This window comes from Gordonia sp. NPDC003425 (assembly GCF_053588635.1).
In genome coordinates this window covers 57672-114410 of the sequence record NZ_JBSFQI010000003.1, presented here as the reverse complement: position 1 = coordinate 114410, position 56739 = coordinate 57672, and the positions used below count along the sequence as shown (strand labels likewise).

Genomic DNA, 56739 nt, shown 5'->3' with positions numbered 1-56739 from the left:
GGCCGTCGTGGTCGTGGCCCTCGCCGCGGTACTCGCCGTGGCTGCGTGCTCGTCGTCGTCCCCGCGCAACGGCGAGCCCACCGAGACCACCACGGCCACGGCGACCCGGACCGGTTCGGCACCGACCACCACCGAGACCAGCTCACCCACGGCCACCACCCCCGGTGGATCGCCGGAACCGGGCACGGCCGCGGTGCCGGGCGCCTGCACGCCGTCGGTGTGCCCGATGCTCTCGGCGCCGTCGGAGAGCCTGATGACCGGAAGGGTCACGGCGGCGAACGCGCCGCAGACCGTTCCGGGCTACATCGGTTCGGTGCTCGACGACCTCGACGACACCTGGGGGGCGTGGTTCACGGGTCTGCGGTGGGGTCAGCCGCAGCCGGGTCGGGTACTGGTGAAGCAGGGCCGGGAGTTCTTGTCGCAGTGCACGAATGCCGATGGCGCCCGCGAACTGGTACAGGCCGACACCCCCAACGCCTTCTTCTGCCCGCTCGACACCGCGACCACCGGCGCCGGGCAACGCCGGCAGGGCGCGGTGGTGTTGCCGGTGTCGACGTTCGTCGACATCTGGAACGGTCGGCTGCTGGGCAGTTCGGGGGCGTTCCTCGGTGAGTTCACCGCGGCCACCGTCATCGCACACGAGTACGGCCACAACGTGGTGTACCGCATCGCCAAATCCGGCGGGGTGCCCGCCGCCGACCTACCGCACGGGGACAACGACGAGCTGATCGCCGATTGTCTCGCCGGCAACTGGGCGGCCACGGTACTCAAACGTAACCAGCTCTCGATTCCCGACATCGTGCAGGCGGTGGCGCTGCTCGGCCAGATCGGCGACGCGAGGTCGGGTGAGGGTCACGGCACCAGCCCGCAGCGCATCGCGGCGATCAGCCTCGGGTTCGCCGGACCGAGCTACAACCGGCAGGGACAGCCGATCGACTGTCTGCACCGCTACTGGCCCGAAGTGTTCGCCTGAGCTCTGCCGCGCGCGGTGGCGTCAGGGGCGCCAGAGGTCGGCGACGGCGATGCCCAGCCGAGCGAGCAGATGCCGCACGGTGGGCAGGCCGATGCCGATGACCGACGACGGGTCGCCCTCGATCCCGTCGATGAACCAGCCGCCGAGCCCGTCGAGGGTGAAGGCGCCGGCCACCTCGAGTGGTTCGCCGGTGGCCACGTAGGCCTCGATCTCCGCGTCGGACACGTGGCCGAAACGGATGATCGTCGACGCTGTGTCGTGGGTGCGCCCGACGACGTCGAGACCCGACACCCGCATCGCACAGTGACCGGTGAGCAGTTCGCCGTCGGTCCCGCGCACCCGTTTCCACTGGGCGATCGCGGCGTCGGCGGTGTGTGGTTTGCCCGAGAGCGTGCCCCGATGCAGCAGCATCGAGTCGCAGGTCAGGATCACCACGTCGGGCAGTCCGGATACGTCGGGGGCCGCGGCCCGTTCGGCGAGGACCGTCGCGACCACCGCGTCGGCCTTGGCGTCGGCGAGGCGGGCCACCGCGTCACCGGGGTCGGCGCCGACGAGTTCGGTGAGCAGCGCGTCCTCGTCGACGTCGGAGACCAGGACGCGCGGGGCGAGACCGGCGTGTCGCAGCACCGACAGACGGGCTGGTGACGCCGACCCGAGGATGACCTCGATGTGTGAGGTCACCAGCGTCCGCGGAGGAATCCGGTCGAGGCCGGCCAGGCCGAACGCAGATTGTCCTCGATGCGTCCCCAGTCGTCGCGGGGACCGGCGTCGTGATGCGGGGCCGGGCCACCGCCGGCGGCGGTCAGCACCGCGACCAGCGCGGCGATGTCCTCGTCGGTGGGGTTGCCCGAGACGATCCGCAGCATCGGACGGGAATCGTCGCTGCCGTTCGTGGTGGGGTCTGCGTCACCCGTGTTCCCCGTGCTCACAGCGGGATGTTCCCGTGCTTCTTGGGCGGCACGCTGACCACCTTGCGTTCGAGCAGCCGCAGCGCGGTGGCGATCTGGCCGCGGGTGTGGCTCGGCGGGATCACGGCGTCGACGTAACCGCGTTCGGCGGCGACGTACGGGTTCACCAGGGTGTCCTCGTACTCCTCCTGCAGTTGCAGGCGCAGCGCGTCGACGTCTTCTCCGGTGGTCGCGGCTTCCAGCAGCCGATGCCGGTAGACGAATCCGACGGCGCCGGACGCGCCCATCACGGCGATCTGCGCGGTGGGCCAGGCCAGGTTGACGTCGGCACCCATGTGCTTGGAACCCATCACGTCGTAGGCGCCGCCGTAGGCCTTGCGAGTGATCACGGTGATCTTGCCGACCGTGGCCTCTCCGTAGGCGTAGAGCAGTTTGGCGCCGCGCCGGATGATGCCGTTGTATTCCTGGTCGGTGCCGGGGAGGAAGCCGGGCACGTCGACGAGGGTGACGATCGGGACGTTGAACGCGTCGCACGTGCGCACGAAGCGTGCGGCCTTCTCCGATGCGTTGATGTCGAGGCAACCGGCGAACTGGGTTGGCTGGTTGGCCACGATGCCGACGCTGCGGCCGTCGACCCTGCCGAAACCGATGATGATGTTGGTGGCCCGTTCGGCCTGGACCTCGAGGAATTCGCCGTCGTCGACGATGTGCTCGATCACCTCGTGCATGTCGTAGGGCTGATTGGCCGAGTCGGGGATCAACGTGTCGAGTTCGAGGTCCTCCTCGGTGAGGGTGTCCTCGATCGACCCGGCGGCGGGCTGATCCACCGGCAGGCGCGGCGGGTCGGCGCGGTTGTTGCTGGGCAGATAGCCGAGGAGGTCCTTCACGTAGTCGAGGGCGTCCTCCTCGTCGGAGCCGACATAGTGCGCCACACCCGATTTCGTCATGTGGGTGGTGGCGCCGCCGAGGTCTTCCATCGTGACGTCCTCGCCGGTGACCGTCTTGATCACGTCGGGCCCGGTGACGAACATCTGGCTGGTCTGGTCGACCATCACGGTGAAGTCGGTGAGCGCGGGGGAGTAGACGTGCCCGCCCGCGGCGGGACCCATGATGAGGGAGATCTGCGGGATGACGCCCGACGCGCGGACGTTGCGGTAGAAGATCTCGCCGTAGAGACCGAGGGAGACCACGCCCTCCTGGATACGGGCGCCCGCGCCTTCGTTGATGCCGATCAGCGGGCGTCCGGTTTTGATCGCGAGGTCCATGACCTTGACGATCTTCTCGCCGTACACCTCGCCGAGGCTGCCGCCGAACACGGTGACGTCCTGGGAGAAGATGCACACCTCGCGGCCGTCGATGGTGCCGTAGCCGGTGACCACGCCGTCGCCGAGCGGACGACGGTCGGCCAGACCGAAATTGGTGCTGCGATGCCGGGCCAGCGCGTCGAGTTCGACGAACGACCCCTCGTCGAGCAGGTAGGTGATGCGCTCATGCGCGGTGAGCTTGCCCTTGGCGTGGATCTTGTCCACCGCTGCCTCGCCGACCGGATACCGCGCTTCGGCCAGTCGTTGCCGCAGGTCGTCGAGCTTTCCGGCGGTGGTGTGGATGTCGGGCGCGGCCCCGGAATCTGACGAAGCAGTGGTCATGGGAGTCGATGCTATCGAGAGTGCTGTGATGCACGTCAACCGGCCGCGTGCAGGCGGTGACGTTCTAGGCTCGCACCATGACCGCCGAGGCACCGGATACGCACGACGTCGAACGCAGGATCGGCTCGCTCCTCGATGAGGCCGGGGTGCGCCGCTGGGGGCCGATCGAGGTGGTGGCGTCCACCGGGTCGACCAACGCCGACCTCGCCGCGCGGGCACTCGAGCCCGGGATCGTGGGCACCGTCCGGATCACCACCGATCAGGTGGCCGGGCGGGGGCGGCACGCACGGGTGTGGAGCGCTCCCGCGGGCGGGCAACTGGCGATTTCCGTCGTGCTCGATTCCGGTGCGGACACCGCGAAGCTCGGCTGGTTGTCGCTGGCCACCGGCGTCGCCGCGGCCACGGCCATCGACCGTGCCACCGGGGTGCGTCCGGTGCTGAAGTGGCCCAACGACGTGCTCGTCGGAGAGAAGAAGGTCGCCGGCATCCTCGCCGAGTTCACACCTGCCGCCGACGGTGGCGTGGTGGTGGTGGGGATCGGGATCAACACGAACATGTCGGCCGCGGAGCTGCCGGTGCCCACCGCGACGAGTCTGCTCGAGGAGACAGGTGCACCGGTGGACCCCGCAGCGCTGGCCGCGGCATACCTGACGGCGTTGGCGGCGCAGCCGTGGCCCGACGACATCGCCGGGGTCGCTGCGCGTTACCGGGAACGCTGCGACACCCTCGGCAGGCAGATCACGCTGCAACTCCCGGGCGGCGAGGTTCTCGAGGGCACTGCCGCCGATGTCGACGAGCAGGGACGCATCGTGGTGCAGCGGCCCGACGGCGCTCGGGTCACCGCCGCCGCCGGGGACGTGCTGCACCTGCGCCGGGCCCGGTAGCCGGGTGGCCCGGTGGCGCCGGCGGTTGGCCCGGTGGCCGGTCGCGCTGCCGAGGCCCGAACACTCAGCGGCGCTTGCTCTTCTCGCCCATGGCCGGGATCAGCGAGATCAGTGGCAGGCCGATGATCAGATGCATCACCGCCGTCCCGATGCCGGTGGAGATCTGCGCGGAGAGCACCAGCGGGATGACCACCGCTGCCGCGATCAACAGGCCCACGATCCAGACGTAGAACTGGTTGGGTGACGGCGTGATCAGCTGCAGCACGTACCAGAGTGCGCCGGCGGCCAGCGCGCACACGAAGCCGGTGACCGCGAACCAGATCTCGTCCTGTGCCACCGGATTCCACACACCCAGGTTCCCGGCTTCGTTGACGCGCTGGGCGATTGCCCGGATCACCCACGCGGCGAGCCAGGCCGCCAGGCCCGTCACCACGCCGGTCATCACCACGCCGCCGGTGAACATGCCCGGATTGATGTCGGGGCCGATGCGCTTGCGCGCGGGCTGCTGGGTTCCGGGCTGCTGATACTCGGGCTGCTGGTACTGGGGCTGCTGGTATGCCCGCTCGGTGTACGACGATCCTTCCGGGGGCTGGCTGTAGGCACGCGATTCCGGGGCGTAGCCGGGCTCGTACCTGGCGGTGCGGGGATCCCTCGGGTCGCGGGGGTCGCGGTAGCTCATGCAGTCTCCTGACCTTTGACGCGGCTATGCGGGCGAGTGTACTCAGCGTGTCCACCGCCACGGTCGCGTCGGCGGCGTGCGACGTTTCACCCGGTCGGGGGCGGATATGCTGACATCCATGCCCTACCCACGGGAGAACCTCGCGCCGGGTGAGCGCGTGGTGCTGCATCGACATCCGCATTGGAAGCGGTTGATCGGGCCGTTTCTGCTGTTCATCGTGGCGACCGCCGTGGCCGGGGCGCTGTGCGGGGTCATCGGTTCGGCGGGCTTCGACCCGACCGTCGCCATGGTGGCCTACATCGCGGTCGCGGTGCTCTGGGGGGCCTGCCTGGTGTGGTTCTTCGTGCGTCCGCTCATGTCGTGGACGTCGACGCATTTCGTGCTCACCGACCGGCGGGTGATCTACCGCAACGGCATCGTCACCCGATCGGGCATCGACATCCCGATCCGCCGGATCAACACCGTCGAGTTCCGTCACGGGCTGGTTGACCGCCTGTTCCGCACCGGCACGCTGATCATCGAGTCGGCGTCGGACGAACCGCTGTCCTTCGACGACATCCCGCGGGTGCAGCGGGTACACGCCATGCTCTACCACGAGGTCCTCGACGATCGCGACGACGACGAGTATGGCAACAGGGAGAATCCGATGCCCTCCGACACGAGACTGGAAGCCGACCGATGACAGATGTACTGCTCGCCGAGGATGACGCGGCGATCGCCGAACCGCTCGCCCGCGCATTGGCGCGTGAGGGCTACGGCTGCGACGTGGTGGGAACCGGCGGCGAGGCGCTGGGGCAGGCACTCGATCACCGCTACGAACTGCTGATCCTCGACCTCGGGCTACCGGAGATGGACGGGCTCGAGGTATGTCGCCGGATACGCGTGGAGCGCCCCGAGCTGGCGGTGCTGATGCTCACCGCACGCACCGACGAGGTGGACTTCGTGGTGGGACTCGACGCCGGCGCCGACGACTACGTGGGAAAACCGTTCCGGCTGGCCGAGTTGCTGGCGCGGGTGCGTGCCCTGCTGCGCCGCCGCCAGGGGGTGGACGTGGTGCTCGACGGGGGCGACATCCAGCTCGACGCGCGCGGTCGGCGGGTGCTGATCAACGGCCAGGACATCGTGCTGGCCAACCGCGAGTTCGATCTGCTGCGGTTCCTGATGGAGCGTGCCGGGCAGGTGGTGTCGCGCGACGAGATCCTGACCGAGGTGTGGGGGTCGGCGGACCTGCGCTCGTCGAAGACCCTCGACATGCACATCTCGTGGCTGCGGCGAAAGATCGGCGACGACCGCCGTGATCGCCCGCGCCACATCGTGACCGTGCGCGGCGTCGGATTCCGGTTCGACTCGTAGCCGCCCGAGTCCCACCGATACGCTCCCATGCGCCGCCGAGTCCTCTACACGATGATCGCCATGCTCCTGGCGGTCGGAGCGTTGCTGGGTGTACCGCTGAGCGTCGTCGCATGGTGGTGGGTGGCCGACAGTGCTCATCAGACTCTCGATTCGCGTCTGAAGGTGATTTCCGATCAGGTGATCCGGCAGTCGCAGGCCGACGATCGGATCGACCCCGCGGTGATCGACAGCGAATCGCTGCGCCTGCTGCTTCCCGAGGACGGCCGGCTCACACTGCGTTACGCCACCGACGGCGGTGTGCGCTCCCGATCGATCGGCGCACAGATCGATGGACCCGCGATGACCGACTCCATCGGACTCGGTAACGCGGGCACCCTGATCCTGGAGATCCCGCTCAATTCGGTTCGCAGCGATCAGCTGGCCGCGATCGGCATCGTGTCGATCGTGGTGGCCGGATCGGTGGCGGCGGGCACGGTGGTGGCGGCGGTGACGGCCGGACGGATCGCCGACCCGGTCACCGACCTGGCCGACCGGGCCGCGGCGATGGCGCGCGGTGACTTCCGGACACAGTGGAAGTCCTACGGCATCAACGAACTCGACCGGTTGTCGCGGGCTCTCGGCGACGCCAACACCGAGATCGCCCTGAGACTCGAGCGTGAGGGGCAGATCGTCGGCGACGTGTCGCATCAGATCCGGAGCAGGCTCACGGCCATCCAGCTGCGGCTCGACGAGCTTTCGTTGCACGACGATCCGGCCGTGGTTGCCGAGGCTGAGGCCGCGCTCGGACAGGTGGAGCGGCTCGCGAAGGAGCTCGACGATCTGGTGTCGGCCTCCCGGGACGAGCCGTCCGAACCCGAGCGCGTCGACGTGGCCGGGCTGGTGGAGACGCTTGCAGGCGATTTCTCCCAGTCGTTCGAGAATGCCGGGCGCGTGTTGACCACGTCCTTCTCGGGAGGTGGGGTGGCGCGCAGTGCCGGACCGGGCAGGCTACGGGAGGCGGTGAGCGTCCTCGTCGACAACGCACTGCAGCACGGGACCGGGCAATGCCGGATCGCGGTGAGCGACCTCAAGGGAGACATGCTCCGGATCACGGTGTCCGACGAGGGGCCGGGCGTCTCCGACGACGAGGCGTCTGTCATCTTTCGCCGCGGCTTCTCGGGTGGTCTCGGCAGCGGGGTGGGACTGTCGTTGGCGCGCGCTCTGATCGAGGCCGACGGTGGTCGACTCGAACTCACCTCGCGACGACCGCCGGTGTTCGCCATCGTGGTGCCGACCGCACGTGAGGGTGTCGTCGACGGCAGCAGCGGTGACACCGGCGAAGCGTCGGGCGGTCCACGGGCGGTCGACGCCCCGCCGAACGTCAGGCGTGACCGAGTTCCTCATCGTTGAGTTCGTCCTCGGTGGGATGCAGGTCGGTGGAACCGGCCTCACCCCCGCTGAGCTGTTCGACCGGGAAGGCGAACTTCCGCAGGGCCCAGAACCGGAACGCCATCTGCAGGATGTTGCCGATGAGGAAGCCCAGGATGAAGTCGATGACCGCCAGTTGCAGGGGATCGAGGTTGGAACGTAGGTCGAACACGTTGTTGGCCAGCCACAGCGGTGCGGCGGCCAGTAGGACGCCGATGCCGCTGATGAAGAAGAACAGGAACGCTTCGTGGTGACGTTCGCGCCCGCCGCGGTTCTTGAACGCCCACTCGCGATTGAGGATGTAACTCAGGATCACCGCGAGCGTTCCGGAGATGATGCGCGCGACGACCGGTTTGTTGCCGAGCACCGAGAAGGTGAGGGCGTAGAAGATCACCAGGTCGAACACGAACGTCGTGCCGCCGACGAGGGCGAATTTGATGAGTTCATGGTGCTTCATCAATCGGAGGCGGATCGGCTCCGGAAGGCGAGCTACCGCGTCATCGATGAAAGGCACAAGATCTGAGTGTACAAACCCGATCTGATCGCCCGGCGGCGGTCGGATATGCGACTGACGAGTCGGACATGCCACGATGGACCGCGTGACTTCGCGAGATGCACCGACCCGGTCGGAGACCGGCATGCCGACCCGGTCGGAGACCGGCGTGCCGACCCGGTCGGAGACCGGCATGCCGACCCGGTCGGAGACCGGCATGCCTACAGTGACGATGATCGGTGGCGGGCAGCTCGCGCGGATGACACATCAGGCCGCCATCGCGCTCGGCCAGTGTTTGCGGGTTCTCGCGGCCTCTGCGGACGATCCGGCCGCGCAGGTCAGTGCGGACGTGGTGGTGGGATCTCACGACGACATCGGTGACCTGCGTGCGGCCGCCGCGGGAGCGACGGCATTCACCTTCGACCATGAGGGCGTTCCGCTGCGTCATCTGCAGACTCTTGAGTCCGAGGGTGTGGCGGTACGGCCACCGTCGGCGGCCCTGCACTTCGCCCAGGACAAGCTCGCGATGCGGGTTCGGCTCGCCGAGTTGGGGTTGCCGGTGCCCGATTTCGCCGATCTCGCCGCCGATCTCGGTGTGGCGCGGGCCCGTTTGATCGAGTTCGGTGAACGCCACGACTGGGCGGTGGTGCTCAAGGCGATCCGCGGTGGTTACGACGGTCGGGGCGTGTGGATCGTCGACAACCGGGATGCGGCGATGGCCGTCTTCGACGAACAGTTCGACGCCGGCGCCGATCTCATCGTCGAGCAGAAGGTCGAGATGCGGCGCGAATTGTCGGCGATGATCGCGCGGTCGCCGTTCGGTCAGGGAGCCGCGTGGCCGGTGGTGGAGACGGTGCAGCGCAAAGGCCAGTGTGCGGTGGTGATCGCGCCTGCGCCGGGACTCGACGGCGAGGTGGCCGAACGTGCCGAACAGATGGCCCTTCGGCTCGCGGCGGAACTCGGGGTGGTCGGCGTCATGGCGATGGAGTTGTTCGAGACCACCGAAGGGGATCTCCTGGTCAACGAGCTCGCGATGCGGCCGCACAACAGTGGCCACTGGACGATGGACGGTGCGGTGACCTCGCAGTTCGAGCAGCATTTGCGTGCTGTTCTCGACTATCCGCTGGGTGCCGCGGCGGCCCGTGCGCCGGTGACGGTGATGGCGAACATTCTCGGGGCCGAGCAGGCGCCGGAGATGTCGATGGACGAGCGGCTGCATCACCTGATGGCGCGCATGCCCGAGGCGAAGGTTCACCTCTACGGCAAGGGGGAGCGGGCCGACCGCAAGATCGGACATGTCAACATCGTCGGAGGCTTGGGCGACTCGGTGGAATCGACCCGGGAACGCGCGGAACGCGCCGCGCATTGGATGTCACACGCGCACTGGACCGATGGATGGGACCCACACTCATGAGCGACGAGTTCGACGCTGAGCATTCCGATTCGGGGGAGCACGCCGATTCGGGGGAGCACGCGAACGGTGGTGCAGACCACGATGCCGGGCCTACCGAGCTCGTCTCGGACGAGGTGAGCGCGAGCGAGACGAACGCGGCCGCGACCAGCCCTGCCGAGACCATGCCGGTCCGGAACAGGGCGCGGGTCGGCCTGATCATGGGCAGCGACTCCGACTGGCCGACGATGGAAGCCGCCGCCGAGGCGCTCGCCGAGTTCGATGTGCCGTTCGAGGTGGGCGTGGTGTCGGCCCATCGCACCCCGCAGCGCATGCTCGACTACGCGAAGAGTGCCGCCGGAGAGGGGATCGAGGTGATCATCGCCGGCGCGGGCGGTGCGGCGCACCTTCCGGGCATGGTGGCGTCGGCAACCCCGTTGCCGGTGATCGGGGTGCCGGTGCCGTTGCGGTACCTGGACGGAATGGACTCGCTGCTGTCGATCGTGCAGATGCCCGCCGGTGTTCCCGTGGCCACCGTCTCGATCGGCGGTGCCCGCAACGCGGGGCTGCTCGCCGTTCGTATCCTCGCATCGGCCGATCCGAGGCTCCGCGCTCGAATGGAGGAGTTCCAACAGAGCCTCGAGAGGCTGGTGCTGGACAAGGACGCGGTGTTGCGCGAACGGTTGCTCGGCGGTAGCTGAGAGATCCTGGCGTCGACCGGTCCGTCGAGTCCGGTCTCAGGGTGCCGATTCGGCCGGAACGAGGGTGGCGATCAACGCCCAATCGGCCAGCATCGCCGACACACGTGCGCCCTTGGGGAGGTCGGGGGAATCAGCAGGAATGATGCTGGGGCGAATGAGTCTGTAGTGCTTGCCTTTTCGGATGACTCCCGCTGATGCCGCAGCGAGCGTGTTACGTACCCAGTCGGTATCGGCTCCGTAGTTCAGCACGATCGAGATCTTCTGGTCGGGAACGCTCCCGCTCACCCACGCCAGGACCGGCGTGGAGTAGGCCTTGCCCGACGTGCGTCCGGTGTGTTCGATCATCGCCCAGGGCGCAAGTCGCGGAGCCCACTGGCGTTGGATCGGGTTGGTGACGACCTTGTTGAAGCGGGCGAGCGTGCGCGGCAACTGCATACAGCCACTGTGCCTCACCGCCCACTTCATCGTCGAGCGTGCCCAGTTCATCGTCGAGCGTGCCCACATCCGAGTTGAGCGTGCCCACTTCATCGTCGAGCGTGCCCACTTCATCGTCGAGCGTGCCCACTTCCGAGTTGAGCGTGCCCACTTCATCGTCGAGCGTGCCCACTTCCGAGTCGAGCGTGCCCAGTTCATCGTCGAGCGTGCCCAGATCCGAGTTGAGCGTGCCCACTTCATCGTCGAGCGTGCCTGCGGGTGGTTTCGACAAGCTCAACCAGCGGTCAAGACTCGAGCAGCGGTCAGGACTCAAGCAGCGGTCAGGGACTCGAGCAGCGGTCAGGGACTCAACCAGCGGTCAGGGACTTAAGCAGCGGTCAGGGACTCGAGCAGCGGTCACGGCTCGACCAGTGCGGTCGCCCGACCAAGGAGGCGACACACATTCGACGAGTATCTGGGCACGCTCGACGCCGATCCGGGCACGCTCGACGGGCGGGTGGGCACGCTCGACGGGGATCCGGGCACGTTCGACGCCGATGTGGGCACGCTCGCCGCCGATCCGGGCACGTTCGCCGCCGATCCGGGCACGTTCGACGCCGATCCGGGCACGTTCGACGCCGATGTGGGCACGTTTGACCTCGATCCGGGCACGCTCGACGGGGATCCGGGCACGCTCGACGGGGATCCGGGCACGCTCAACGCGGATCTGGGCACGCTCGACTCGGTTGTGGGCACGCTCGACTCGGTTGTGGGCACGCTCGACTCGGTTGTGGGCACGCTCGACGTGTGGGCGGCGCCCCGCGGGCATCAGCCCAGAACGACGTCCGCCTTCTCCGCGGCGGCCCGCGCGGCGAGGTCGGTGGTGTCGCCGGGTGCCACCCAGACCAGGCTGGCTCCCACACTGAGGGGGGCCAGCAGGTTCGCGACGACGCCGTCGCGGGTGTGCCACTCGCGGGTGGAGAGCACACGACTTCCCGGCGCGATCCCCGAATCCGCTGCGGCGGCACGGGCATCGGCCACAATCTCACGCCCGGTCCGGCCATCGAGTGCGGTTCCGGCGTACCGCAGTCCGGGGTACTGATCGCCGTGCACCCGGACCGCCGACGCATAGTCGCCGACACCCACCGGCAGATCACGGACGCCCAGCGCGAACGGATCGAGCGACGCCACCAGCACCTCGTCGGCGTCGGGGTACCGATCGAGTCGTTCACGGCTGGTCAGCACCACCACGGCCTCGTCGGCATCGTCACCGTCGAGCAGCACCTGCGCCCCCGACCACCACGCACCCAGCAGGATTCCAGCGGTCTGCCAGTGTTCGGGAAGATCGACGACGACGAGATCGCCTGGGAACACACCGATCTCGGCCACCAAGAAGTTCGCGGTTTTGGCTGCCCAGTTGCCGAGCGTCGCCGCCGACAACTCGGTACGTTCACCGGTCCGATCGTCGTAGAAGGTGAGAAGCGGCCGCGTCCAGTCGGTGACGGTGGCGAACAAATCGTCGGTCAGGGTGTCGCCGGCCATCAGTTCACGCAGACCGGTCCGTCGGTGCCTGCCGTGATCGGCGGCGCATTGTTCCCCACGCGCTCGCTGGCGGGCGTGTTGTCGGCCTGCGTTCCGGTGTCCGAGATCGATCCGGGGCCGTCGAAGGTGTTGGTCAGCAACAGTTTCAGCTGATGTTCGGGCAGTGAGGGGTCGGCCACCACACGCATCCCGCCGAGATCGCGGGACAGCAGCAGCGCACCGGCGTCGTCGGCGGAGCGTGCGTAGATCGCCGAGTCCTGGATGTTGGCGGGTGTGCTGCTGGTCTTACCGGCCTGGAAACCCTTGTTGGTCAATATGTTCGACACGTTGCCGGCAAGTCCGTCGATGGTGCCGGCGTTGTCCACATCCACCTTGTAGTCGCTGCGCTGGGTCGGCGCGTTCGGACGCTGCCCGTCGAGCAGTTTGGTGGTGAATGCCTGTACCGCATTGGGGTCCACGGTCACCACGCTCTGCTGACCGTCCTCGCTCCAGCCCTGCTCGTCGACCACCGGGATCGTGGCGAACTTGACCCGGCCGCCCGAGAGGTCTTTGAGCTGCTCGGCGAATTGGACGATGTCCCAGTCGTCGTCGATCACCACAGATCGCGACACCGCGTTCTCGAGGTCGCCGAGCTTGGAGGGATCGGTGAGCGTGTGCGCGGAGAGGATCTTCTGCGTCAACGACGCCATGTACACCTGTTGGCGCGTGATGCGGTCGAGGTCACCGCGCGGCAGATCATGGCGCTGCCGAACGAAACTCAGAGCCTGCGGCCCGTTGAGCGTTTGACGCCCGGCCCGGAACTTGGCACCCGAGAGCGGTTCGTCCACCGGCTCCTTCAGGCACACATCCACCCCGCCGACGGCCTTTGTCAGGAGGGCGAAGCCGAGCAATCCCACCTCGGCGTAGTGGTCGACGTGCACCCCGGTCAGATCCCCAACGGTGTCGATCAGGGCCTTGCGGCCGGCGAGGGTGCCTTCGCGCTCGGCCTCCGGCTCGCTCTTGCCCGCTTCCACCGCGCGGCGGCGAACGCCCTCCCGAGTGGTTCCGTAGGCCGCATTGATCTTGGACTTGCCGATTCCGGGCACCTCGACATATGAGTCGCGCGGGATCGAGATCGCCGTCGCCGACGATCCGTCGTTGGGGATGCGGATCAGCAGGATGGTGTCTGTGCTGGTGGATACGTCGTCGCCGGCACGCAGCCAGCGCAACTCCTGCTCCGACAGCGGATTGCCCTTCGCGTCGGTGCGTGAATCCATTCCCACCAAGAGAATGTCGACGGCCCCGTCGTCGGCGCCACCGAGGCCCAGTCCGGCGAGCTGGGTGATGCTGTTGGAGAGCCCGTTCATGCTCTTCCACGCGTAACCCGTGCACAGCAGCACGGCGACGGAGACCAGCGCCACCAGGCCGCGTCCCCAGGTCTTACGTGAGTCGAACCCGCCCAGGGACAGCCGACCGCGACGACCGGGCGGTGCCGGCGGCGCAGTGGCTCCTGCCACGTCGGCATCGGGCGACGCCGGCGGCGCCTCCCGCCGAGCAGCCGTCGGCTGAGCAGCTGTCGGCCGAGCAGTTGTGGACCGAGCAGGCTTGGTCCGGGGTTTCCCGGCCTTCTGTCGCCCGTCGCGGGTGTGGATCTCACCCGAGGTGCGCTGTTTCGACGCCCGCCCGGGCCGCGCGGCCGGTTGCGTGGCGTCGGCGTCGGCGTCGACGGGCCGTGGCCGCTGCCCGGACTCGCGCTGCGACTGCGCCGGCCCACGCTTCGGCTGTGCCGACCCACGCTGTGCCGACCCACGCTGTGCCGACCCACGCTGTTCTGTCCCGCGCGCCAATTCCCCCCGTGCGCTCGTCTCGACACGGGGCTGCTGTTTGCGGGCACGCGGAGTGGTCTCGTCCGGTCGCGGCTGTGCGCGCCGCGCACGCGGGGATGATCCCTGGTCACGACCGTCGGCCGCCGGTGGACGCCGACGTCGCGCGGCGTGGGGCTCGTCGCCGCGCGGAACGCCGGGTCGGCGTCGCGCGCCTTCGGGTCGAGACTCCACGGGTGGGTGATCCTTTGCGTTCGTCGAAGCCTGGCAGCACCGGCGGTGAAAGCCGGGCACCCACCGGCGTCGCGTTGCCGACGGGACACATGAGCATGCCGTTGTTCGAGTGGTGGCCGTTACTGATGTTGTTGTTCTGACGCCAGGCTACTGAAGTGAACAAAGAATCCACCGACGCAACGCCGACACCCGACCAGACGGCCCGACCAGACGACGCGGCATCGGTCACATCACAGCGCTCGGCGAGCGATCGCAGTTTCGGTACGGCACGATGTGCACATGCACGAGTCGGCCACCGGGGGGTCAGCGTTTCCCGTGGGCAGGCTGTGGGTGGTGGGAGCGGCAGGTCAGGTGGGATCCGCCCTGCTCAACGACCCGCGCCCCGGATGGGAGATCGTCCCTCTCACCTCCGCGGACATCGACATCACCGACGCCGCGTCGGTACGTACCGCACTCGCTGACCTGGCGCGCGGCGACGTGCTGATCAACTGTGCCGCCTACACCAACGTCGACGGCGCCGAATCCGACCCCGAGGGCGCCGCCCTGGTCAACGCAATCGGACCGGGGCACCTGGCCACCCGCACCGCGGGAGTGGGGGCGTGGCTGATCCACATCTCCACCGACTACGTCTTCGGTGGTGCCGCCGCGGGCGGGCGCAGCGATGATGCGCCGGAAATGCAGGTCAGGACCACCCCGTACGAGCCGGATGACGTCGACCTCACGGTCACCCCCGACACCGTCTACGGGGCCACCAAACTCGACGGCGAACTCGCCGCCCGTGCCGCCGACCCCCACACCACCGTGGTACGCACCGCGTGGGTCTACACCGGTGGTCCCGGCAGCCGCGACTTCGTCGGCACCATGCGCCGCCTCGAATCCGAGCGGGACGTCATCAGCGTCGTCGACGACCAGACCGGGTCGCCCACCTATGCACGTGACCTTGCCGCCGGTCTGTGGGAGCTCGCCGCACGCGCAGGCGACGAAACCGTCACCGGGCGCGTCCTGCACGCCACCAACACGGGCGCGGCGACCTGGTTCGAGGTGGCGCGTGCGGTGTTCGCCGAACTGGGCGCCGACCCCGCCCGTGTCCATCCGGTGACCACCGACGAGTTCCCGCGGCCGGCACCGCGGCCGGCCTATTCGGTGCTCTCGCCCGCGGCGTGGACGTCGGCCGGATTGACGCCGCTTCGCGACTGGCGCGAGGCGTTGGCCGCCGCGGTGGCCCACGACGCCGTCGAGACCGGATGACGCGGCCCGGAGCGGTGCACGGCGACGTGCAGACGGTTGGTTACCCTGACCGGATGACGTCCCAGCTGGCCGTGGTCACGGTCACCTACTGGTCCGGCGGGTACCTCGAGACCTTCCTGAAGAGCCTCGAGCACGCCAGCTGCGCGCTTCCGCCCGTGGTGATCGCCGACAACGGCTCCGGCGACGGCGCTCCGGAGGCCGCCGCCCGCGACCATGCGAACGTCCGGGTGATCGACACCGGCGGCAACCTCGGATACGGGGGCGGCATCAACCGCGCCGTCGCCGAACTCGACCCGGACATCGACCTGGTGGTGATCGCCAACCCCGACGTGGAATGGCAGCCGGGCGCGATCGACGAACTCGTCGCCGCAGCCGCGAGATGGCCGCGGGCAGGATCGCTGGGACCGCTGATCCGGGAACCAGACGGTTCGGTCTACCCGTCGGCGCGGCGTGTCCCCGACCTGGTGTCGGGCACCGGCCACGCCGTGTTCGGCTCGATCTGGAAATCCAACCCGTGGACGGCCACCTATCGGGCCGACGACGTGGCGCCCAGCGAGCGGCCGGTCGGCTGGCTGTCGGGTTCGTGCCTGCTGGTCCGCCGGGAGGCGTTCGACGCGATCGGTGGCTTCGACGAGCGGTATTTCATGTACATGGAAGACGTCGACCTCGGCGACCGGCTCGGCAAGGCCGGATGGCTCAACGTCTATGTGCCCGGAGCAGAGGTGGTGCACACCAAGGGGCACAGCGCCGGACGTGAACCCGAGTCGATGCTGCCCGCGCACCACCGCAGTGCCTACCGGTTCCAGGCCGACCGCAATCCCGGATTGCTGCGCGCCCCGCTGCGCCTGGCGTTGCGTGCGGGACTCGCGGCGCGCTCGTGGCTCGCCGTGCGCGCTGCCCGCCGATCGACCGACCGCACCGTCCACTGACCACCGAAGAGGAGCCCTTACGTGACCGGATTCAACGTCCCGGCGACGCACACACCTGCCGCGCAACCTTCCGTCGACGTCGACATGTCGCAGGTGCAGGCGGTGGTCCTCGTCGGCGGTAAGGGCACCCGACTGCGGCCACTGACCCTGTCGGCGCCCAAACCGATGCTGCCCGTCGCCGGTCTGCCGTTCCTCACCCACCTGCTGTCGCGGATTCGCGCGTCGGGCATCCGCGACGTGATCCTGGGAACCTCGTTCAAGGCCAACGTGTTCTCCGAGTACTACGGCGACGGCTCCAAACTCGATATGCGACTGCGCTACGTCACCGAGGACGAACCACTCGGCACCGGCGGCGGAATCCGCAACGTGCTCGACGAGCTCACCGCACCCGACATCGTGGTGTTCAACGGAGATGTGTTGTCGGGCACCGACATCCAGCAGGTCGTCGCCACCCACAAGAACACCGAGGCAGACGTCACGCTGCACCTGGTGCGCGTCGGCGACCCGCGCGCCTTCGGTTCGGTGCCCACCGACGACGAGGGCCGCGTCACCGCGTTCCTGGAGAAGACCCAGGATCCGCCCACCGACCAGATCAACGCGGGTACCTATGTGTTCAAACGGGAGATCATCGAGATGATCCCCGCGGGTCGTGAGGTGTCGGTGGAACGCGAGGTGTTCCCCAAACTCCTCGCGGAGGGCAGACGCGTTCAGGCCTACGTCGACAACACGTACTGGCGCGACATGGGCACCCCGGAGGATTTCGTTCGCGGATCGGCCGACCTCGTGCGCGGGATCGCGCCGTCGCCCGCGCTCGGTGACCGCCACGGGGAATCGCTGGTCCATGAGGGAGCGGGCGTGGGACCCGGTGCGGTCCTCATCGGCGGCACCGTCGTCGGCCGCGGCGGCGAGATCGGTCCGCGCGCACGGCTCGACGGGGCGGTGATCTTCGACGGCGCGGTCATCGAGGCCGGCGCGGTGGTGGAACGCAGCATCGTCGGCTTCGGTGCGCGCATCGGCCCCCGGGCGCTCATCCGCGACACCGTGATCGGCGACGGAGCCGAGGTGGGCGCGCGCTGCGAACTGTTGCGTGGTGCCCGGGTGTGGCCTGGCGTGCAGCTTCCCGACGGTGGGGTGCGGTTCTCCACCGACGTGTGATTCTGCCGGCCCGGGGGTTGACCGGGACCGCGCGCGGACCAGGGCGCCGGCGTCAGCGTGCCTTCGCGGCCGCCAGCACGCCCTCACCGAGCGGGATCACCACCGGCAGCAAACGGTCGTCGTCGGCGATGGCCAGCGCCGCCTCACGGGCCGCGGAGGTCAGCGGATCGGTACGGTCCGGATCGCCCACCGCACCCGACGCGGTCGCATTGTGGACCACCACCACACCACCCGGGCGCAGCATGCGGACGGCCTCGCGGACGAAGGCGGGGAGATCGATCAGCGGTCCGTCGATGAACACCAGGTCGTAGGACGCATCCGACAGTCGCGGCAACACCTCGCGGGGAGCGCCGTTGATCAGCCGCGTGCGACCGGGCGCGATGTCGGCGCCGGCGAACGATGCGCGCGCTGCCCGATGATGTTCGAGTTCGGGATCGATGGTCGTCAGCACCCCGTCGGAAGCCATCCCGCTCAACAGCCAGAGTCCGCTCACCCCGGTGCCGGTGCCGATCTCGGCGACCGCGCGTGCGTTGCCGCTGCGTGCCAGCAACGCGAGCAGCGCGCCGACCGCGGGGCTCACCGGGGATGCCCCCAACTCGGTGGCACGAGCGCGTGCGGCCACCAGCGCGTCGTCCTCCACGATCGCCGATTCCGCGTAGTCGATCATCGCGGCGGCCGGTGCGCCGGCGCCGTCCGGGCCTGAGTCGGTCATGCCAGTGACCTTAGGCCGCTCCGGCGGACAACCGGGAGCGGCGCGCCCTACCAGCGCGATCACGGGAAGCACCCATCCGCTTCGACGGCGGCTCCGACTTACTCAGTGAAACCTCAGGCACCTCACACGGCGACCACGGAACGGTGGGAGAAGGTGAGTCCACACCCCCGGAACGGGCACGGAATACCGCGTCGCTATCCGGGGTTCACCACAGTAAACATGCATCGGAGGGGATGGACGTGATTTCGGCACCCGACGATCATCGCGAGAAAGGAACCGGCCATCACCGTGTCTGATTCCGTGTCGCAGTCTGATGCCACGTCGCAGTCTGATGCCACGTCGCTCCCCGGCGAGATCGTCGATCCGCCGACCGGTACCGCCGGATTCGACGCGACCGGCGACAGTTACCTGATGCCGTCCTGGGACGAACTGGTCCGGGAGCACGCCGACCGGGTGTACCGCCTCGCCTACCGACTGTCGGGCAATCAGCACGATGCCGAGGATCTCACCCAGGAGACCTTCATCCGGGTGTTCCGCTCGCTGTCGAACTACCGTCCCGGCACCTTCGAGGGCTGGCTGCACCGCATCACGACCAATCTCTTCCTGGACATTGTGCGGCGCCGCAACAAGATTCGCATGGAAGCGCTGCCCGAGGAGTACGACCGGGTTCCGGCCGACACCCCTGATCCCGAACAGGTCTACGCCGATGCCAATCTGGACCCGGACCTGCAGGACGCGCTCGATTCGCTCACGCCGGATTTCCGCGCCGCCGTTGTGTTGTGCGACATCGAAGGTCTGTCGTACGAGGAGATCGCCGCGACCCTCGGTGTGAAGCTGGGCACCGTGCGCAGTCGCATCCACCGCGGCCGGCAGACCATTCGCGATCATCTCGCCGCCCGCGGCCACGACAATCGTCGTTCGGTCGCCGTCGGCTCCTGACACGACCCGGGGAACCCCTCACGACGCTGATCCGTTGGCAGCTTCGGATAGGCTGTGGTGCCGACACACCGCGCATGAATCCGTGCGACGAATGCCAGCCCGTGGAGAGGGGTGAGGGGACAGATGATGGACGGCCGACGGGGTCGACAGGATTCCGGAACGCTCGGCGACGACGTGACGCCGGAGAACCTGCGCCGACGTCGTCGCTCCGCATGGAATCCCTCGAGCTGGACACCGGCCACCACATCCTTCTCCGCAAACCCGACGCATCAGCAGCCCCGCACGCGCGGTGGCCAGCGGTTCGCCTCCACCGAGCACCTGGCACCCGAGGCCGTCGCCGCGTTCGTCGACGGTGAGCTCGGCATGACCGCCCACGTGCGCGCCACCCACCACCTCACCCTGTGCCCGGAGTGCATGTCCGCGGTCGACGCCCAGCTCGCCGCGCGCACCCGGCTGCGCGAGTCCGGCGCGGTGTCGGTTCCCGATTCGTTGCTCGGCCAGCTGGCCGAGATCCCGACCCGCGAGATCGATCTGTCGGAGATCCGCGCCGACCATCGTGCCGGCCGCGGCCGCCCGGCCCAGCAGCCCCCGATGTCCTTCCCCGCCGGCCTTCCCCCGGTCGATGTGCCGGGCACGCGAGGCCGCATGAACCGCTGGCGAGGCCGCTGACACGTGGCCGACGACGACACGACCTCCCCCGACAACACGACCACCCCCGACAACTCACCGTTCAGCCGCGAAAACGCGGCGCGTACCGGCGGTACGGTGTCGCAGGTCGATTCCCACGACGCGGCACCCCGGCACGCTCCGGTGTCACCGTCGACGGCCCAGGTCTTCGGCCGGCCCGCCGGAGTGGACGGCTCCTTCGCGAACGCTCCCGGGGAGACCCGCGGGCCGCAGCCGCAGATCGCGCCGCCGGATCCGGTGCTGGCCGAGGCCTTCGGGCGTCCCGAGGGCACCACCGACACGCTGCAGCGCGACCCGCTCGCCACCTTCGGCGTCGACGAGCAGCCTGCGTCGTCGCCCGACCCGTGGCGCGACCCGGAGAGCCCCGCCTCCCTCGACACCCCTGCTCTCGCCCCTCCGACGCGGGAGGCACCTACCGTCGCCGGACCCAAGTTGTCGGTGAAGGATGTGCTGTTCGGTAACAAGATCGCGTGGCATGCCTTGGCGTCGCTCGCGGTGATCGCCTTGTTGATCGGGGTGGTCGGCGGCCTGGTGGGCCGGTACACCGCCGAGGTGGCCGCGCCGCTGAACAGCGACACGGTGACCCTCTCCACGGGTGGTTCCGATTCCGGTGACCAGCCGAGATCCGCGGTGGCGAAGGTTGCGCAGGCGGTGGAGAAATCGGTGGTCTCCGTCGACGTGCGCACCGCGAGCGCCTACGGCACCGGATCGGGTTTCGTCATCGACAAGGCCGGCTACATCCTGACCAACAATCACGTCATCTCCATGGCCGCCAACGACACCAGCGCCAAGCTCGAGGTGGTGTTCTTCGACCGTCAGCGCGTGCCCGCCCGCATCGTGGGACGCGACATCCGCACCGACTTGGCGGTTCTCAAGGTCGACAACGTCGACAACCTGACGGTGGCGAAGATCGGCAACTCCGACGATTTGCAGATCGGTGAGGAAGTGGTGGCCTTCGGCTCGCCCCTGGGCCTCGACCGCACCGTCACCAGCGGCATCATCAGCGCCACTCACCGCGCGGTGCCCTTGGCGCCCGACGCCGACTCCGACACCGACGCGGTGATCGACGCGATCCAGACCGACGCGTCGATCAACCCGGGCAATTCCGGTGGGCCGCTGGTGAACGAGTCGGCGGCCGTCATCGGCATCAACACCGCGATCGCCTCCGGCGCCGGGGGATCGGTGGGCCTTGGCTTCGCGATCCCGATCAATCAGGCCATCCCGATCGCGCAGACGCTCATCCGTGACGGCAAGGTGAATCATCCGCAGATCGGGGTGAGTGCGAGTTCGGTGCGTAACGACCGTGTTCTCGGGGCTCAGATCCGCAACGTGGTCGACGGGGGTCCGGCGGCGGCCGCCGGGGTCCGTGAAGGCGACGTGATCACCTCGTTCAACGGCCGTACCATCGAGAGCGCCGACGAATTGACGGTGGCCGTGCGCACGACGAAGATCGGTCAGCAGGTGCCGTTCACCTACTGGCGCGATGGCCGCACCTTCAACGGCACCATGACGACCGCCAGCGACTAGGGTGGGCGACGTTCGTATCCGGATCGCCGGGTGCGGTTCGCGACGAGCAGGGAAGTGCCATGTTCAGCAGTGTCGGTTGGGGCGAGATCCTCGTGCTGCTGATGGCCGGGTTGATCATCCTGGGACCCGAGCGACTCCCCGGTGCGGTGAGCTGGACCATGCAGTCGCTGCGCAAGGCGCGCGAGTACGCGACCGGCGCCACCGATCAACTCAAGAACGAGCTCGGTCCCGAGTTCGACGATCTGCGCAAACCGCTGTCCGATCTCAATGACCTGCGCGGCATGACGCCGCAGGCCCTGATCACCAAGCATCTCTTCGACGGGGACACCTCGGTGTTCACCAGCGGTGAGAGTGCCACCACCGTCGACCGTGATCGCGTGGCCACACCGCCCATCAAGCCGGTGTCGGCGCCGTTGCCCACCACCGAACCCACCGACACGTCCGGAGGCGGCGAACGGCGACGCCACGACGTCACCGACTGGGACGCCACCTGACCGCTGTCGGAGCCCTAGTGCCGTAGATCGGAGTCACCAGGTGACACCGAAATACGGCACAAGCCAGCCGGTCAGCCCCGTCGGGTGGTGTCGATGCCCAGGCTCATCCCGGCCAGGCCGCGCCGCCGCACCGCCAGCCGGTCGGCGACCGCGCGCAGGGCACGTCCCGACGCCGATTCCGGCGCCGACAACACGACGGGCACCCCGCTGTCGCCGCCCTCGCGCAGGGTGGTTTCCAACGGGATCTGTCCGAGCAGTTCCACCGTCGCGCCCACCGCACGGCTGAGCCGTTCGGCCACCTTCTCGCCGCCGCCGGACCCGAAGGGTTCCATCCGGGTGCCGTCGGGGAGTTCGAGCCACGACATGTTCTCCACCACGCCGAGAATCTTCTGCCGGGTCTGCAGGGCGATCGCCCCGGCGCGTTCGGCCACCTCGGCGGCCGCCTGCTGAGGTGTGGTGACCACCAGGATCTCCGCTCCGGGGATGAGCTGCGCGATCGAGATGGCGACGTCGCCGGTGCCGGGCGGCAGGTCGAGCAGCAACACGTCGAGGTCGCCCCAGTACACGTCGGCCAGGAACTGTTGCAGCGCACGGTGCAGCATCGGGCCACGCCAGGTGACCGGGGTGTTGCCGTCGGTGAACTGGCCGATCGAGATGAACCTCACGCCGTGACTGTTCGGCGGCATGATCATTTTCTCGACCTGCGTGGGTTTGGCGTCGCTGCCGAGCATGCGGGGCACCGAATGCCCGTAGATGTCGGCGTCGAGCACGCCGACCGACAGCCCCTTCTCGGCCAGAGCGCAGGCCAGATTGACGGTCACCGACGATTTGCCGACACCGCCCTTGCCCGACGCCACCGCGTAGACGCGAGTCAGCGAACCCGGCTGGGCGAAGGGGATCACCGGTTCGGCCTTGTCGCCGCGCAGCTTCTTGCGCAGTTCGGTGCGCTGTTCGTCGTCCATCACGTCGAGATCCACCCGGACCGCGCCGACCGCGGGTACGTCGGCGACCGCGGCCTGCACGCGGCCGGAGATCTCGGTGCGCATCGGACATCCCGAGGTGGTCAGATACACGGTCACGTCGACGCTGGCGTCGTCGTTGACCGCGATGGACTTGACCATGCCCAGGTCGGTGATCGGTTTGCCGATCTCGGGATCGTTGACCTTGCTCAGTGCGGCACGGATCGCCGATTCGGTGGGAAGCACTCCGGTAGTCATCTCCGCCAGCTTAGCGCCGGCGCCGGGGCACCGATCGCGGGCGCTCCCGCGTCCCTACCGCGTCGGTGTGGGCGTGGGTGAGGGGCCCGGAGCCTGCTTGGCCTTGGGCGAGGGTGCCGGAGCAGGTGCCGGCTGACCGGGCAGGGTGATACCCGGCGGCAGGCAGATCGGTCCGAGGCACTGCTGGGTGGGGGTGGTGGTCGACGGTGTGGTCGACGAGGTGTCCGAGCTGGTGCCCGGAGTGGATGACGGTGCCGACGGCTTGGACGTCGACGCCTTCGAGGAGGGGGGCCGCTTGGGCTCGGGAATCGGGTTGGTCGGCATCACTCCGGTGGCGTAGGCGCCCGCCCAGGCGAGGACGTTGGCCACGTAATCCATCGAGTGGTTGTACCGGTACACCGCGGCGACCTTGTTCTTGTCGGTCATGATGTCGGCGAACCCGGCGCACAGATACCTGCCGGCGGAGTAGGTGGCGTCGAAAACGTTGTTGGGGTCGGCCTTGCCGTCGCCGTTCGCGTCGGCCCCCCACGAGGCCCAGGTGCTCGGAATGAACTGCATCGGCCCCATGGCCCGCGCGTATCCGCCGCCGTGGCGGATCACCTCGTTGCCGGCCAGCGAGCCGTCGAGCACCGGACCCTCGATGGGGTTGATGGTGGTGCCGTACTGGTCCACCGAGCCGTTCGACGCGTGATTGGATTCGATCCGTCCGATACCCGCGAGGAGGAACCAGGGCAGCTTGCACTGCGGCTGCTCGGTGGCCATCCGGTTGGCGGCGAGCTTGTAGGCCTGCAGGACGATGCCGGGAATGCCCAGGGGGCCGGTCGGCAGGTCGGCGGCCACACGGTACTGCGGCGCGACGTCGGCGACCGACTGCGCCGGACGCTGCGGTGGAGGGGCGAAACCGAGGAGCGCGACCGGCTCGGCGAGAGCGACCTCGGCCAGCACGACCGGTTTCGGCGGTGCCGCCGACGGCGTGGGAACGCCGCCCTGCGCGCTCGACGTCGCCGCGGCCAGCACCATCGCGGCCAGCAGCGTGCCGCCGGTGCCCGCGGTCAGCACTCGACGGGGGATACCGGGACGACGCGGCCCCGTGGCGCGGCGCAGGATGCGCGGTGCTCTCATGCCCGCACACCTGTCTGACCGGTACCTCCCGGTCGCGTCGCCAACCCCGTCACCGTCACTCCGTCACCTCGTGATCGCCTTGTCGCCCACATCGGCCGTCGACACACCAAGCGGACGACCCCGCGCGGACCCCCGTACTCGCGTAACGAGCGGTCCGGAGGCGATCAGCACTGCAACCTGTTGACACCGCGATCACCCCGGCACACTGTGACCCACCATACATATGGGTCGGGTGTCCCAAATGCGGAACCCGACAAGAGTTCACCATACGCATCTGATCGTTCAACAGAGCGTGGGAGTTACGCAGGTCACCGCGTCCGGGGCCGACGATCCTCCGGGTGTCCGTGACGCTGAACGGATCGGTCGGTGGCCGGTGCGTCCAGCCCGTTGGCGCGGGCCTCAAGTCGCTCGGTCAGCTCGTCGAGGAGGTCGTCGAGTTCCCTGCGTAGATAGTCCCGCGAGACGGTGTCGCCGACGGCGAGGCGCACGGCGGCGAGCTCACGGGCCAAGAATTCGGTGTCGGCCTTTGTCTGCGCGGCGCGCGAACGGTCCTCGTCGAGCGCGACGCGGTCGCGGTTCTCCTGACGGTTCTGGGCGAGCAGGATGAGCGGTGCGGCGTATGCGGCCTGCGTGGAGAACGCGAGATTGAGCAGGATGAACGGGTAGGGGTCGAAACGCAGCGCCACCCAGCTGAGGTTGATGGCGATCCAGACGATCACGATCACGGTCTGGATCGCCAGGTAGCGCCCGGTTCCCAGGAACCGGGCGATGCGCTCGGCGTACACGCCGATGAGATCGGTGTCGACGTGGATCGAGGGCCGACGACGGTCCCGGGGGGTGTCGAGGCGGCGCCCACTCTGATCGCTCATGTGCGCACCTCCGGGGTTCCGCTTGAGCCCGCGTCGGACTCGGCTTCATCCACGTCGTCGGGTTCGGTCTCACGCCAGTCGCGCGGCAGCAACTCGTCGAGTAGGTCGTCGACGCTGACCGCACCCAGCAGATGGTTTCCGTCATCGACCACGGGACCGCACACCAGGTTGTAGGTGGCGAAGTACCGTGTCACGGTTTCCAGTGAGTCCTCCGGGTTGAGCATCGCGAGGTCGGTGTCCAGGATGCCGCCGACAATGTTGGCCGGCGGCTCGCGCAGCAGCGCCTGCAGGTGGACGCACCCCAGATACTTGCCCGTCGGCGTGGCCGTCGGTGGCCGCACCACGAAGATCATGCTGGCCGCGGCGGGGGTGACGTCGGGGTCACGCACCCGTGCCAGCGCCTCGGCGATCGTGGTGGCTGCGGTGACGATCAAAGGTTCTGGGGTCATCAGGCCGCCCGCGGTGTCGGGGGAGTGGATCAGCAATCGGCGGACGGGTTCGGACTCCTGCGGATCCATCCGGGCCAGCAGCGACTCGGCCTCGCTCGTCGACAACTCCCCGAGCACGTCGGCGGCGTCGTCGGGGTCCATCGCCTCGAGCACGTCGGCGGCACGGTCCACGCCCAGATGATTCAACAGTTCGGTCTGGTCGTCGGGCGGCAACTCCTGCAGCACGTCGGCCAGCCGCTCGTCGTGGAATGCCGCCGCGATCTCGTCGCGGCGCTTGGGCGGCAACTCGCGCAGCGCGTTGGCCACATCTGCTGCCCGCATTCCCTCGAACTGCGACAAAGCTTGTGCGACACCCTGTCCCGGTAGTTCCAGAGCGCTCTGGGTGAGGCCGTGGACGTGACTCCAGTCCACCACATGGGTCTCGCCGCGACGCAGTCCGCGGCGCACCGGACGTACGGCGACGCGCGAGATCACCCAGTCGCGGGTACGGGTGCGCTCGAGTCCCAGATCCACCACGGTGACGTCGATCCCGGCGAGGTCGGCGAGATCGGGGTCGTCGACGCGCACGCGCGTCTCGAGGATCTGCCCGATCGCAAGCGCCTCGCCCGGGCGAAGATTCAGCCGCCGCAGACTCACGTTTCCGGTGTTCAGAGTCACCGCTGTCGGATCGATCGCCGTGACCCGCAACATCGGCACGAAAATGCGTCGCCGGGTGGCCAGTTCGACCGCCAGACCGAGGACTCGGGGCTGCTGGCCGGGTAGACGCACCGCGACAACGGCGTCCCGAACACGGCCGATGGATTCGCCGTCGGGGCCGAGAACCACCAATCCGACTAATCTGGCCACGAACACCTTGCTCACCGACGCCATGGGGGTAAGGGTAGTTGCGAGCGGAGGACACGACATGACCAACCCGATGCGTCCCGGACGGCAGACCCCGGGCCTGCCCACACCACCGAAAGGATGGCCGATCGGTTCGTACGCCACGTACGCCGAGGCGCAACGCGCCGTTGACTACCTCTCCGACGAGAACTTCACCGTGGAGGACGTCACCATCGTCGGTGTCGACCTCATGCAGGTGGAGCGGGTTTTGGGACGGCTCACGTGGGGCAAGGTGATCGGCGGCGGCATCGTGTCGGGCGCGTGGCTCGGTCTGTTCTTCGGTCTGCTGGTGTCCATCGTGTTCACCGGTAATCCGCTGGCACCCATCATCTTCGGCCTCGTCGGCGGCGTCATCTTCGGCGTGATCTCCACGACCATCCCGTACGCGGCGACCCGCGGCCAGCGTGACTTCGCGTCGACGATGCAGTTGGTGGCGGGACGCTACGACGTGCTCTGTGACCCCAAGAGCGCGGAGAAGGCCCGCGACATGTTGGCCCGTCTGAATCCCTGATTCAGCCGAACGCATCACCGGCGGTTTCGGCCACGGTCCGGTCTCGATTCGAGAGATGTGGCACGGGTATGCCGATTGTGTTGCGGGTCACGTCTACTCGCGGCTAGCGTATCCTCCGAGCGGCACACGATGACGTGTGCTGAACTGCGTGCGACTTCGAGGAGGATGCGTGCGGAGCGATATCGGCAGGGTCGACGCAACACGTCGCGAGAAGCGGAAGGGCTCCGGACGGTTCCGGGCCAGAACGATCGTGGCGCTCGCCGCCATGGCGACGGGCATCCCGCTCGTCAGCGCCTGCGGCGCCGGGTACACCGCCGGCGTGCTCAATCTGTATCCGCCCGCCGACGGTGCCACGTCGATCGCCTCGATGGCCGACAAGTGCTCACAGGAATCCGGCGGAAAATACCGCATCGTCACCACGCCGTTGCCCAAGTCCGCCGACGACCAGCGCCTGCAGCTCGCGCGGCGACTCGCGGGCAACGACAAGAGCCTCGACCTCATGGGCATGGACGTCGTGTGGACGGCCGAGTTCGCCGATGCGGGCTGGGTGGAGCCGGTGCCGGAGAAGTACGCCACCGAGGTCACCGCCCGCACGCTGGGCGGCCCACTCGAGACCGCCATCTGGAAGACCCCGTCGGACGACGAACGTCATCTGTACGCCATCCCGATCTGGACCAACACCCAGTTGCTCTGGTACCGCAAGGACGTCCTGCAGGACACACTCGGCAAATCAACCCCCGCCGACACCTGGGAGGGCATGGTGGCCGACGCCACCCGGAGCCTGGCCAAGGGCGGTCCGAGCTGGATCATGGTGCAGGGCAGGCAGTATGAGGGCCTGATGGTCTGGTTCAACTCCGTGCTCGCCAGTGCGGGCGGTTCCGTGGTGAGCCCCGACGACCCGAACAAGCAGACCCTCAACGACACCCCGGAGCACCGCGCGGCAACGGTCAAGGCGCTGCAGATCCTGAAGCTGATCGCGACCGCACCGGGTGCCGATCCCTCGCTCACCAACTCCGACGAGGGGGCGTCCCGTCTCGGTATGGAGTCCGGTCGCGCCATCTACCAGGTCAACTGGCCGTTCGTGCTGGCGTCGATGCGGGAGAACTCGGCCGCGGGCAGCGTCCCGTTCCTACCCGAGATGACCAGGTACAACAGCCTGATCTCCAACAGCGACAATCCGCCCACCGACGCCCAGTTGGCACCGGTGAACGATCTGGTGCGCACCAAGTTCAACTTCGCTCCGTATCCGGGTGTCGGCGGCGGGCTGCCCGCCAAGACCACCCTGGGCGGTCTGAACGTCGCGGTGGCCACCACCTCGCAGCAGAAGGATCTCGCGTTCCAGGCGGCGATGTGCATCACCAACGAGCGGGCGCAGAAGTTCTACTCGATCGACGCGGGCACACCGCCGGTCATCGCGTCGCTCTACAACGACCCGGACTTCCGCGCCGCCTATCCGATGGCCGATGAGATCAAGCGGCAGCTCGAGCCCGAGCATGCGGCACTGCGTCCCAAATCTCCCGACTATCAGGCGATCTCCACGTTGCTGCAGGCGAAGCTGTCGCCGGTGGGTTCGTGGGATCCCGAAACCCAGGTGGATGTGCTCGCCAAGGCGGTACAAAACGCCATCGACGGAAAGGGACTGATTCCATGACGACCGGTGAAGGCCAGTCTCCTGGTGACGATCCGCAGGAGCGCCCGCACGGCAGGCACGCGCTGCCCTCCGATGACGGCGCAGTCGACAACGACGCCCCGACGCAGGGTGGTCCGGGTTCCTATGGCGAGACCGTGCATTCGGATGCGTGGACACCGCCCGAACGGGTGAGCACCGCGGGATCGGCCGTGTCGCCCGCGTCTGCCGCGTCGCCCGCGGTGTCCGCACCCGCCGCGACTGCCACCGCCACCGCCGATCGGAAGCAGCCCGCGCTGCGTGAACCGAAGACCAAGGCGATCAGCGAGGGCAAGAAGGAGGAACGGCGACTGGCCTTCTGGCTGATCGCGCCGGCCGTGCTCCTGATGCTCGTCGTCACCGGATACCCCATCGTCTACGCCTTCTGGCTGTCGCTGAACAAGTCGAGCCTGTCGGCGCCGGGTGAACGCGAGTTCGTCTGGTTCAGCAACTATGTGACGGTGCTCGGCGACAGTTTCTGGTGGCAGGCGTTCTTCGTCACGGTCGGCATCACGGTGGTGTCGGTGGCGATCGAGTTCGTGCTGGGCTTCGCCCTCGCGATGGTCATGCACCGCACCATCTTCGGGCGCGGCACCATCCGCACCCTGGTGCTGATTCCGTACGGCATCGTGACGGTCGCGGCCGCGTTCTCGTGGTACTACGCGTGGACGCCGGGCACCGGCTACCTCGCGAACCTCTTACCCGACGGGTCTGCGCCGCTCACCCAGCACTGGCCGTCGCTGGGCATCATCGTCCTCGCCGAGGTGTGGAAGACAACGCCGTTCGTGGCGCTGCTGCTTCTGGCCGGACTCGCGCTGGTGCCCGACGACATGCTCAAGGCCGCCGAGGTCGACGGTGCGGGAGCGTGGACGAGACTGTGGCGCATCATCATTCCGCTGATGAAGCCGGCGATCCTGGTGGCGTTGCTGTTCCGTACGCTCGACGCGTTCCGCATCTTCGACAACATCTACGTGCTCACCGCGGGTAACAACAACACCGGCTCGGTGTCGATGCTCGGCTACAACAACCTGTTCCGTGCGTTCAACCTCGGTGTGGGGTCTGCGATCTCGATCCTGATCTTCTTCTGTGTGGCGATCATCGCCTTCGTGTTCATCAAGGGCTTCGGCACCGCGGCGCCCGGCTCCGAGAATGTCGAGAGGTAGGTCGTCGTGCGCACCACCGCCAAATCCAAGTTCTGGTGGACGATCGCGAACGTCGTCGTCGTCCTCTACGCGCTCATTCCGCTGTTGTGGATCATCAGCTTGTCGTTCAAGCCGCCGTCGAGCGTGACCGACGGGAATTTCATCCCGAAGGAGTGGACGCTTTCGAACTACTCGGGCATCTTCGACACCAGCGCCTTCACCAGCGCCTTGCGCAACTCCATCGGCATCGGGCTGATCACCACGCTCATCGCGGTCACGCTGGGCACGATGGCCGCCTACGCGGTGGCGCGCCTGGACTTTCCGGGCAAGAAGGCACTCATCGGTGCTGCACTGCTGATCGCGATGTTCCCTCAGATCTCGCTGGTGACACCGCTGTTCAACATCGAGCGGCGTCTGGGCATCTTCGACACCTGGATCGGCCTGATCCTGCCGTACATCACTTTCGCGCTGCCGCTGGCGATCTACACGCTCTCGGCCTTCTTCCGGGAGATCCCGTGGGAGCTGGAGAAGGCGGCGAAGATGGACGGCGCCACACCGTCGCAGGCGTTCCGCAAGGTGATCGTGCCGCTGGCGGCACCCGGCGTGGTGACCGCGGCCATCCTGGTGTTCATCTTCGCCTGGAACGACCTGTTGCTCGCATTGTCGCTGACGTCCACCGAACGAGCGATCACCGCACCCGTGGCGATCGCGAACTTCACCGGCAGTTCCCAGTTCGAGGAACCCACCGGATCGATCGCCGCCGCCGCGGTGGTGATCACCATCCCGATCATCATCTTTGTCTTGTTCTTCCAACGTCGAATCGTGGCCGGGCTGACCTCCGGCGCGGTGAAGGGATAGTCCCATGGCAGACATCGTGCTCGACCACGTCACCAAACAGTTCCCGGACGGCACCACCGCGGTGCACGACTTCAACCTGGAGATCGCCGACGGCGAGTTCATCATCCTCGTCGGTCCGTCGGGTTGCGGAAAGTCCACGGCGCTCAACATGATCGCGGGCCTCGAGGACATCAGCTCCGGCGAACTCCGCATCGGCGGCGAGCGGGTCAACGAACGCGCGCCCAAAGACCGCGACATCGCGATGGTGTTCCAGAGTTATGCGCTCTACCCGCACATGAGTGTGCGTGAGAACATCGCGTTCCCGCTGACGCTGGCGAAGCTGTCGAAGGCGGAGATCGCGGAGAAGGTCGATGAGGCGGCCAAGATCCTCGACCTGGGACCGTACCTGGATCGCAAGCCCTCCAACCTCTCCGGCGGCCAGCGTCAGCGTGTCGCGATGGGGCGTGCGATCGTGCGTCACCCCAAGGCGTTCCTGATGGACGAGCCGTTGTCGAACCTCGACGCCAAGCTGCGCGTGCAGATGCGCGCGGAGATCTCACGCCTGCAGAGCAGACTGAACACCACCACCGTGTACGTGACGCACGATCAGACCGAGGCGATGACGCTCGGCGATCGTGTGGTGGTGATGCGCAGCGGCTACATCCAGCAGGTGGGCAGCCCGCAGGAGCTCTACTCCGATCCGGTCAACGTGTTCGTCGCCGGGTTCATCGGCAGCCCGGCGATGAATTTCTTGCCCGGCAAACTCACCGCGGACTCGATCGACACCCCGATCGGCACCCTGACGCTGACCGACCACAGCGAGATCGCCGCCGCCGCAAAGGAAGCGGGCTCCACCGGAGAGGTGCTCATCGGCATTCGGCCCGAGCAACTCGAGGATGCCGCCTTGGTGGAGTCGTCGGTGCGTTCGGGTGGCGCCACGTTCAGCACCACCGTCGACGTTCTCGAATCGATGGGTTCGGACAAGTTCGCGTACTTCACGCTCGATTCCGGCGGTGCGTCCAACGACGCTCTGGCCGAGTTGTCGGCCGATGCGGGAACCGATTTCGGCACCGGCGAGATGGTGGCGCGGCTGTCCCCGGAATCGACGGCGTCGCGTGGTTCGCAGCTCGAACTGTTCTACGAGCCCTCGCGCGTGCTCGTGTTCGATCAGCAGTCGGGAGCGTCGCTGCGCCGTCGCCACTGACCGGCCGCGGGGCGGCGGGCGCGCGGGTGTGCGCTACCGCCTGCGGCGACGAGGGGTGTCGCGCAGTTCGTGGATGATGTTGTCGTCCCATATGTGTTTGCGGACCAGGCGATACCGTTCGCCGGCCAGCCACATGTAGAGTTCGGCGTCACTCTCGATCTCGGGGCGCACCTCGGCCCGCCGTGCCATCCGGACCACCGGCAGGAACTCCTCACCGAACCAGCGGCGCGCCACCTCCGAGCGACCGAGGTAGTCACCGACCTCCTGGGTGAGCCGGAATCCCCACGCCTCCACCGCTTCGGCGAGTTCGGCGTAGTCGAAGGGATCGCTGAGCCGGATCGCATCGGCCTGCGAACCCACCAGCGGCACGCGAGCCAGGAACAGCCGGCGATGATCCTTGAGAACCAGGTCGGAGGGCGCATTGATGTCGTCGGGCGAAATGCGCGTGTGGATCTCGGTCACATATGCGTCGATCGTGTGCAGATGGCGTGCGATCGCGATGGAGACCCGATGGTGTCCGTCGACGACGAAGTGCATCGAGCCGATTCGGTACAACTGCACGGGGGGTAGTGATGCGCCCCGGCGCTGTGCGGCAGCGAGTCGTTGCCAACGTTCGCGGATACGGGACGACGTCGGCCGGAAGTACTTGTCGAAATCCTTGGTGCGGTCGACGCTTCCGACGATGGAGGCGACCTCCACCTGCTGCAACCCGAGTGCGGTCTCACCGGTGCGGCCGAGCGCGGCCACCACCTCGTCGAACGGGAGGATGGTGTTGACGTCGTTGGGCGCTCGGGTGAACCAGTGTGTCAGGCGGGCGAGTTCGGCCTGGCGTCGCATACGCGCGAAGTCGTTTTGTGCGTCCGCGTCCGGGAATCCGGTGTCACGCGCCATATCGTCGTCTCACGATGGTGAAATCCTGGCTGCCGGGCTCGATGTCGAACTGACAATAGCCCACCACGTTCATCGAGATGGTGTGGTCGCCGATCATTCGGTCCGGTGGTCGGCTGCCGTGCGGGTGGATGTGTCCGTGTACCAGCAGCGCCGGGTCGAGGGCGTCGACGAGACCGTGATAGCAGGCGAAGCCGCGGTGTGGGCCGTCGGTGTCGTCGCCGATGCCGCGTGCGGGGCTGTGCGTGAGCAGGATGTCGGGCCGGATGTGTCGTAAACCGGTGGCCACGCGCAGTTTCGTGCTCCGGCAACGTTGAGCCACCTCGGTGTACTGGTTGGGGCCACCGTTGTAGCGGACGCTGCCGCCCAGTCCGGCGATGCGCAGTCCGGCGACGGTCACCGTGCGGGCGTCGGCATTGATCGCTCCCCGCGGGCCCGGGTCGCCCGCGGGCAGACCGGCCATGGTCCAGCCGCTGCGGCCGCGTCGGTATCCGCGGAGATCCCGGTCATGGTTGCCGGGCACATAGACGCACGGGGCGTCGTAAAGTGCTGCGAGGGTTTCCAGGTAATCGAACGGGAGATCGCCCGCACCCAGGATGAGCTCGGGCCGTCCCTCGATTCCGATGCCGAAGGCGAGCGTGTCGACCACCTCGTCGGCCACCGCGAGTACCCGCACCATTTCTCCAGGCTATCGCGGTTCGGTGCGGGCATTCGTGTCCGGTTTCGTGGGCATGCTGACGTCGGAGGCGGCGGAAACGGACGCCGCACCATCGGGTTTACCATCTCTTTAACGTGAGGTCCGATATTCGTTCTGGCGCAACGATTTCGAAAAACTGGATCGGTGTGTAAACGCGTTGTGTCGCACCCGTAACGTTCCATTTGGAGTAGTGCCATATGGAAGTAACCGTGTTAGCTTTCCCCTGACTCGGGCAAATCCGGTCACAGCCCCCGTCTGCACAGGTCGTCGGTGCCCTGGTGACGGCCAGATTCGTACAGAACGGAAAGAGTTCCCATGACCTCATCCGAACAGCCAGTCGGCGAGATCCAGGTCCACCCGACGCCATCGCCGCCGGGTACCAGCCCCTACCAGCGGTTTGTCAATTGGGCCTCGCAGGACACCATCGAGGATTACTCACTGCGATACGCGCCCAAATCGTTCCGCAAATGGTCGCCCATGGCGTGTTCTGTCGCGGCACTCGGCGGCATCGCGTACCTCGCGGACTATTCGATCGGGGCGTCGATCGCGGTGGCGCACGGATCGGCCAGTGCGATCGTGGCCATCCTGGTTGCGGCCGTGACGATCTTCCTGACCGGCATCCCCATCGCCTACTACGCAGCCAAGTACAACATCGACATGGATCTGCTGACCCGGGGCGCCGGCTTCGGCTACTTCGGATCGACCCTCACCAGCCTCATCTACGCCAGTTTCTGCTTCATCTTCTTCGCCCTCGAGGGATCGATCATGGCGCAGGCGATGTTGCGTGCGTTCCACATCCCGCTCCCGGTGGGATACATCATCGGATCACTCATCATCATCCCGCTGGTGCTGTACGGGATGACGGCACTGGCGAAGTTCCAGGTGTGGACGCAACCGTTGTGGCTGATCCTGTTCATCCTGCCCATCGTCTTCATCGCCGTCGCCGACCCGGAGGGATTCAACGGATTCCTGACGTGGGCGGGCGACGGTGGCAGTTCCCGGGTCACGGCCATCGGGGTGGGTGCCGGTGCGGGCGTGGCGCTCTCGCTGATCGCGCAGATCGGCGAACAGGTCGATTATCTGCGATTCATGCCCGAGAAGTCCGAGACGAGCCCGGTGCGTTGGTGGACCGCGGTGCTCGCGGCAGGCCCGGGATGGGTGATTCTCGGTGCGGCCAAACAGATCTGCGGTGTGTTCCTGTGCTTCTACGTCGCCGGCAAGGTCGGCTTCACCGCGGCCACCGAGCCGATCGAGCAGTTCCTCGGGGGGTTCGGCTCGGTGATCCACAACGACGCCGTCGCACTGGCGCTCGCCACCTTGATGGTTCTGTTGTCGCAGGTCAAGATCAACGTGACCAACGCCTATTCCGGGTCGCTGTCGTGGTCGAACTTCTTCAGCCGTGTGCTGCATGTGCACCCGGGTCGCGTGGTCTATCTCGGCCTGCACATCGCGATCGCGCTGGCGTTGATGCTGAGCAACATGTTCGCCGTTCTCAACACCATCCTCGGCTTCTACTCGAACGTGGCGATCGCCTGGATCGGCGCGATCGTCGCCGACCTCGTGATCAACAAGCCGCTGCTGAAGCTGAGTCCGTCCTACGTGGAGTTCAAGCGCGCCTACCTGTACTCGATCAATCCGGTCGGATTCTTCTCGATGCTGGCCGGTTCGGTGCTCTCGATCATGGCGTTCTACAACATGTTCGGCGATTTCATGGCGGCCTGGTCGCCGTACCTTGCACTGGCCGTCTCGTTCATCCTGTCACCGCTGATCTGTATCGGCACCAAGGGTAAGTACTATCTCGCCCGACCCAACCCGATCCGTGAGGAGATCGAGGAGGAACCGGCCTACGCGGCCCAAACCCTGCTCGACGTGGTGGACCAGAAGCGTTACGAACTGCCGGACATGGTGCACGACTGCCCGTTCCATCACGGTCCCGTGTCGTCACTGACGTGCACTCTCACCAAGGATTGCCACGACATGTGCAAGAAACCGGGATACACCGAAACCGTGAGTCCCGAGGAACTGAAGTCGCAGATCTCGCCCGCGATGACCTGATCAGACGAAGGCGGCCGATACCGCCGCGTCGGGAAGCCCCGATGCGGCGGTATCGCTGTGGCGGGTGGGTCTGATCGTGCCGCGACGACGTTTTCGGCCCTCGCCGGGGTGGTCGACTTCTACGCACCGAGTTCGGTGATCACCTGGAACTCCATGTCGTGGGCGTCGGCCAGGAAGACCGGCTGGTGGGTGTGGCTGCCGCGCATCTCCACTGCGCCGCGTGGACCGGAGTAGGTGACGCCGGGAGCAGCGCGACGAATCGCCTCGGTGTCGAGATCGCGCGCGGCACGCGCCAGGGACGACAGCAACATCAGGCCCTCGTAGCAGGACTCTCCGATGTTGTTGAGGGCCGGCGCCGCCGAGCCGAACCGCGCGGTGTAGCGACCGCCGAAGTCGAGGCTCGCCGCGGTGGGGATGCTCTCGAAATAGCCGCAGGCGGTGAACAATCCGCGTGTGCTCTCGGGGCCGCTCGCACACAGCACGTCCTCGCCGACCATCATCGACAATCTGATGTGTCGCTCGTCGAGGTGGGCGGCGGCAAATGCGCGGTTGAACGCGGCGTTGTCGGCACCCACCATCAGCACCAGCACACCGTCGGCGTCGCTACGCGAGATCAGTTCGAGCATGGGGGAGAAGTCGCGGCCACCGAGGGGGACGAATGCGTCGCCGGCGAATTCCATTGCCTCCGAATGCAGAAACGACCGGGTGACGGCCGCGGTTCGTCGCGGCCAGACGTAGTCGTTACCCACCACGCACCAGCGACGCACCCCCCGATGCTCACGCAGCCACCGCATCGCCGGAAACAGTTGCTGCTCGGGGGTTTCACCCACCATATAGATACCGTCGTTACTCTCGCCGCCCTCGTAGAAGGTGGTGTAGACGTACGGGACGCGGCCCGCGGTATGGGGGGTGATCACGTTGCGCGCGTTGGACAGATGCCAGCCGACCACTCCGTCGACGAGTCGCTGGTCGATCAGCCGATCCATCGTCGCCGACAGCACCGGCAAGGGCGCGCCCGCGTCGATGAGGTGTAAGCGGACCGGACGATCCAGGATGCCGCCGCTCGCGTTGATGTCGGCGAGGGCGAGCTCGGCACTGGCCTCGCACGAGGGACCGAACATTCCTGCCGGCCCGCTCGTCGGCACCACCAGCGCGATATCGACGGTCGAGCGGTTCGTCGACATGCGCGACCGGTGATCGGCAGCATGCGATGAGGGTACGGCGTCGACGCCTCGAGAAGGATGATGCGGGAATTCGACCACGGCGGGAACTTTCGGCGCGAGTGCAGTGTTCGACGTTGAGCTACGGTACCGTATGTCGCCTGTTGCCGCACCGGGTCGGGGCGCTGGGCAGTATGCTGGAGGCATCATGGACCATTCCACCGCCGCCCGTGCCGCCGCCGTCGAGGAGCTCTCGCGCGTGCTCGCCGCGACGTCCGCGCAATTCGACCACGCGGTCGCGGCCGATCTGGACGGTCTCACGCCGACGCAGTGGCATGTGCTCTCGGCACTCGAAGGTGGTGTGGGCGAACCGATGTCGGCGCTCGCGGCGATCACCCTGCTGCCCGGACCAAGCCTCACCCGGCTGATCGACGGCATGATCGACGACAATCTGGTGCTTCGTAAAGTCGACGAGACCGACCGTCGTCGAGTGCTGGTGTTCGTCACACGGCGCGGCGCCGCGCTGTGCTCCCGCATCCGCGCGAAAGTGGGCCGCTCGCAGGGGGTTGCCGATCTGATCGCCGATCCGGACGGTCCCGCGGCCCGGCTCGTCGCGCTGATCGCGGAGCTCTCGCCCGCGGACTCGATGCGCTGACGCGACCCACCCCGCTGGTCGAGCACCCCCGTTGGTTGAGCGTCGCTTCGCTGGTTGAGCCTGTCGAAACCACCCCCGCTGGTCGAGCGTCGCTTCGCTGGTTGAGCCTGTCGAAACCACCCCCGCTGGTCGAGCGTCGCTTCGCTGGTTGAGCTTGTCGAAACCACCTCGCTGGTCGAGCGTCGCTTCGCTGGTTGAGCCTGTCGAAACCACCCCGCCGGTCGAGCACCCCCCGCTGGTTGAGCGGCGCTTCGTTGGTTGAGCGTCGTTTCGCTGGTTGAGCCTGTCGAAACCACCTCGCTGGTCGAGCGTCGCTTCGCTGGTTGAGCGTCGTTTCGCTGGTTGAGCCTGTCGAAACCACCCCGTTGGTCGAGCGCCCCCCGCTGGTCGAGCGCCCCCCGCTGGTTGAGCCTGTCGAAACCATCGGGCACGCTCGACGAGGATCTGGGCACGCTCGACGGGCTGAATCCGCCACGGGGATGTGGGCACGCTCGACGGGGATGTGGGCACGCTCGACGGGGATTTGGACACGCTCGACGGGGATTTGGACACGCTCGACTCGGATCTGGGCACGCTCGACGGGGATCCGGGCACGCTCGACTCGGATCCGGGCACGCTCGACCGGGAGGTCAGAAGCTGGCGTGCGGTGCACCCATGCCGGGATCGATCTGCACCGGACCGGCCGCTGACGGCGCCACCGGAAAATCGAAGATGGCGGTCGGAATGTACACGGTGGCACAGGAATTGGGGATGTCCACCACGCCGGACAGGCGCCCTTCGATCGGCGCCGAGCCCAACAGGAGGTACGCCTGCTCGGGGCTGTAGCCGAACTTGGTGAGGTAGTCGATGGCGTGCAGGCAGGCGCGCTGATACGAGAGGTCGGAGTCGAGGTAGCGCTGTTCGCCGTCGAGCGTCACCGAAGTGCCCGAGAAGGCGATCCACTCCGAGTACTGCGGATCGGTGTTGCCGGGCATGAAGATCGCGTTCTCATGGACACCGTAGGTGTCCATGCCGCCCTTGATGAGGTCGACGTGGAGATCCATGAAGCCACCCATCTCGATGGCCCCGCAGAAGGTGATCTCGCCGTCGCCCTGCGAGAAGTGCAGGTCACCGAACGACAGCTTGGCCCCCGGAACGAACACCGGATAGAACACCCGCGTGCCCTTGGTGAGGTTCTTGATGTCCTGATTGCCGCCGTTCTCGCGTGGGGGAGCGGTGCGAGCCGCCTCGCCGGCCACCCGGGTGAAGTCGTCGCCGGTCAGCGAGCCGAGTATCGCGCTGTCGGGCAGCGGGGGCAGTGCCAGTGGCGGCACGCGATCGGGATCGGTGGCGATCAACGCGCCCTCGCGGGCGTTCCAGGTGGCCAGCAGATCGGCCGACGGGGCGGTGCCCATCAGGCCCGGGTGCACGATCCCGGTGTACTTCACATGCGGCACGTGCCGGCTGGTGGCACTCTGGCCGGCGAAATCCCAGACGGCCTTGTAGGCGTCGGGGAACTGCTCGGTGAGGAATCCGCCGCCATTCTGCCTCGCGAAGATGCCCGTGTAGCCCCATCCCTGACCGGCCAGTGGCCCCGAATCCTCCTGCGGGATGGGTCCGACGTCGAGGATGTCGACGATCAGCAGGTCACCGGGTTCGGCGCCCTCGATCGCGAACGGACCCGACAGGCAGTGCACTCCGGCCAGCGGCGCATTGAGGATGTCGTCGGCCGAATCGTCGTTGTGGATGGCTCCGTCGAACCATTCGCGGCAATGCGCGCGGAAGGTGTCACCCGGCTTCACCGTCACCGCCGCGGGGATGTCCGGGTGCCAGCGGTTGTGTCCGACGAGCTGCTGCTCGGTGAACGGCTTGGACGAGTCGAGGGGGAAGAGTAGTTCGGGCATGACAGATCTCCTCGGGCACGAAGGACACATTAGTTTCGTATGGAATTATTCGACATCGACGATATCGCGATTGTCGCTCGTTCGCGTTAATTACGTATGACGTTGTGGGCGAACGATGATTGAGTGGTGGTGTGTGGATTGCCGATGGGGTTAGTCTCCCTTCGTGCCGACCTACGTGTTCCGTTGTCCCGACTCGTGTGGCGATGTCGAAGAGCTCTTTTCGATGGCCGCGGTACCCGACGACGTGCCTTGTCCGACGTGCGGGTCGTCGGCACGCCGCACGATCGCCGCGCCCGTGCTGGGGGTCGGCAACAGCGCGGCCATGCGAGCACACGATGCCACCCGCGCCACCGCGGATGCGCCGGCCGTGGTGTCGGCTCTGCCGGGTCGCCGCGGCCGAGGAACCCCGGTCACCACCAATCCGCTGCATCGCCGACTGCCCCGACCCTGATGCGGGCCACTACGGTGGACATCGTGAGTCCTTCGGTCACCGACGCCATCAGCAGTCATCTCGCGCAGGTATTCGGGACCGCGCCGCAGCGCGCATCGGTGACGTTTCTGGGTGTGGAACCGATCGAGGTCGCGCGATTCACCTCCGGTTCCGAGGTGATCTACGTGACCGTGGGATGCGCCCGGCACCCGATGGCCGACCCCACCGACCTCAACCCCGATCCGGTACGCGGCCCGCGCGCAGAACTCGTGGTACGGATGCATGCGGGCGCACCGCTGCCCGGCCTGCACCGCCGGATGGCCACCATCGCCGCCGCGCCGGCGGTGGAGGGACTGATCCTGGCGCCGGACGCACTGCTCGATCTCGGTGAACCATTGTGGGACGGCGCACCTTTCACTGCATTCGTCACCGCCGCAGACGATCTGGGTGCGATGGCGCTCGACGAGCCACTGGAACCGGTACAGTTCCTGCGGGCCGTGCCGGTCACCGCCAACGAGGCGGCATGGATGCGGCTCAAGGGGATCGAGGCGTTGCGCGAGGCGTGGGCCGAAGCGGGTATCGACATCGCCGACCCGGCGCGCTCACCGGCCACCATGTGACCGCAACGCCGAGAACCGCCGTCGGGCAGTGACCGCAACCGGCACGGTCACAGCCAATTGGACCGACGGAAGACCACCCACAGCCCGCCGCAGACGATCAGCAGCGCGAGCGAGATCAGACCGAAGCCCTGCCGGTCGTGCATACCGGGCAGGATGTCGAAGTTCATGCCATAGAGGCCGGCCACCATGGTGGGCACCGCACCGATCGCCACCCACGCCGAGATCTTGCGCATGTCGCTGTTCTGCTGGATGCTCACCTTCGCCGCCGCCGCGTCGATGAGCGAACTGAGCACCTCGTCGTATTCGATGACCCGATCGATCACGGTGGTGAGGTGATCGGCCACGTCACGGAAGTGACGCCGAATCTCTTTGGGCACCATGGCATTCTGTGCGGCCAGTCGCGACATCGGACCCGAGAGCGGGGTCACTGCCCGGCGGAGTTCGAGCACCTCGCGTTTGAGCAGGTACACCGGTTCGATGTTGAGCCAGCGGTCCTTTCCGCCGAAGACCGACGACTCGGTTGCCACGATGTCGACCTCCATCCGCTCGGTCACTCCCACGTAGCTGTCCACGACGAGGTCGGCGATGGCGTGCAGCACCGCCGTCGGTCCCAGCGACAGGCGTTCGGGCCGGGCCTCGAGACGGCGACGCAGCCCCGAGAGATGAGTGTGGTCGCCGTGCCGGACGGTGATCACGAAGTCGCTGCCGGTGAAGACCATGATCTCGCCGGTCTCGACCACCTCGCTGGCCTTCTCCATCGACTCGTGTTCCACGTACTTCACGGTGCGCAGCACCAGGAACTGCATGTCGTCGTAGATCTCCAGCTTGGGGCGCTGGTGGGCGTGCACCGCGTCCTCGACAACGAGTTCGTGCAGGCCGAACACGTTGGCCACGCCGGTCATCTGCTCGTCGTCGGGGGCGTGCAGGCCGAGCCAGACAAACCCCTCACCGGTCTCGCGTACCTGCGCCAGCGCCTCGGGGTAGGTCAGCCGGCCGTGCTGGCGGATGCCGTCGACGTACACCGCGCAGTCGACGACGGCCCGGGCCGCGGGCACCGGGATGCGCGGGAGCGGTTTGCGTTCGCGCGGGAAGGGACGCAGTCCCCGCCCACCCGGACCGAGGTGGGGCATCGAGGGCACGTGGTGATGCTACTCCGCGCGATGGGACGCGGCCGCGCGCCATCGTGGCCGCATCACCGGGCCAGACCGCCGCCGCAACTTATGATCGGCGGGTGTCTTTCGACGTCACGGTGTACACGACGACCCTGATCACGCTGCTGGTGATCATGGATCCGCCCGGACAGATCCCGCTGTTCCTCAGCCTGGTGGGTCATCGGTCACCCGAGTACCGCCGGCGCGCCGCGTGGCAGGCGCCGCTGGTGAGTCTGCTGGTGATCACCATCTTCGCCATCGGCGGAAAGGCGATTCTCACCTACCTGCACATCGGCATCCCCGCGCTGCAGGGTGCCGGTGGTCTGCTGTTGCTGCTGGTGGCGCTCCAACTGCTCACCGGCCTGGGCAATGTGGGGTCACCGCAGGCCGCCGACGACGTCAACGTCGCCCTGGTGCCGCTGGGTACACCGCTGCTGGCCGGTCCGGGAGCGATCGCGGCGGTGATCGTCCAGGTGAGCGCGGTCAAGGGTGATGCCGGTGGCTATCTCGCGATCGCCGCCGCCATCATCAGCGTGCACATCGTGGTGGCGGTGGTGCTGCGCTACTCGACATTTCTCATCCGCGTCCTCGGGACCGGTGGCATCACGCTGCTCGCCAAGATCGCAGGCCTGCTGCTGGCGGCGATTGCGGTACAGCTGATCGCCGACTCGGTGACCGGATTCGTCAACGCGGCCGGGTGAATGCGGCCGGCCCGGACATGGCCGTCGGGCCGCGATCGAGACCCGAGGGCACACGCTACGGTGAGATCCGTGCGGAAACGGATGCGTTCGGCGATCGTGGCGGTGACCGTCGCGCTCGTCGGGGTGGGGCTGGTGGCGGGATGCTCCTCGGCCGGTTCGCCGCACCGGGAACTGGTCGTGGGCACCGCGGACGACCCGGCGCTGCGGGTGATGGCCGAGATCTACGCCGGTGCGTTGCGCAACATCGGCACTCCGGTGTCCGGTGACATCCGCACCGGCGACGACGTGACCCTGTTCGCGGAGATGGACCGCGCACAGCTCGATCTGTTTCCGGCGTTCACCGGTCAACTCCTGCACACACTCGCCCCGGAACTGACGCCCACTGGGTCCGACGAGGTGTACTCGGATCTCAACCGCTCTTTGCCGCAAGGTGTTTCGGTGGGAGATGCCACGCCCGTCAGTGATGCGCCGCAGGTGTTCGTGTCCACCGCGCTGGCCACGTCGAGCGATGCGTCGTCGCTGGCCGACTGCGACCGGCTGCCCGCCGGGCTGCCGGTGGTCACCGTCGGTGAACCCGACCCGACGACGATGGCGGCCCTTGCCGCCGCCGGTTGCCGATTCGGCCCGGTCGAGACCGTGGGTTCGACGCAGGACGCGTTCACGCGGATCGCCACCGGCCGCAGCGTCGGCGTTCTCAGTGCGCTCGACGCGGCCGGTGCGCAGACCACCGACGCCGGCAAATCGTCCCCGCCGGTCCACGCGCTCCGCGCCGCGCCGACCTCCACCGATGCGACAACGCAGGCAGCAGGGGAGACGACCATCGCGGCACCGAAAGGTCCGGTGGCCGAAGACCTCGTGCCGGTCTACCGCACCGTCGCGCTGACCCGCGACGAGGTGAAGCAGATCAACAAGGTGGCCGGCGAGATCACCACCGCGGATCTTGCCACCCTGGCGCGCGCGGCGGCCGACGGTGCCAATCCCCACGACCTGGCGGTTACCTGGCTCGGCGAGCACGGCCTCTAGGGCGTCGGCTCACGCCAGGGGTTCACACCTGGCGCAGCGACCGGAAACCCGGTTCACGTTCGAGGCGCCGGGCCAGATGTCGACCCAGCGTGAGGCCTGCCGCCGGGCAACCGTGGCAGTTGCCGGTGAGCGAGACGCTGACCACGCCGTCGCTGACGTCGACGAGATCGATGTGCCCGCCGTGCGACGCGATGTAGCCGGCCACCTCACCGTGCAGGATGCAGTCCACGGCGTCGGCGAGTTCGGCGTCGGCGGCCGCCGACATCAGCCGTGCGGCCTCGGCGGGCTGCGCACCCGCACCGGCCGTGTCGTCGGGCCAGCCACCGGGAGCCGACAAGACCTCGAACAGGGCGCTGCGGATGCGGACGCCGTCGGTGGCCGCGCGCGCCGGGTCCGCGACGGTGGTGCTCACCGAACCAGGTTCCAGACGCACGTGGCGCAGCACCCCCTCGTCGGCGAGCCGCCGCAGGGGTGCGGGCAGCCGAGCGGCGTCGACGTCGCCGCTGGTGCGCACCAACCCGGGCCCCACCCGCCATCGGATGGTGGCGGGCGCGGCCGGATCGACCGACGGCAGCAGCAGGAGGTTCATCGTGATCGGCTCAGGTCAGGGCCGCGGTGATCTGGTGCCCGAGGAAACCGGCGACCCAGGCGAGCACGAACATGTACGTCCACGCGGTCATCGGCCAGCGCCAACTATTGGTCTCGCGCCGAATGGCACCCACGGTGGACATGCACTGCAGGGCGTAGACGAAGAACAGCAGCATCGCGACGATCGTCGGCGGGGTGAACACTTTCTGGCCCTCGTGGGGGCCCTGCGTGTAGGTCATCGAAGCCAGTGCGGCCGAGGGGTCCTCGGGGTCCTCGGCGGCAGAGATCTGACCGAGCGTGGAGACCACCACCTCGCGTGCCGCGAACGAACCGACGATGCCGATGTCGATGCGCCAGTCGAAGCCCAACGGAGCGAAGACCGGCTCGACGAACTTGCCGACCGACGCCGCGAAGCTGTTCTCCATCACATAGGACCGGGCCTCCGACTCGCCCGCCGCCTCGGCGTCCTCCCGGGACGCTCCCTGTGCGATCTGGGTTGCCACCGTGCTAGTGCGGACCTGTTCGGCTTGCTGGGTGTGGGCGGGCAACGAGAGCAGCAGCCACAACACGATGGAGGTGAGCAGGATGATCTTGCCGACCTTGCGCAGGAACATCCGGGTGGAGTCCCACATCATCAGCAGCACCGATTTCAGCGACGGCACCCGGTAGGGCGGCATCTCCATGTAGAAGGGCATGAGACCGCTGCGCAGCGACCGGGTGCGTTTGAACACGAACGCCGCGATCATCGCCGACACCCCACCGAGCAGGTACAGACCGAACATCACCACGCCCTGGGTCTGCAGCGGTCCCACCCGCGCACCGGAGGGGATCAGCATGCCGGTCAGCAGGACGAAGACGGGAAGCCGAGCCGAACAGGTGATCAGCGGCGCCGACATCGCCGTGGCGATCCGGTCCTTCGACGACGGCATCGTGCGGGTGGCCATGATGCCGGGCACCGCGCAGGCGAACGACGACAGCATCGCGACGAATGCGCGCCCCTCCAGACCCGCGCGACTCATCACCCGGTCGGTGAGAAACGCCGCCCGGGACATGTAGCCGATGTTCTCCATGACGGAGATGAGCAGGAACATCAGCAGGATCTGCGGCACGAAGACGAGCACGCTGCCCACACCGCCGATCAGCGCGGTGGACAGGAAGTCGGCGAGCACCGGCAGCGTCACGTGGTCGGCGACGAGGGTGCCCAGCCACGCGAAAAACGACTCGATCCAGCCCTGGGCAGGGGCTGCCACGGCGAAGACCACCTGGAAGAACAGGAACATCACCAGCAGGAACACGAGGGTACCGAGCACCGGGTGCAGCAGTAGCCGGTCGACGACGGTGGTGGTGGTGTGTTTGTCGGGGGCGCGGAATCCGCTCAGTGACAGCACGGAGTCGGCCCAGTCGCCGAATTCCGGGGTCTCGGCCGTGGGTGGTGGCACGGGTGGGCGGGACCACGACCCGGGGTCGGCGAGCAACTCGCGCACCGGTTCCAGTGACTGTTTGCGAGTGCCGATCACCGCGCAGACCGGCACGCCGAGCGCGTCGGAGAGGGCGTCGGGATCGACGAACCCGTTACGTCGTTCCATCTCGTCGGTCATCGTGAGGACCACGGCGACGGGGATGTCGAGGGCAAGGGTTTCGGCGACCAGGCTCAGCGACCGGCGCAACACGGTGGAATCGACCACGACGAGCGCGGCGTCCGGCCGCCGCGCGCCGGTGAGGTCGTCGTTGAGCAGATCGGCGACGACCTGCTCGTCGGGCGAGATCGGATCGAGGCTGTAGGCGCCGGGCAGGTCCTCCAGGTTGATCACCGCTGTGCCCGCCGAACGGCCACCGGCCAGGGCGGGGACCCGGCACCGGCCCACCGAGCGGGACACGGTGACGCCCGGGTAGTTCGCGGTTTTCATGCGCAGGCCGGTCAGGGCGTTGAAGACCGACGTCTTGCCGGCGTTCGGGCTACCGATCAGCGCGACACTCTCGACGGCTTCGCCGGCGTCGTCGACCGATGAGGCGTCGGCGCCCGGGGTGTGGCAGTCGCTCATGAGGACGGTACTTCGCACAGCACCGCGTCGGCTTCGCGCGCGCGCAAACAGATCTCGTAATCCATCACCCGGTACACGGCCGGATCGCCCAGCGGGGCGCGCCGGCTCTTGTGGACCGTGGTGCCCGCGACGAACCCGAGGCTGATCAGTCGGCGGCGAACCTGGGGCGGACAGTCGTCGCGGAAGGAGTGCACCGTGGCCGACACCCCGAGGGGAAGTTGGCTCAATGCGACGGTGACGATCTCGCGGCTCAGTGTCATCCCTCGTTCGCCTCGTTTCCCGTCCGGTGTGGACTCGTTTCGTACTCGTTCACCAGAGTAGGTTGGCTTGCCTAGCCTGCACAGAGTAAATCGACCCTACGGGGAGGAATGCACTCGCACGGGCCCGAGGTGAGGAAACGTACCGGTCAGTGGAAGGTCGAGGACACGCGTTTGGTGACCCAGGCCACGATGCCCTGGTATTTCGAGGCCACGAGACGGACCCACAGGTCGAGCACGATCGCGTCGGCGCCGACGAGCACCCGGGCCCTGTTCTTCTTGACGCCCTTGATGATGGTCGCGGCGGCGTCCGCCGACGAGGTGCGGGCGAGGTAGCGGTCGAAGAACTTGGCGAAGGCGGCCTGGTCGTACTCGTCGGCGACGGTGGCGTTGCGGGCGATCGCGGTCTTGATGCCGCCCGGGTGCACGCAGGTCACCTTCACCGGATGCTTGGCGATCATCATTTCCTGGTTCAGCGACTCGGTGAAGCCGCGGACCGCGAATTTCGCCGAGTTGTAAGCGGCCTGACCGGGCTCGGACAAGAGGCCGAACAGCGACGAGGTGTTGACGATGTGACCGTCGCCTGAGGCGATGAGGTGCGGCAGGAATGCCTTGGTGCCGTTGACGACTCCCCAGAAATCGACATCCATCACCCGCTCGATGTCCTTGAACTCGGTGCGTTCGACCTCACCGTGATGCGCGATGCCCGCGTTGTTGAAGACGACGTTGACCTTGCCGTAGTGGGCCATCACGGTGTCCGCGTAGTCGAGGACCGCCTCACGCTCGGCGACGTTGAGCAGTTGTGCGTGCACGGGTGCACCGACCTCGGTGACGAGCTTCTCGGTGATCGCCAGGCCGTTCGGGTTGACGTCGGAGATCGCGAGCTTGGCGCCCTGGCGGGCCAGCTGGACGGCCAGATCGCGGCCCATGCCCGACCCGGCGCCGGTGACGACGACGACCTTGTCGCGGAAGTTCTTCATTGTTTGTTCTCCTCGGTGGGGGTGGTTTCGACAAGCTCAACCAGCGGAAAGGGGCTCAACCAGCGGAATTTCCCGCTGATCGAGCTTGTCCGCCCGCTGATCGAGCTTGTCCGCCCGCTGATCGAGCTTGTCCGCCCGCTGATCGAGCTTGTCGAGATCACCTCGCGTGACGTCGAACGCGGCGACGTCGAACTTCCGCGTCGCACGGCGGAAGTTGAAGGTGAACCCGGGCCATAGCGTCGTGATGTTGCCGTGTGCGTCCTTGTACCAGGACGAGCACCCGCCGTTCACCCAGACGCTCGAGCGCAGCGTCTGCTGGATCTTCGCGTTGTAGCCGTCCTGCGCACGCGCGGTGACATCGACGCGGGTGAGGCCCGCCTGCCGCACGGTCTTGACGTAGTCCACCAGGTAGTTCAGCTGCGACTCGATCATGTACACCATCGAGGTGTGGCCGAGCCCGGTCGACGGACCGATCATGAGCATCAGATTGGGAAACCCGTGGACGAACGAGCCCTTGTATCCCTGCATGCCGCCGCCCGCCCACACCTGGGCCAGGCTGCGCCCGTCGGCTCCGATGATGCCGTCGAACATGGGGGAGTCGGTGACGTGGAAGCCGGTGGCCACCACCAGTACGTCGATGTCACGCGCGGTGCCGTCGGCGGTCACCACCCCGGTCGGGGTGATGCGCGCGATCGGGTCGGTGACCAGATCGACGTTGGGTCGGTCGAGCGCGGGATACCAGTCGTTGGAACGCAGGATGCGTTTGCAGCCGATCTCGAAACGCGGGGTGACCTCGGCGCGCAGGGTGGCGTCACGGATGCCGCGGAAGATGTTGGCGCGAGCCAGCGCCTCGACGGGCTTGAGTGCCGCCGGGGCGTAGGTCATCCCGAAGGCGATGAACTCGTTGAAGGTGTAGATCCCTGCGCGACTGGCCTTCTGCAGACCGGGAATGTGCTCGAAGGCCCAGTGGTCGAGCGATGTGTAGGGGCGCTCGGTGCGCGGCACGATCCACGGAGCGGTGCGTTGGTACACGTCGAGACGCTCGACCGTCTTGGCCAACTCGGGCACCACCTGGATGGCCGACGCGCCGGTGCCGATCACCGCGACACGCTTTCCGGCGAGTTCGACGCTGCTGTCCCACCGCGCGGTGTGCATCACGGTCCCGGCGAACGAGTCGATGCCCTCGATGTCGGGGAGGTTCGGTTCACACAGCGGTCCGACGGCACCGACGAGGTGCCGGGCGCGGTAGCGAGCGACTCCGTCCCCGGTGCGTGAACCCTCCGAGGATCCGGCGGGCGCCGTGTCGATCAGCCAGCGAAGGCTGCTCTCGTCCCATTCGGCACGGGTGACCTCGGTGCCGAAACGCGTCTTGTCCCGGATTCCGTGACGATCGGCGACGCTGTTGATGTAGCGGTGGATCTCGGGCTGATGCGAGTAGGACCTCGACCATTCCGGATTCGGCGCGAAAGAGTAGGAGTACAGGTTCGACGGGACGTCACAAGCCGCGCCCGGATACGTGTTGTCGCGCCAGGTTCCGCCGAAATCGGTACCGCGGTCGAGGATGACGAAATCGTCGTCACCGTTGCGCGTGAGGGCGATGGCCGCGCCCAGTCCCGAGAAGCCGGCCCCGACGATGGCGATCTCGACGTCGTGCGTTGTCATGTAGGTCACCCTAGGACCCTATTGAACGTCCGTCAATACGCTATTGAACATGAATCAATAGATCGGCATAGACTGGACGGGTGACTCGAGCCAAGCGCACCCGGATGAGTCCGGAGGCCCGTCGCGAGCAGCTCATCGACCTGGGCCTGGAGATGGTGTCGCAACGCCCGCTCGATGAGGTCTCCATCGACGCGATCGCCGAGGTCGCCGGTGTGTCGCGGGCGCTGTTGTTCCACTACTTCGATTCGAAGCAGGATTTCCACGTCGCGATCGCGCGCGCCCAGGGGGAGCGGATGCTCGCGCTGACCGCACCCGACGAGTCCCTCGGCGATCCGGTGGCGATCCTGGCCGGGTCGCTGTCGGCGTTTGTCGACTACGTCAGCGAACACCGACTCGCCTACACCGCGTTCCTCCGCGGCTCCTCGAGTGCCGACCCGGCGATGCGGGCGGTGATCGACGCGACGCGACAGGAGATGGTCGACCGCATCTTGCGATATGCCCCCCACCTCGGCGTCGAGGTGACCCCGACGGCACGGATGGGCACCTTCGGGTGGATCGCCTTCGTGGAAGAGGTCACGATCGGATGGCTCCACGATCGGCGGATCGGTCGCGACGAGCTGCTGGCGCTGATCACCGGGTCGCTACCGGCCCTCGCGCCGGTGTTCGGCGGGATATCTGCTCGCTGAGCTGTCTGCGCCCGGCAGCGATGCGGGGTTCAGCCGCCCCGGTCACTGAGTGACGCCCGGCCGACCCGGCTACGCGGGGCGGACGCCGATCGGGCTGCGCACCAACTGTTTCGCGCGCTCGAGGCGTTTGCGGTAGGTGGGTCGGGCCATGAGTGCCACGATTCCCGCGACAACCGGGAGGCCTACGGCCCAGGCGGGGTTGATCACGATGAGGACCACGCTCACCACCGCCAGGAGTGCGAGGACCGCCCATACGCCGCGCCGGAGCAGGCGCAGTTCGGTGGCGCCGGCGAGAATCGCCGACACCGCGCTGCCCTCGGCACGCCATGTCCGCGTGCATGCGGGGCAGGTCCACTCGGTGGCCGTCACCGTCATCGGATGCGACGCCTCTGTGCCGCAACCACATCGGAAGTTGACCGGAACACTGGTGCCCATGGTCATGCCCCCGCCGTCGCTGCCGGTGTGGACTCGACCACCGGGATGTCCATGGTGTGATCGCGCATGGTGAACCGCGTCCGGTCTTGCACCGTGCGGCGGTAGATGTAGAGCACGCAGCCCAGCACCAGCAGGCTCACCCCCACGATGAACTCGTTGATGCCGCCGTAGCCCGTCTTGGAGAAGGAGGTCGATCCGACCACCAGGATCACCAGATTGAACACGGCCAGCGCGCCGGCCACCCACAGCCACGGCGTCGACAGTCGCATCGGGCGAGCCAGGCCGGGACGGTCCTTGCGCAGCAGCAGCACAGCGGAGAGGGCGAACACGTGGCACAGTACGTAGCCCATGTTGCTTGCCGCGAGCACCGCGACCGTCGTCGGAAGGAACAGCACCGCACAGATGTTGGCGGCCACGTCGACGTACATCCCGCGGTTGGGGACATTGTGCTTGTTGACGTGGTCGAACCACGTGATCGTCATGCCGCTGCGCGCCATTCCGTAGAGCGTGCGGGCGCCACCGGCACTCGCGGCGTTCATGCCCAGAAGGAAGCTGCCGATCATGAAGACGATGACGACATTCGAGAGCGCTCCACCGACCTCGCGGTGCAGAAGATCCGCATAGAAGCCCATGGGTGCGTCGGCCATGGCCTGCTGACTGACGATGCCGCCGAGCGCGACGGGCAAGATGGCGTAGACGGCCAGACAGAACATCGCTGCGCGGATCAGTGCCTTCTGGGTGTCGCGTTCGGTGTCGTGGTACTCGGGTGCAAAGGTTGCGCACACCTCGATCCCGTAGGCGGACCATGCGTTCAGATAGAGCCACACCAGGCCGAGTTGGATTGCGCCCCAGGTGCTTCCGCCGGCCCCGAGCAGGCCCCACGACAGGTTCGAGAAGGAGAAGCCGGTCATGAAGAAGGGCACGATCATGAACAGGATCAGCGGGATGAACAGCAGGGTGCCGGTGAGATAGCCCATCAGCTTCATGGGCTTGACGCCCATGGAATTGATGATCCAGAGGGCGATGATCAGCACCACCGCGATCACTCGCGGCAGGTCGAGATGGACCACGTGGACAAAACTCCAGGTCTGGTTCGGGAACCACTGTGCCTGAACGAGACTGCCGGTGGTGAGGCCGAAGATCGCGAGCACCGACGACCATCCCGCCCAGTAGCCGATGGCCGACATCGGTCCGGCGAGGCTGAACCGGGAGCGCCACCCTTCGAAGGCGTACATCGCGATGCCTCCGGAGTGCTCCGGGAACATCGTGGCCGGCTCGGTGTAGATCTTGTTCTGCAGCACGGCGATCACCATCGAGCCGAGCCAGAATGCCAGCGCGCCGAGCGCACCGATCTGTCCGGTGGTGTAGCCGATGCTGGCGATGATGAACCCCGGATTCGACAGCGCCATGACGAACCCGTCGTACCAGTGCATCGTCTTGAGGAGTTGGCGTTCGTCGACGTCGGCGACCGCAAGTTCGTGCGCAGGTACCACCATGTCGGGATGATTGGGGATGGTCATGTGTCGGTCCTTCTGAACAGGGGCTGGGCGGTGCACTCGACGGCGTGGATGCCACGAAATCCACTGCCGGCGAACTGTGTCCACCGCAATGAGACCGCCGGTGCGTTTCCATTCCATCAACCAAATGTTTCAGCGTGTGACCAAATGTCTACTCGCAGTAGACAAGTCCGAAAGGCCGGATTCGGGTGTCCGGATCGTCCGATAACGACGAGGGCCGCACCCGTGAATGGGTGCGGCCCTCGTCGTGTGTAGAGGCTCTCGACTAGCCGAACGCCTCGTCGATGATCTCCTGCTGCTCCACGGCATGCACCTTGGAGGAGCCCGAACTCGGCGCCGACATCGGCCGCCGCGACACGCGGCGAAGGCCGGTCAGCAGGTCCGGCAGCATCTCGGGCAGCCACAGCCCGAGGAACGGCCACGATCCCTGATTGGCCGGTTCCTCCTGCACCCAGAAGAACTCCGACGCGTTCGGGTACTGGGTGAGGGTGTCGTGCAGACGGCGATGGGGCACCGGGTAGAGCTGCTCCACGCGAACCACCGCGACGTCGTCGCGCTGATCCTTGTCGCGGCGGGCGGCGAGCTCGTAATAGAGCTTTCCGCTCACCAGCAGCACTCGCTTCACCTTGCTGCGGTCGCCGTCGTTCTTGGCGAAGTTCGGATCGTCGATCACCGAGCGGAACTTGTCCTCGGTGAAGTCCTCGACCGGGCTGACGGCGGCCTTGTTGCGCAGCATCGACTTCGGTGTGAACACGATCAGCGGGCGGCTGATGCCGTCGAGGACGTGCCGGCGCAGCAGGTGGAAGTAGCTCGCCGGGGTCGACGGCAACGCCACGGTCATCGAACCCTCCGCGCACAGCTGCAGGAACCGTTCGATTCGTCCGGACGTGTGGTCGGGACCCTGACCCTCGTGGCCGTGCGGCAGCAGCAGCACGACGTCGGAGGTCTGGCCCCACTTGGCCTCGCCGGAGCTGATGAACTCATCGATCACCGACTGAGCGCCGTTGACGAAGTCGCCGAACTGCGCTTCCCACAGCACCAGCGCGTCGGGGTTGCCCACCGAGTAGCCGTACTCGAAGCCCACCACCGCGAATTCCGACAGCGGCGAGTCGAACACCATGAATCGGCCCTCGGGATCGTCTCCCTCCAAGGGGCGCAGATGATTCAGCGGGGTGTACTCCGACCCGTTGTCACGGTCGATGAGCACCGAGTGACGTTGGGTGAAGGTGCCGCGTCGCGAGTCCTGGCCGGACAGGCGCACGGTGCGTCCCTCGAGCACCAACGACCCGAAGGCCAGCAACTCGGCGAACGCCCAGTCGATGTGGCCGTCGCGCGACATCTCGTGGCGGCGCTTGAGCACCGGCATGACACGTGGGTGCGGAGTGAAACCGTCGGGGGTCTGATAGAAGGCGTCGCCGATCCGCTCGAGTACCGTCTTGTCGACCGCGGTGACCAGCTTCTGCGGCAGCGGCTGGTCGGATTCCACCGACTCGCTGGGTTCGGGACGGAACTTCTCGAGTTCCTTGACCTCGTTGAACACCCGCTCGAGCTGACCCTGGTAGTCGCGCAGCGCGTCCTCGGCCTCCTTGGTGGAGATGTCGCCGCGGCCGATCAGGGCCTCGGTGTAGGACTTGCGCACGCCCCTCTTGGTGTCGATGACCTCGTACATCGCCGGCTGCGTCATCGACGGGTCGTCGCCCTCGTTGTGTCCGCGGCGGCGGAAGCACACCAGGTCGATCACGACATCCTTGTGGAAGGCCTCGCGGTAGTCGACGGCCAGCTTGGCCGCCCACACGCAGGCCTCCGGATCGTCACCGTTGACGTGCAGGATCGGCGCGCCGATCATCTTCGCCACGTCGGTGCAGTACTCACTGGAACGCGAATGCTCCGGAGCGGTGGTGAAGCCCACCTGGTTGTTCACCACGATGTGGACGGTGCCGCCGGTGCGGTAGCCCGGCAACAACGCCATGTTGAGGGTTTCGGCCACCACGCCCTGACCCGCGAACGCGGCGTCGCCGTGCAGCATCAGCGGCAGAATCGAGAACTCCTGGCCCTCGGGCAGCAGATCCTGCTTGGCGCGCACGAGCCCTTCGAGCACGGGGTCGACGGCCTCGAGGTGGCTGGGGTTGGCGGTGAGCGAGACGTTGATCTCGTTCTCGCCGAACATCTGGTAGTACTTGCCCTCCGCGCCGAGGTGGTACTTCACGTCACCCGAACCGTGTGCCTGCGACGGGTTCAGGTTGCCCTCGAACTCGGTGAAGATCTTCGAATACGGCTTGCCGACGATGTTGGCCAGCACGTTGAGGCGCCCACGGTGCGGCATGCCGATCACGACCTCGCTGAGGGCGTGCTCGGCGCTCTGGTCGATCACCGCGTCCATCATCGGGATCACCGACTCGGCGCCCTCCAGTGAGAAGCGCTTCTGCCCGACGTACTTGGTCTGCAGGAAGGTCTCGAACGCCTCGGCCGCATTCAGCTTGGACAGGATGTACTTCTGCTCCCCGACGGGCGGCTTGACGTGCTTGATCTCCACCCGTTCCTGCACCCAGCGCTGCTGCTCCGGTTCGAGGATGTGGGTGTACTCCACGCCCACATGGCGGCAGTAGGCGTCGCGCAGGATGGACAGCACATCGCGCAGCTTCATCCTGTCCTGGCCGTGGAAACCGCCGACGTTGAAGGTGCGGTCGAGATCCCAGAGGGTCAGGCCGTAGGTGAGGATGTCGAGATCGGGGTGCGAGGCGCGGGCGTCGCTGTCCATCATCAGCGGGTCGATGTCGGCCATCAGGTGCCCGCGGTTGCGGTAGGCCGCGATGATCTCGAGCACGCGGGTGTTCTTGTCCACCGCGCCGGCGGGGATGTCGCGGCGCCAGCGCACCGGCTCGTAGGGGATGTGGAAGGCGGTGAAGATCTCGTCGTAGAAGGCGTCGTCGAGGAGCAGTTCGTGGATCGTGCGCAGGAAGTCGCCCGACTCGGCACCCTGGATGATGCGATGGTCGTAGGTGGAGGTGAGCGTCATCAGTTTGCCCACACCGAGTTCGGCGATCTGCTCGTCGCTGGCGCCCTGGAACTCCGCGGGGTACTCCATCGCGCCGGCACCGATGATCGCACCCTGGCCCTTCATCAGCCGCGGTACGGAGTGCACGGTGCCGATGGTGCCCGGGTTGGTGAGCGAAATCGTCACTCCCGCAAAGTCTTCGGCGGTGAGCTTGCCGTCACGGGCGCGTCGCACGATGTCCTGGTACGCGGTGTAGAACTCCGCGAATCCCATGGTCTCGCATCCCTTGATGGCCGCGACCACCAGCGAACGGTTGCCGTCCTTGCCGACGAGATCGATGGCCAGGCCCAGATTGGTGTGGGCGGGGGTCACCACATTGGGCTTGCCGTCGACCTCGGCGAAGTGCCGGTTCATGTTCGGGAACGACTTGATCGCCTGCACGATCGCGTACCCGAGGATGTGGGTGAAGCTGATCTTGCCGCCGCGGGTGCGGGCGAGGTGATTGTTGACGACGATGCGGTTGTCGATCATCGCCTTCGCCGGGATGGCGCGCACACTCGTCGCGGTGGGCACCTGCAGCGACGCGGTCATGTTCTTGGCCACGGCCGCCGCCGCGCCGCGCAACACCTTCTCGGTGTCGTCGGACTTGCCGTCGCCGGCCTTGGCGCCGCCGGCCGAGACCGGGGTGGTGGCGGGTGTCTTCTGCGAACGTGCCGAACCGTCGCGGCTGGCGATGCTCTGACCCGACGCCGCCTTGGTGGCGGTGGATTCGCGTGCGGGACTCTTGGGTGTGGCCGGGCGCGGCGCCGGACCCGAATCGAGGGAGATCTGGCGGCTGGCGGTGCGTTCGCGGCCCGACGCGGTCTGTGTGTCCGACGGCGGCTGCGTTGCCGAGGGGCGTGAGCTCTTCGTCGCAGACTGCGCCGGCGAGGCGGACTGCGTCTTGGCGGGGGGCTGTGTCTTCGCAGCGGATTGGGTCTTCGCAGCGGATTGGGTCTTCGCGGCGGATTGAGTCGTCGACGGGGCGTCGGCGCCGTTGGAGTGCCCGTTACCGGATGCGCCGTTCGTCGATGGATCGTAGTTCTTCAGCAGGTCGTGCCAGCTGGGATCCACCGAGTCGGGATCCTTCTTGAACTGCTGGTACATTTCCTCGACCAGCCATGTGTTTTGTCCGAAATCCGAAATCGAACTGCTCACAGCGGTATCTCGCCTCAATTCCCTCTGGTGTCGGGTCGCTTCCACGCTGCCGTCTCTTGTGAAGACTAGCCGCGAACCACCTGCAGATGCTACGCGTGCAACCACCGTGGCTTGCGTGCCGCCCGATAACGGTGCGCCACACTCCCGCGGTCCCCGGCCCAACAGACGAAATCGGTGCTCAGCCGCGGTTCTCCGCGGGGGCGATACCGTCGGCGTCGGGATCGACACCAGCCTCCCAGAACGCGCGGTACCTACCTCCCAACGTGAGCAACTCGGTGTGTGTTCCCGACTCCACCACACGACCACCCTCGACCACCGCGATGCGGTCGGCCCGCGCCGCTGTGGCGAGTCGATGGGCGACGATCACCGACGTCCGACGATGTGTGAGCGCCTGACCGGCGGCGAGCACCAGCGCCTCGGTGGCCTGGTCGAGTGTCGCGGTGGCCTCGTCGAGGAGCAGCAGGTCGGGGGAGACCAGTTCGGCCCGGGCCAGCGCCACCAGCTGGCGCTGACCCGACGAGAGTCCCTGACCGCGTTCGCCGATCGGATGGCGCATGCCGCCTGGAAGTCGGGCGATCATGTCCGTGGCGCCCACCGCGGCGGCGGCGGCCGCAATCGACCGGCGGTCGGCGTCGGGACGCCCGTAGGCGATGTTGTCGGCGACCGAGCCGGTGAACAGATGCGGTTCCTGCGGCACGATGCCGATCCGGCTGCGGTAGCTCTCGAGCGTCACGTCGCGGATGTCGGTGCCGTCCATCCGCACCGACCCCGACGTGGGGTCGTAGAAGCGAGCGAGCAGTTTCACCACCGTCGACTTTCCCGCGCCGGTGCGGCCCACCAGGGCCAGCGACGACCCGGCCGGAATGGTGAGGTTCACGTCGCTCAGCGCGTCGGCGGCGGCCCCGGAGTAGCGGAATCCCACCGCGTCGAGCGCGGCGTCGCCGCGGAAGCCGCCCGGTCCCACCGGCACCGCATCCGGGCGCGTCCGCAGCGAACTCGGCGTGCGCAGCAGGTCGCCGATCCGCCGCAGGCCCACCATCGCCTGCTGGTATCCGTCGAACACCTGCGAGAGCTGCTGCACCGGACCGAAGAGCATCGACA

The 56739-nt window shown here is 67.3% G+C and carries 54 protein-coding genes (2 of these 54 running past the window's edge); 26 read left to right on the top strand and 28 right to left on the bottom strand.

The genetic code is table 11. The features are described 5' to 3' along the window. Positions 1-973, top strand: the 3' portion of a protein-coding gene (locus ACWDTD_RS05365; RefSeq protein WP_449746039.1) for a neutral zinc metallopeptidase. 47 nt of this gene lie to the left of the window's left edge; 973 of the gene's 1020 nt are visible here — the last part of the coding sequence; its start codon lies off the left edge, out of view; the stop codon is at positions 971-973. 21 nt (positions 974-994) lie between these two features. Here ACWDTD_RS05365 and ACWDTD_RS05360 read toward each other — a convergent pair whose 3' ends face one another. From ACWDTD_RS05360 to ACWDTD_RS05350, 3 genes are read right to left on the bottom strand one after another with little or no spacing between them, the layout of a single operon-like run. Continuing rightward, positions 995-1654, bottom strand: a complete 660-nt coding sequence (locus ACWDTD_RS05360) for a Maf family protein (protein ID WP_449746038.1) — start codon at positions 1652-1654, stop codon at positions 995-997. Next, positions 1651-1902, bottom strand: coding sequence for an acyl-CoA carboxylase epsilon subunit (locus ACWDTD_RS05355; protein ID WP_449746037.1), 252 nt, complete (start codon positions 1900-1902; stop codon positions 1651-1653). The genes ACWDTD_RS05360 and ACWDTD_RS05355 overlap by 4 nt, the downstream gene beginning before the upstream one ends. Further along, entirely contained in the window at positions 1899-3527 is a 1629-nt protein-coding gene (locus tag ACWDTD_RS05350; RefSeq protein ID WP_449746036.1) for an acyl-CoA carboxylase subunit beta, read from the bottom strand. Before ACWDTD_RS05350 ends, ACWDTD_RS05355 begins: the two co-directional genes overlap by 4 nt. 77 nt (positions 3528-3604) lie before the next feature. On the opposite strand from ACWDTD_RS05350, the gene ACWDTD_RS05345 reads away from it, so the two are divergent. Further along, positions 3605-4411, top strand: a complete 807-nt coding sequence (locus tag ACWDTD_RS05345) for a biotin--[acetyl-CoA-carboxylase] ligase (RefSeq protein ID WP_449746035.1) — start codon at positions 3605-3607, stop codon at positions 4409-4411. 64 nt (positions 4412-4475) lie between these two features. Here ACWDTD_RS05345 and ACWDTD_RS05340 read toward each other — a convergent pair whose 3' ends face one another. Beyond that, on the bottom strand, positions 4476-5090 hold the full coding sequence (locus ACWDTD_RS05340; protein WP_449746034.1) for a DUF6069 family protein: 615 nt from the start codon (positions 5088-5090) through the stop codon (positions 4476-4478). Between the two features lie 118 nt (positions 5091-5208). Between ACWDTD_RS05340 and ACWDTD_RS05335 the strand changes: the two genes are divergently transcribed. The 3 genes from ACWDTD_RS05335 to ACWDTD_RS05325 are packed head-to-tail and all read left to right on the top strand — an operon-like array spanning position 5209 to position 7832. Continuing rightward, positions 5209-5772, top strand: a complete 564-nt coding sequence (locus tag ACWDTD_RS05335) for a PH domain-containing protein (protein WP_449746033.1) — start codon at positions 5209-5211, stop codon at positions 5770-5772. Then, positions 5769-6443, top strand: coding sequence for a response regulator transcription factor (locus ACWDTD_RS05330; RefSeq protein ID WP_449746032.1), 675 nt, complete (start codon positions 5769-5771; stop codon positions 6441-6443). The genes ACWDTD_RS05335 and ACWDTD_RS05330 overlap by 4 nt, the downstream gene beginning before the upstream one ends. A gap of 27 nt (positions 6444-6470) precedes the next feature. Further along, a complete protein-coding gene (locus ACWDTD_RS05325; RefSeq protein WP_449746031.1) occupies positions 6471-7832 on the top strand; it encodes a sensor histidine kinase in 1362 nt (453 codons plus the stop codon). Here the strand turns inward: ACWDTD_RS05325 and ACWDTD_RS05320 are convergent. Then, positions 7804-8364, bottom strand: a complete 561-nt coding sequence (locus ACWDTD_RS05320; RefSeq protein ID WP_449746030.1) for a GtrA family protein — start codon at positions 8362-8364, stop codon at positions 7804-7806. The genes ACWDTD_RS05325 and ACWDTD_RS05320 overlap by 29 nt on opposite strands. Before the next feature lie 85 nt (positions 8365-8449). Between ACWDTD_RS05320 and ACWDTD_RS05315 the strand changes: the two genes are divergently transcribed. Then, positions 8450-9757 (top strand): 5-(carboxyamino)imidazole ribonucleotide synthase, encoded by a 1308-nt coding sequence (locus ACWDTD_RS05315; protein WP_449746029.1) that lies wholly within the window; start codon positions 8450-8452, stop codon positions 9755-9757. A 161-nt stretch (positions 9758-9918) separates the two neighbouring features. Beyond that, positions 9919-10434, top strand: coding sequence for a 5-(carboxyamino)imidazole ribonucleotide mutase (purE, locus tag ACWDTD_RS05310; RefSeq protein ID WP_449746231.1), 516 nt, complete (start codon positions 9919-9921; stop codon positions 10432-10434). A gap of 36 nt (positions 10435-10470) precedes the next feature. Here the strand turns inward: purE and ACWDTD_RS05305 are convergent, their stop codons facing one another. From ACWDTD_RS05305 to ACWDTD_RS05290, 4 genes are all read right to left on the bottom strand, one after another. After that, complete coding sequence (locus ACWDTD_RS05305; RefSeq protein WP_449746028.1) at positions 10471-10869, bottom strand: nitroreductase family deazaflavin-dependent oxidoreductase; 399 nt, start codon at positions 10867-10869, stop codon at positions 10471-10473. A 358-nt stretch (positions 10870-11227) separates the two neighbouring features. Continuing rightward, positions 11228-11677, bottom strand: a complete 450-nt coding sequence (locus ACWDTD_RS05300; protein ID WP_449746027.1) for a hypothetical protein — start codon at positions 11675-11677, stop codon at positions 11228-11230. Next, positions 11677-12390, bottom strand: coding sequence for a TIGR03089 family protein (locus tag ACWDTD_RS05295; protein WP_449746026.1), 714 nt, complete (start codon positions 12388-12390; stop codon positions 11677-11679). Before ACWDTD_RS05295 ends, ACWDTD_RS05300 begins: the two co-directional genes overlap by 1 nt. After that, on the bottom strand, positions 12390-14426 hold the full coding sequence (locus tag ACWDTD_RS05290) for an LCP family glycopolymer transferase (protein ID WP_449746025.1): 2037 nt from the start codon (positions 14424-14426) through the stop codon (positions 12390-12392). Before ACWDTD_RS05290 ends, ACWDTD_RS05295 begins: the two co-directional genes overlap by 1 nt. A 279-nt stretch (positions 14427-14705) precedes the next feature. On the opposite strand from ACWDTD_RS05290, the gene rfbD reads away from it, so the two are divergent. From rfbD to ACWDTD_RS05275, 3 genes are all read left to right on the top strand, one after another. Next, the gene (gene rfbD, locus ACWDTD_RS05285) at positions 14706-15674 is read left to right on the top strand and encodes a dTDP-4-dehydrorhamnose reductase (RefSeq protein WP_449746024.1); all 969 of its coding nucleotides are present in this window, start codon (positions 14706-14708) and stop codon (positions 15672-15674) included. A gap of 53 nt (positions 15675-15727) precedes the next feature. Next, on the top strand, positions 15728-16603 hold the full coding sequence (locus ACWDTD_RS05280) for a glycosyltransferase family 2 protein (RefSeq protein WP_449746023.1): 876 nt from the start codon (positions 15728-15730) through the stop codon (positions 16601-16603). Positions 16604-16687: 84 nt separating this feature from the next. Further along, a complete protein-coding gene (locus ACWDTD_RS05275) occupies positions 16688-17758 on the top strand; it encodes a sugar phosphate nucleotidyltransferase (RefSeq protein ID WP_449746230.1) in 1071 nt (356 codons plus the stop codon). 52 nt (positions 17759-17810) lie between these two features. Here ACWDTD_RS05275 and ACWDTD_RS05270 read toward each other — a convergent pair whose 3' ends face one another. Continuing rightward, positions 17811-18470, bottom strand: coding sequence for an O-methyltransferase (locus ACWDTD_RS05270; protein ID WP_449746022.1), 660 nt, complete (start codon positions 18468-18470; stop codon positions 17811-17813). Positions 18471-18758: 288 nt separating this feature from the next. Between ACWDTD_RS05270 and sigE the strand changes: the two genes are divergently transcribed. The 4 genes from sigE (at position 18759) to tatB (ending at position 22117) form a co-directional block, all read left to right on the top strand. After that, positions 18759-19409 carry an RNA polymerase sigma factor SigE gene (gene sigE / locus ACWDTD_RS05265; protein WP_449746021.1) on the top strand — a complete coding sequence of 217 codons (651 nt, stop codon included), beginning with the start codon at positions 18759-18761 and terminating at the stop codon, positions 19407-19409. A 123-nt stretch (positions 19410-19532) separates the two neighbouring features. Next, positions 19533-20078, top strand: coding sequence for a hypothetical protein (locus ACWDTD_RS05260; RefSeq protein ID WP_449746020.1), 546 nt, complete (start codon positions 19533-19535; stop codon positions 20076-20078). A 3-nt stretch (positions 20079-20081) separates the two neighbouring features. Next, on the top strand, positions 20082-21623 hold the full coding sequence (locus ACWDTD_RS05255; protein ID WP_449746019.1) for a trypsin-like peptidase domain-containing protein: 1542 nt from the start codon (positions 20082-20084) through the stop codon (positions 21621-21623). A 59-nt stretch (positions 21624-21682) separates the two neighbouring features. After that, on the top strand, positions 21683-22117 hold the full coding sequence (gene tatB / locus ACWDTD_RS05250; protein WP_449746018.1) for a Sec-independent protein translocase protein TatB: 435 nt from the start codon (positions 21683-21685) through the stop codon (positions 22115-22117). Positions 22118-22188: 71 nt separating this feature from the next. Here the strand turns inward: tatB and ACWDTD_RS05245 are convergent, their stop codons facing one another. The 4 genes from ACWDTD_RS05245 to ACWDTD_RS05230 all read right to left on the bottom strand — a co-directional run bounded on the left by ACWDTD_RS05245 (position 22189) and on the right by ACWDTD_RS05230 (position 26644). Beyond that, entirely contained in the window at positions 22189-23334 is a 1146-nt protein-coding gene (locus ACWDTD_RS05245) for an Mrp/NBP35 family ATP-binding protein (RefSeq protein WP_449746017.1), read from the bottom strand. 54 nt (positions 23335-23388) lie between these two features. After that, positions 23389-24456, bottom strand: a complete 1068-nt coding sequence (locus tag ACWDTD_RS05240; protein ID WP_449746016.1) for a lytic transglycosylase domain-containing protein — start codon at positions 24454-24456, stop codon at positions 23389-23391. A gap of 308 nt (positions 24457-24764) precedes the next feature. Further along, positions 24765-25325 (bottom strand): DUF1003 domain-containing protein, encoded by a 561-nt coding sequence (locus ACWDTD_RS05235; RefSeq protein WP_449746015.1) that lies wholly within the window; start codon positions 25323-25325, stop codon positions 24765-24767. Then, a complete protein-coding gene (locus ACWDTD_RS05230) occupies positions 25322-26644 on the bottom strand; it encodes a magnesium transporter MgtE N-terminal domain-containing protein (protein WP_449746014.1) in 1323 nt (440 codons plus the stop codon). Before ACWDTD_RS05230 ends, ACWDTD_RS05235 begins: the two co-directional genes overlap by 4 nt. A gap of 34 nt (positions 26645-26678) precedes the next feature. Between ACWDTD_RS05230 and ACWDTD_RS05225 the strand changes: the two genes are divergently transcribed. From ACWDTD_RS05225 to ACWDTD_RS05205, 5 genes are all read left to right on the top strand, one after another. Further along, positions 26679-27167, top strand: a complete 489-nt coding sequence (locus tag ACWDTD_RS05225; RefSeq protein ID WP_449746013.1) for a general stress protein — start codon at positions 26679-26681, stop codon at positions 27165-27167. A 265-nt stretch (positions 27168-27432) separates the two neighbouring features. After that, positions 27433-28818, top strand: a complete 1386-nt coding sequence (locus tag ACWDTD_RS05220; RefSeq protein WP_449746229.1) for an extracellular solute-binding protein — start codon at positions 27433-27435, stop codon at positions 28816-28818. Beyond that, complete coding sequence (locus ACWDTD_RS05215) at positions 28815-29996, top strand: carbohydrate ABC transporter permease (protein WP_449746012.1); 1182 nt, start codon at positions 28815-28817, stop codon at positions 29994-29996. The genes ACWDTD_RS05220 and ACWDTD_RS05215 overlap by 4 nt, the downstream gene beginning before the upstream one ends. Before the next feature lie 6 nt (positions 29997-30002). Continuing rightward, positions 30003-30833, top strand: a complete 831-nt coding sequence (locus ACWDTD_RS05210; protein ID WP_449746011.1) for a carbohydrate ABC transporter permease — start codon at positions 30003-30005, stop codon at positions 30831-30833. A 4-nt stretch (positions 30834-30837) separates the two neighbouring features. Beyond that, positions 30838-32016: an ABC transporter ATP-binding protein gene (locus ACWDTD_RS05205; RefSeq protein ID WP_449746010.1), complete on the top strand. Its 1179-nt coding sequence runs from the start codon at positions 30838-30840 to the stop codon at positions 32014-32016. Between the two features lie 33 nt (positions 32017-32049). On the opposite strand, the gene ACWDTD_RS05200 is transcribed toward ACWDTD_RS05205, so the two are convergent. After that, positions 32050-32907, bottom strand: a complete 858-nt coding sequence (locus ACWDTD_RS05200; RefSeq protein ID WP_449746009.1) for a chromosome partitioning protein ParB — start codon at positions 32905-32907, stop codon at positions 32050-32052. After that, entirely contained in the window at positions 32897-33583 is a 687-nt protein-coding gene (locus ACWDTD_RS05195) for a metallophosphoesterase family protein (RefSeq protein ID WP_449746008.1), read from the bottom strand. The genes ACWDTD_RS05200 and ACWDTD_RS05195 overlap by 11 nt, the downstream gene beginning before the upstream one ends. Positions 33584-33916: 333 nt before the next feature. On the opposite strand from ACWDTD_RS05195, the gene ACWDTD_RS05190 reads away from it, so the two are divergent. Next, positions 33917-35656, top strand: a complete 1740-nt coding sequence (locus tag ACWDTD_RS05190) for a purine-cytosine permease family protein (RefSeq protein ID WP_449746007.1) — start codon at positions 33917-33919, stop codon at positions 35654-35656. Between the two features lie 119 nt (positions 35657-35775). Here the strand turns inward: ACWDTD_RS05190 and ACWDTD_RS05185 are convergent, their stop codons facing one another. After that, on the bottom strand, positions 35776-36840 hold the full coding sequence (locus ACWDTD_RS05185) for a substrate-binding domain-containing protein (RefSeq protein WP_449746006.1): 1065 nt from the start codon (positions 36838-36840) through the stop codon (positions 35776-35778). A 184-nt stretch (positions 36841-37024) separates the two neighbouring features. Between ACWDTD_RS05185 and ACWDTD_RS05180 the strand changes: the two genes are divergently transcribed. Then, complete coding sequence (locus tag ACWDTD_RS05180) at positions 37025-37471, top strand: MarR family winged helix-turn-helix transcriptional regulator (protein WP_449746005.1); 447 nt, start codon at positions 37025-37027, stop codon at positions 37469-37471. Positions 37472-38100: 629 nt separating this feature from the next. Here ACWDTD_RS05180 and fmdA read toward each other — a convergent pair. After that, the gene (fmdA, locus tag ACWDTD_RS05175) at positions 38101-39354 is read right to left on the bottom strand and encodes a formamidase (protein ID WP_449746004.1); all 1254 of its coding nucleotides are present in this window, start codon (positions 39352-39354) and stop codon (positions 38101-38103) included. A gap of 163 nt (positions 39355-39517) precedes the next feature. Between fmdA and ACWDTD_RS05170 the strand changes: the two genes are divergently transcribed. Together ACWDTD_RS05170 and ACWDTD_RS05165 are read left to right on the top strand one after the other, a co-directional pair. Further along, positions 39518-39805 carry a zinc ribbon domain-containing protein gene (locus ACWDTD_RS05170; RefSeq protein WP_449746003.1) on the top strand — a complete coding sequence of 96 codons (288 nt, stop codon included), beginning with the start codon at positions 39518-39520 and terminating at the stop codon, positions 39803-39805. Between the two features lie 23 nt (positions 39806-39828). Continuing rightward, positions 39829-40404, top strand: coding sequence for a suppressor of fused domain protein (locus ACWDTD_RS05165; RefSeq protein WP_449746002.1), 576 nt, complete (start codon positions 39829-39831; stop codon positions 40402-40404). A gap of 47 nt (positions 40405-40451) precedes the next feature. Here the strand turns inward: ACWDTD_RS05165 and ACWDTD_RS05160 are convergent, their stop codons facing one another. Further along, the gene (locus tag ACWDTD_RS05160; protein ID WP_449746228.1) at positions 40452-41534 is read right to left on the bottom strand and encodes a magnesium and cobalt transport protein CorA; all 1083 of its coding nucleotides are present in this window, start codon (positions 41532-41534) and stop codon (positions 40452-40454) included. 101 nt (positions 41535-41635) lie between these two features. On the opposite strand from ACWDTD_RS05160, the gene ACWDTD_RS05155 reads away from it, so the two are divergent. Both ACWDTD_RS05155 and ACWDTD_RS05150 read left to right on the top strand, forming a co-directional pair. After that, positions 41636-42256, top strand: a complete 621-nt coding sequence (locus tag ACWDTD_RS05155) for a MarC family protein (protein ID WP_449746001.1) — start codon at positions 41636-41638, stop codon at positions 42254-42256. 69 nt (positions 42257-42325) lie between these two features. Continuing rightward, entirely contained in the window at positions 42326-43279 is a 954-nt protein-coding gene (locus ACWDTD_RS05150; protein WP_449746000.1) for a glycine betaine ABC transporter substrate-binding protein, read from the top strand. A gap of 22 nt (positions 43280-43301) precedes the next feature. Here ACWDTD_RS05150 and ACWDTD_RS05145 read toward each other — a convergent pair whose 3' ends face one another. The 5 genes from ACWDTD_RS05145 to ACWDTD_RS05125 all read right to left on the bottom strand — a co-directional run bounded on the left by ACWDTD_RS05145 (position 43302) and on the right by ACWDTD_RS05125 (position 48808). Then, a complete protein-coding gene (locus tag ACWDTD_RS05145) occupies positions 43302-43868 on the bottom strand; it encodes a NifU family protein (protein WP_449745999.1) in 567 nt (188 codons plus the stop codon). A 10-nt stretch (positions 43869-43878) separates the two neighbouring features. Next, the gene (feoB, locus tag ACWDTD_RS05140) at positions 43879-45909 is read right to left on the bottom strand and encodes a ferrous iron transporter B (protein WP_449745998.1); all 2031 of its coding nucleotides are present in this window, start codon (positions 45907-45909) and stop codon (positions 43879-43881) included. After that, entirely contained in the window at positions 45906-46169 is a 264-nt protein-coding gene (locus ACWDTD_RS05135; protein ID WP_449745997.1) for a FeoA family protein, read from the bottom strand. Before ACWDTD_RS05135 ends, feoB begins: the two co-directional genes overlap by 4 nt. A 146-nt stretch (positions 46170-46315) precedes the next feature. Continuing rightward, entirely contained in the window at positions 46316-47146 is an 831-nt protein-coding gene (locus ACWDTD_RS05130) for an SDR family NAD(P)-dependent oxidoreductase (protein ID WP_449745996.1), read from the bottom strand. A 36-nt stretch (positions 47147-47182) separates the two neighbouring features. Continuing rightward, positions 47183-48808, bottom strand: coding sequence for a flavin-containing monooxygenase (locus tag ACWDTD_RS05125; RefSeq protein ID WP_449745995.1), 1626 nt, complete (start codon positions 48806-48808; stop codon positions 47183-47185). Between the two features lie 104 nt (positions 48809-48912). Between ACWDTD_RS05125 and ACWDTD_RS05120 the strand changes: the two genes are divergently transcribed. Beyond that, positions 48913-49494, top strand: a complete 582-nt coding sequence (locus ACWDTD_RS05120) for a TetR/AcrR family transcriptional regulator (RefSeq protein WP_449746227.1) — start codon at positions 48913-48915, stop codon at positions 49492-49494. 69 nt (positions 49495-49563) lie between these two features. Here the strand turns inward: ACWDTD_RS05120 and ACWDTD_RS05115 are convergent, their stop codons facing one another. The 4 genes from ACWDTD_RS05115 to ACWDTD_RS05100 form a co-directional block, all read right to left on the bottom strand. Continuing rightward, the gene (locus ACWDTD_RS05115; RefSeq protein WP_449745994.1) at positions 49564-49935 is read right to left on the bottom strand and encodes a hypothetical protein; all 372 of its coding nucleotides are present in this window, start codon (positions 49933-49935) and stop codon (positions 49564-49566) included. Continuing rightward, complete coding sequence (locus ACWDTD_RS05110) at positions 49932-51449, bottom strand: APC family permease (RefSeq protein WP_449745993.1); 1518 nt, start codon at positions 51447-51449, stop codon at positions 49932-49934. Before ACWDTD_RS05110 ends, ACWDTD_RS05115 begins: the two co-directional genes overlap by 4 nt. Positions 51450-51711: 262 nt before the next feature. Then, positions 51712-55638, bottom strand: coding sequence for a multifunctional oxoglutarate decarboxylase/oxoglutarate dehydrogenase thiamine pyrophosphate-binding subunit/dihydrolipoyllysine-residue succinyltransferase subunit (locus ACWDTD_RS05105; protein ID WP_449745992.1), 3927 nt, complete (start codon positions 55636-55638; stop codon positions 51712-51714). A 178-nt stretch (positions 55639-55816) separates the two neighbouring features. After that, positions 55817-56739 carry the 3' portion of an ABC transporter ATP-binding protein gene (locus ACWDTD_RS05100; RefSeq protein WP_449745991.1) on the bottom strand. The gene runs 3082 nt beyond the window's last position, so only the last 923 of its 4005 coding nucleotides appear in the window; its start codon lies beyond the right edge, outside the window — the gene reads right to left on this strand; the stop codon is at positions 55817-55819.

Bases quoted from the DNA above. Each gene is read 5' to 3' on its own strand.
- ACWDTD_RS05350 (WP_449746036.1), bottom strand. From the start codon at position 3,527: ATGACCACTGCTTCGTCAGATTCCGGGGCCGCGCCCGACATCCACACC.
- ACWDTD_RS05345 (WP_449746035.1), top strand. From the start codon at position 3,605: ATGACCGCCGAGGCACCGGATACGCACGACGTCGAACGCAGGATCGGC.
- ACWDTD_RS05340 (WP_449746034.1), bottom strand. From the start codon at position 5,090: ATGAGCTACCGCGACCCCCGCGACCCGAGGGATCCCCGCACCGCCAGG.
- ACWDTD_RS05335 (WP_449746033.1), top strand. From the start codon at position 5,209: ATGCCCTACCCACGGGAGAACCTCGCGCCGGGTGAGCGCGTGGTGCTG.
- ACWDTD_RS05330 (WP_449746032.1), top strand. From the start codon at position 5,769: ATGACAGATGTACTGCTCGCCGAGGATGACGCGGCGATCGCCGAACCG.
- ACWDTD_RS05325 (WP_449746031.1), top strand. From the start codon at position 6,471: ATGCGCCGCCGAGTCCTCTACACGATGATCGCCATGCTCCTGGCGGTC.
- purE (WP_449746231.1), top strand. From the start codon at position 9,919: ATGCCGGTCCGGAACAGGGCGCGGGTCGGCCTGATCATGGGCAGCGAC.
- ACWDTD_RS05305 (WP_449746028.1), bottom strand. From the start codon at position 10,869: ATGCAGTTGCCGCGCACGCTCGCCCGCTTCAACAAGGTCGTCACCAAC.
- ACWDTD_RS05300 (WP_449746027.1), bottom strand. From the start codon at position 11,677: ATGCCCGCGGGGCGCCGCCCACACGTCGAGCGTGCCCACAACCGAGTC.
- ACWDTD_RS05295 (WP_449746026.1), bottom strand. From the start codon at position 12,390: ATGGCCGGCGACACCCTGACCGACGATTTGTTCGCCACCGTCACCGAC.
- rfbD (WP_449746024.1), top strand. From the start codon at position 14,706: ATGCACGAGTCGGCCACCGGGGGGTCAGCGTTTCCCGTGGGCAGGCTG.
- ACWDTD_RS05280 (WP_449746023.1), top strand. From the start codon at position 15,728: ATGACGTCCCAGCTGGCCGTGGTCACGGTCACCTACTGGTCCGGCGGG.
- ACWDTD_RS05275 (WP_449746230.1), top strand. From the start codon at position 16,688: ATGTCGCAGGTGCAGGCGGTGGTCCTCGTCGGCGGTAAGGGCACCCGA.
- ACWDTD_RS05270 (WP_449746022.1), bottom strand. From the start codon at position 18,470: ATGACCGACTCAGGCCCGGACGGCGCCGGCGCACCGGCCGCCGCGATG.
- ACWDTD_RS05260 (WP_449746020.1), top strand. From the start codon at position 19,533: ATGATGGACGGCCGACGGGGTCGACAGGATTCCGGAACGCTCGGCGAC.
- tatB (WP_449746018.1), top strand. From the start codon at position 21,683: ATGTTCAGCAGTGTCGGTTGGGGCGAGATCCTCGTGCTGCTGATGGCC.
- ACWDTD_RS05245 (WP_449746017.1), bottom strand. From the start codon at position 23,334: ATGACTACCGGAGTGCTTCCCACCGAATCGGCGATCCGTGCCGCACTG.
- ACWDTD_RS05240 (WP_449746016.1), bottom strand. From the start codon at position 24,456: ATGAGAGCACCGCGCATCCTGCGCCGCGCCACGGGGCCGCGTCGTCCC.
- ACWDTD_RS05235 (WP_449746015.1), bottom strand. From the start codon at position 25,325: ATGAGCGATCAGAGTGGGCGCCGCCTCGACACCCCCCGGGACCGTCGT.
- ACWDTD_RS05230 (WP_449746014.1), bottom strand. From the start codon at position 26,644: ATGGCGTCGGTGAGCAAGGTGTTCGTGGCCAGATTAGTCGGATTGGTG.
- ACWDTD_RS05225 (WP_449746013.1), top strand. From the start codon at position 26,679: ATGACCAACCCGATGCGTCCCGGACGGCAGACCCCGGGCCTGCCCACA.
- ACWDTD_RS05220 (WP_449746229.1), top strand. From the start codon at position 27,433: ATGGCGACGGGCATCCCGCTCGTCAGCGCCTGCGGCGCCGGGTACACC.
- ACWDTD_RS05215 (WP_449746012.1), top strand. From the start codon at position 28,815: ATGACGACCGGTGAAGGCCAGTCTCCTGGTGACGATCCGCAGGAGCGC.
- ACWDTD_RS05205 (WP_449746010.1), top strand. From the start codon at position 30,838: ATGGCAGACATCGTGCTCGACCACGTCACCAAACAGTTCCCGGACGGC.
- ACWDTD_RS05200 (WP_449746009.1), bottom strand. From the start codon at position 32,907: ATGGCGCGTGACACCGGATTCCCGGACGCGGACGCACAAAACGACTTC.
- ACWDTD_RS05195 (WP_449746008.1), bottom strand. From the start codon at position 33,583: ATGGTGCGGGTACTCGCGGTGGCCGACGAGGTGGTCGACACGCTCGCC.
- ACWDTD_RS05190 (WP_449746007.1), top strand. From the start codon at position 33,917: ATGACCTCATCCGAACAGCCAGTCGGCGAGATCCAGGTCCACCCGACG.
- ACWDTD_RS05185 (WP_449746006.1), bottom strand. From the start codon at position 36,840: ATGTCGACGAACCGCTCGACCGTCGATATCGCGCTGGTGGTGCCGACG.
- ACWDTD_RS05180 (WP_449746005.1), top strand. From the start codon at position 37,025: ATGGACCATTCCACCGCCGCCCGTGCCGCCGCCGTCGAGGAGCTCTCG.
- fmdA (WP_449746004.1), bottom strand. From the start codon at position 39,354: ATGCCCGAACTACTCTTCCCCCTCGACTCGTCCAAGCCGTTCACCGAG.
- ACWDTD_RS05160 (WP_449746228.1), bottom strand. From the start codon at position 41,534: ATGCCCCACCTCGGTCCGGGTGGGCGGGGACTGCGTCCCTTCCCGCGC.
- ACWDTD_RS05145 (WP_449745999.1), bottom strand. From the start codon at position 43,868: ATGAACCTCCTGCTGCTGCCGTCGGTCGATCCGGCCGCGCCCGCCACC.
- feoB (WP_449745998.1), bottom strand. From the start codon at position 45,909: ATGAGCGACTGCCACACCCCGGGCGCCGACGCCTCATCGGTCGACGAC.
- ACWDTD_RS05135 (WP_449745997.1), bottom strand. From the start codon at position 46,169: ATGACACTGAGCCGCGAGATCGTCACCGTCGCATTGAGCCAACTTCCC.
- ACWDTD_RS05130 (WP_449745996.1), bottom strand. From the start codon at position 47,146: ATGAAGAACTTCCGCGACAAGGTCGTCGTCGTCACCGGCGCCGGGTCG.
- ACWDTD_RS05125 (WP_449745995.1), bottom strand. From the start codon at position 48,808: ATGACAACGCACGACGTCGAGATCGCCATCGTCGGGGCCGGCTTCTCG.
- ACWDTD_RS05120 (WP_449746227.1), top strand. From the start codon at position 48,913: ATGAGTCCGGAGGCCCGTCGCGAGCAGCTCATCGACCTGGGCCTGGAG.
- ACWDTD_RS05115 (WP_449745994.1), bottom strand. From the start codon at position 49,935: ATGACCATGGGCACCAGTGTTCCGGTCAACTTCCGATGTGGTTGCGGC.
- ACWDTD_RS05110 (WP_449745993.1), bottom strand. From the start codon at position 51,449: ATGACCATCCCCAATCATCCCGACATGGTGGTACCTGCGCACGAACTT.